This window comes from Haloglomus irregulare (genome assembly GCF_007421925.1).
Lineage (GTDB): Archaea > Halobacteriota > Halobacteria > Halobacteriales > Haloarculaceae > Haloglomus > Haloglomus irregulare.
On the sequence record NZ_QMDX01000005.1, the window covers coordinates 1 to 55,980 of the forward strand.

Consider the following 55,980-nt stretch of genomic DNA (forward strand, 5'->3'; position numbering starts at 1 on the left):
GTCATCGCCCGGTCGCGAGCGTTGCCACCGTTTCGTCGCGAGGGCCAGTCGACCCATCCATGATTCGCGACGAAGGCCAACGACTGGCTGACCTGTTCGAGCTCGCGTTCCAGCGCGGCGATGCGGTCATCGTAGTCCTGCCGCAGCCCGCCGACCTCGCGCTCCAGGGACTCGATTTCGGCGTCGTTATCGACCGCGACGCTGCCGAGTGTCTCCAGACGGTTCTCGACCTGTTCAAGACGGTCGACGATGTCGTCCGTCATGCGACCACCTCGCTGACCTCGGCATCAAGGTCATCCTGCCGGGCGAGCGTCCGAGCGCAAGGGAGACAGAGACAGTCGAAGCGCGTATCGACACCGTCGGTGTAGAGGCCGCCGGCACCGTGACAGCGGCCACACTCGCCGTCGCGGAGCGTCATGGCCGACACCTCCCGTCATCAAGCGCCGAGCAGTCCTGCGACTCGTCGACGATCTCCTGGCCGCACCACTCGCAGTAGTGTGTCAGTTTGGCGTCAGGTCGGGCGGTCCGGCCCACGCGGACCACCCCCCTTAACCTGACGTGAATCCGTCGTAGGAACCCCTGCGAAAGCTTTACATACTGAATGGGGCCGGAGGGATTTGAACCCCCGATCGACTGATATCTCCGGTCGCGCCTCGGTTCTCCAGAGGGTCGTCACAGCGGCGCGGTGATCAGCCGGCCGCTCGGTATATCAGTCTGGAGTCTCGTCCCGGGCGCGTGGCCTCTGGAGTCAGTCGCCATGCCTGGCTTGGCCACAGCCCCTCGTCATCACGTACCCCGGTTCGGTGTAAAGCGATTACGGTTCCCGGGAAGTCGAGGGACGGCTTTTCCTCGGTGGCGGTCCGAGGAGGGACCATGGCCGAGGACGAGGTGTCGGTGACGGTCAGGACCGGCGAGTACGAGACCACCCTCCGGGTCGAGCGGGGCCGCCGGCTCCGGGACGCGCTGCTGGAGGCGGGGGTCGACGTGTATGGACCCGTGTCGCGGGTGGCCAACTGCGGCGGGCGTGGACTCTGCGGGACGTGTGGCGTCCGGTTCGAGGGCACGGACGGGAACCGGGACGCCGCCGAGACCGCGGCGCCGGAGCCGACACACTGGCACGACCGCGCGGCCGAGCGGTTCGGCTATCCGCGGCTCTCCTGTCAGGTCACCGTCGAGGAGCCGCTGACGGTCCGGGTCCCGGAGAAGGTGATGTGGGGCCAGCTGTGGCCCGGGCGGGACGACTGAGGAACCCGTCTACTGACGGTAGTTTGAAAAACCAGAACGTTTGGATGAATTCGTCAGAACACTGTTTCAATAGCCGGGAGCGTGGTCGTGTATGCAGTCCAATCGACGATCGATACTGAAGATCGCAGGTGCGGCGGGAGCGGGCACGCTCCTCTCCGGCACGGCCGCCGCACGGGCGTCAGTCGACGACGATCTCGACCTCGACGGTGGTCTCCAGGAGGTACTCGTCACGTTCGACCGGCAGGCGAACGTCGACGTGCTCGACCAGTACACGCTCGCCGACGGGTACCACGCGTTCAGCGAGTTCCCGGTCGCCTACGCCCGGATGACGGGCGACCAGATCGAGCGTGTCGCCGCGCTGTCGACGGTACTGTCCGTGGAGGCCAACTACGACGTCGAACTCCACAACGACGATGCTCGCGAGGTGACCGGCGTCAACACCGTTCAGCGGGAGCAGTTCTACACCGGCGAGACCGTCCACGTCGCGGTCATCGACTCGGGTATCGACGGCAACCACCCCGACTTCTCCGAGAGCCTGCGGCACAACTTCCGGTTCGTCAACCCGCTGGACAGCGACGAGCCGATGTGGACTGACGTCGGCCCGGCCAACACGGGCGGGACCGGTCACGGAACCCACTGCTCGGGGACCGTCACCGGGGAGGGGAGCCAGAGCGACGGCCGGTACCGGGGGATGGCACCCGACGCCGACCTGACGGTGTACTCGACGACCGCCGGCGCGGCCCTGCTCCAGATCGTCGGCGCCTACAACGACCTGATCCGGCGCCAGCGCGAGGGCCGCCACGACATCCAGGTCATCAACAACTCCTACGGGCCCATCAGCGGCAACGATGCCGACTACAGTCCGGCCGCGGCACTCAACCTGGCCACGTACGCCGCCTTCGACGAGGGGATGGTGCCGGTGTTCTCCGCCGGGAACTCCGGCCCGGAGACGAACACGCTGTCGAACTACGGGAAGGCACCCCACGTCCTGGCGTCGGCGGCGACCAACGACGCGATGGAGCCGACGGATTTCACCTCGCGGGGCCGCCGTCCGGGGAACTTCGATGACCCGGCGAAGTACAACTACGACCGCATCGAGGCGTTCGACAACCAGGAGACGTTCTACGGACAGACGACGGTCGAGAACCTGACCCCGGTCGGGAATGAACAGAGCGACAGTGGGACGCTCGCCCCCGGCGGCTCGACCATCTCCGGGCCCGACACCGGCCAGAGCCAGTTCTTCGACCTGTCCCCGTCCGAGGTGTACGACGGCGGCAGCCAGGGGTTCATCCGCGCCAAGCTCACCTGGGACCGCCCGACCGACGACCTGGACCTGTTCCTCCGGAAGGGCGGCGAGGACGGCGACGCGGTCGCCTCCTCGACCCAGGGGACCGGCGTGACCACGGAGACGCTGAAGGCCACCATCGACCTGGACGCCGACTACGTCCTCGAGGTGGACCCGTTCCGGAGCACCGGCGTCAGCTACGAGGTCACCTGGCGGTACTACGAGGTGCCGGACACCAGCCCCCCGTACGGGGTCTACCGGCCGAGCCTCGGCACTCCGGGCGACTTCCTGATGAGCACGATGGACCCCGCCGACCCGCTCCAGGGGTACGGCGCCATCGTGCGGAACGTCGACGCGCAGGTCGACAGCGCCCGGGAGCCGTACTACGGGAAGCTCTCCGGGACGAGCATGTCCGGCCCGGTGCTCTGTGGCATCTGCGCGCTCGCCTACGACGCCCACCGGCAGAACACCGGCGAGTGGCCCGACCCGATGGACGTCATCGTCACGATGGAGGCCACCGCCAAGGACGTCCTGGACGAGTACACGACCTGGAACGTCGGCACGGGCTTTGCAGATGCCGACGCCGCCGTGGCGCTCGCCGAGGAGGACCGACTGTTCACCCGCGAGCAGTACGACGATGCGGTCGACCTGGCCGGCGGCACGGACGAGCCGGCCGCCGAGCCGGAGGCGGTGTTCTCCGTCTCCGGCTCCCGGTCCGACGACGGCACCGCGTTCACCGCCGGCAGCACGAACCAGATCACCCTGACGGTCGACCCGTCGAGCGAGGCCCGTGTCCGCGACCGCATCCCGTTCGGCTGGGACGTGGTCGGCGGCAACCACGACCGTGTCTACGCGGAAGCGGGCGACCGCTACGTCGAGTTCGACCCGGTTTCGGGCGGCGAGGTCGAGGTGTCGTACTTCGTCGAGGCGCCCGAGCGGACGGGCCGGCACCGGTTCGGCCCTGCGGAGGCAGCCCCCGAGGCGGAGGACGGACCGCGACCCGGCACGTTCCAGCGGTTCACCGGAACCGACACCAACGGCGTCGTCGGCGTCGACCAGGCCGACCCCTCCCCCTGAGACCGTACCCGGACCGTTGCAAGCGACGGCCGGCCGACGCTCCGTCGCTGACCCGATGGTCGCGGCGAGGAGCGGCCGTCTCGCCGGCGCTCGACCGTCCGGACCCGTCAGACCGACCCCGACCCGTCGGATGTGACGGGCCGCTGGGGGGGCCACCGGACGCACTCAATCCCGGTCGGTCTCGCTCCAGGCGCAGTCCTGACACTTGTAGCCGGTGACGAACTCCGTCACGCTGGGCATGTAGCCGACGCTGATGACGCTGCCGCCGCAGTCCGGACACTCCCGGTCGGCGTCCGCGATCTCCTCGGCGTCCATCGGCGCCTCCCCTTCGATCAGTTCGGCCAGTTTGGCGGGCGTCACCATCCGTCCCTCGACGACGCGGTTCTCGGACATACTCCAGGAGAAGACACCCGCCTCCGTAAACCGTCCCATTCTCCGTGACCGCTCAGTCGGTTCCCCGGCCGGGACGGACCGGGAGCTTCGTGGCGATTCGGTGGGCGATGAAGCCACCGAGGGTCACGGCGGGCCCCCAGGCGAGCACGAGGAGCGACGCCTCCAGCGGCTCCGGAACCCCCCGCCCCGCGACGTGTCCGACGGCGAGCAGCCACGGCGCGACCAGCACGGTCAGGACCAGCGCCCGGCGACGGCGCGGCCGGTCGGCGGTCCCCGTCCGCAGCCGCCCGAGGCCGACGAGGGCCCCGACCGGCAGGACCCCGCCGACGAGGAACAGCAGACCGACGACGGGGCCGCCGGTCGTCGCTGCCGCAGCCACGGTCGCGACCGTGGCGACGAGGGCCGCGACGGCAATCGGCACTGCCCAGGCATTCGCGACGGCACGGAGCCGCGTCCGACTCGGCAGGTGGCCGTCGTCCGCGGTTCCGGCGTCGGGCTCCGCCGGCCCGGCGGCCTTCTCGTCCCGTCCGGCGCGCCAGAACAGGCCCAGGGCCGCGAGGACCGTCACCCCGACCCCGGCGACGCCGAGCGGGCCCAGCAGGAGCGCGAGCGGCCCCGCCGTCAGGAGGAGTGCGAGGAGGACGGCGGCGATCGGGTATCTGATGCCGCCCGACGTCTCGCCCCGAAGCCCGCCCAGCAACAGCCCGAGCTGGAGGGTCGGGATGGCCGCGATCCGGAGGGCGTCGGGGACAACCCAGCCGAGCCGGTCGCTCGTCAGGCTGAGCTGGGCGGCCAGGGTCCCGGTGGCCCCGGGGGGCGCGAACACCAGCTCCGTGTCGGCGGGGATGGACCGAAGGACGACCGCGTCCTCGCGGACCGTGGCGTTCTCGGGCGCGACGACCGGGCGCGTGCCGGGCGGCGCGTGGACCACGAGCCGGTCGGTCGCCAGCCGATACGTGTGGCCCCCGTTCTCCGGATGAGGGTTCCGCCCGTCCCGGACGTCGAAGCGATCGACCAGCACCGCGCCGCCGACACCCTCCGTCGCCAGCGACGGCGTCCCGTCCGGCTCACGGTCTGGGATGCCCGCAACCCGGTAGTCGACGACGTACGCCTCGTCCGCCGCCGTGACCGAGAGGTCCCGGGCCTCGAAGGCCGACACCGGGTAGATGCGCCGCCCGTCCGTGCCCTCGTAGCGCGGTGTCGGCGTCGTCCCGTCGCGGTCGGCGCTGGCGCCGGCGGCCGAGCCGCTCCTCCCGCCGGCGCGGGCGTCCAGCGCGGCCTCGCGGAGCGCCTCGCGCCGCGTCGCGTTGAAGCGCAGCGACGAGGCCGTCTCGGCATCCACGGCCATCCGGGCCTCGACCCGCGGCGCGTCGTTCGCCCCCGGGTCGAGGTAGAGGTGGGTGACGCTCTCCCCGGTCGTCGCGTTCGGCGGGAGGGCCTCGGCCGTGTCGTCGCCGGTGCAGCCGTGGCAGACCGTCGGCGCGGGTTCCGCACCGCCGCAGCCGGCCAGGGCGGCGAGCACGGCAACCGCGACGAGCAGGAGCAGCCGCCGGCGGTGGAGGGGCGTCGCGTCGGCAGCCGGGCACATGCCCGCTTCCAGCGAGCCGTCCGGCAAGTGTCTTCCCCGTCCTCGCCGCCGCGATTTTTGTAGTGGGCCGCCGTACGGAACGGTATGCCGACGATGGCCCGTGACGACCGGACAGCGGTGGTCCTCGCCGGTGGCCGCTCCACCCGGTTCGAGGGCGGCGACAAGCTGCTGGCCGACCTCGCCGGCGAGCCACTGGTCCGGCGGACGGTGATGCGGCTCGCCCCGGTCGTCGGGACGGTCGTGGTCAACTGCCGGGCCGACCAGCGCGACCCGCTCGCGGCGGCGCTCGACGGGCTCGACGTCTCCTTCGCCGTCGACCCGGAGCCCGACACGGGGCCGATGGCGGGTATCCGGACCGGACTCCGGGCCGCTCCGACGGCGTTCGCGGTCGTCGTCGCCGGGGACATGCCGTTCGTCGACCCCGGGCTGGTCGAGCACCTGTTCGACCGTATCGGGGGCCATGACGCCGCCGTGCCGCGCATCGACGGCTGGTTCCAGACGACACAGGCGGCGTACCGTGCCGGGCGGATGGCCGACGCCTGCGACCGGGCACTCGCGCGGGGGGATTCGAAGATCCTCGCGCCGCTCGAGGAACTCGACTGGACCGTCATCGAGGAGGCGACGCTGCGCGGACACGGCTGGCTCGACTCGTTCGAGAACGTCAACACGCGCACGGAGCTGGCGGCCGCAGCCGAGCGGCTCCACGGGCCGTGACCGGAACCGGGGGCGGGGCTCGGTCATCGCCTCGACCGTCGCCGCGCCACACCCCGGACAGCCGTCGTGGTCGGTGTGGAACCGCGACTCGCGACCCCGGCACACGTAGCCGGCGTTGCTGTCGGCGACGTCCTCCGCGGTCCGGATGGACTGCTCCGATTGCCGACCCGTCCCGGTAGAAAGCCCGCTCCGGGGAGGACGCGGACGCCGGTAACCGTTGGTCGGGCGCCGGTCGTCACTCGAACGTCGCGACGACGCGTCCCTCGTCCATCCGGGCCGTGACCACGCGGTCGACGCGGTCGGACCGCGCCAGGACGCTCGCGGCGATCTCCTCGCCCGTCGCCCGGAGCGCGTCGTCGTCGACCATGTTGACCAGCGCGACCACTGTGGCGTCCGCGGGGACCGCGCGGAGCCCGCCGTCCGGGCTCGCCAGGACCGTCGCCACGTCGTCGACCGTCAGCTCGGCTCCGGGTTCGCGCCCCGTGACCGCGGCCACGCGCGCCGGCCGATGGACGTGCTCCTCGTCGAGCCGCTCGCCGACGACGCGGGCACTGGCGATGGGGATCACGGTGTCCGTCGTCGCCGGAACCACCGGCTCGTGGTCGGCCGGGGCCTTCAGCCAGCGCGACCGCGCGCCGTCGGCCTTGACCAGCGTGGCGTCGACCCCCCGCTCCGCGCCGGCCCGGGCGACCGCGGCGACCGTCCCGGCGTCGTAACCCTCGTACCGGACGTCGTCGGCCCAGCCGGGGACGAGGCCGAGCGGCCAGTCGTCCGGGTCGGCGGCCCGCAGCGCCGCGACCGGGTCGTCGGTTTCGACCAGTGTCGCGACCTGGTCCGGGAACGCCGGGATGCGTGTCGTCGCGCTGACGGTCGCACGGTCCAGACGGTCGGCGAGCCTGTACAGCGTCGTCTTCTTCCCGCCGGCACCGACGACCGCCACCAGGCCGTCGGCGGCCAGCGCGTCGACGAGGACCATACCGCGGGTGGGGTCGCCGACGACAAATGCGTGCCGACCCGGCCGCGGTACCCGGACCCTTCGGCCCGCTCGGCGTCCCGGTGGGCCCCCCGTAGGCCCCCTGGCCGCAGGTGGTTTTCGAACATCGTTAACCCACGGCCCGCCGGAACCGAACACCTTTGTCGGTGGCGGGCACCCGGCCGGACATGGCATCCGAACCGGTCAGCACGCCCGAGGAGGCGTTCGCCGAGATCCCGGACTACGACTACGAACCCCGTTACGTCACCATCGAGCGCGCGCCGGGCGACCCCGAGATGGCCTACATCGACACGGACCCCGAGGGCGGGGCCGAGGAGACGTTCCTCTGTCTCCACGGCGAGCCGACGTGGGGCTTCCTCTACCGGAAGATGGTCCCGACGCTCGCCGAACGGGGCCGCGTCGTCGTCCCGGACTCGCTGGGCTTTGGCCGCTCGGACAAGTACACCGACCGCGAGGACTACGACTACCAGCTCCACTACGACGCCGTCGAGGAGTTCGTCGAGACCCTCGACCTGACCGGCGTGACGCTGGTCTGCCAGGACTGGGGCGGCATCGTCGGGCTCCCGGTCGCGGTCGACAACGAGGAGCGGTTCGCCCGACTCGTCCCGATGAACACGGACTGTCCGACCGGTACCGCGGAGATGGCCGACGAGTGGCACGATTTCCGGGAGTTCGTCGAGTCGGCCGACCCGCTGCCCATCGGGATGCTCATCCAGAACGCGACCGCGACCGAGCTGCGCGACGCGGAGCTTTCGGCCTACGAGGCCCCCTTCCCCGAGGAGGAACTGAAGGCCGGCGCCCGGGAGTTCCCGGACATGGTTCCGCGTGCCGGCGGCGGCGACGGCGGCGCGGTCACCAGCGCCGCGCGCGAGGAACTGGCCGAGTGGGAGAAGCCCGCGTTCGTCCTGTTCGCGGACTCGGACCCCATCACTCGTGGCGCGCGCGACCCGCTCCGGGGGCTCATCCCCACCGCGACCGACCAACCCGACACCTGGGTCGAGGGCGCGATGCACTTCCTGCAGGAAGACGCCGGGGAGGAGATCGCCACGGAGATCGTCGACTTCGTCGACCGCACGTCGTAGGGCCACTCCGGCGCCGAGCAGCCACACGCCGACCGCCGGGCAAGGCTCCTGTTCACCGGCGCTACACGGGTGATAATGACCGACACGGAGGACCGAGCGTTCGACACGCCCGTCGAGACCGGCAACTCGGCCGACTGGAACTCACCTCCGCCGACGAGGACCGCGGTGAGGAGGCCGTCTTCGTCTACGAGGGGAGCCCGCCGGACATGACCCGTGAGGGCCTCCAGACGATGCGAACGCTGTTCGAGGGGTCGATGGACGCGGCGAAGTCCCGGCGGACGATGCCCGGCGGGTAGCTACCGGACGTCGACGAACGCGTCGTCACGGAGCCGCGGCACCACGTCGGCCGAGTCGAACTCGCAGAGGGCGTCGACCTCGTGGTCGTACCCCATCTCGCGGAGCCAGGCGGCGGTGGGCGTTTCCCGGATGCCAGCCGTGAGCGTGCCGTGGTCGGGAGCCGCGCCGTCGAGATGGCCGGCGATGAGGTCCACGCCGGCGACGTCCTCGGCGACGACCTCGCCCTGCCGGCCGGCGGCCACGAGCCACGTCTCCGGGTGGTCGCGGACGGCGTCGGCGACCGCGGCCGCGTTCACCGTCGACCCGACGTAGATGTCCCGGTCGTGGCCGATCCGGGCCATCGCGCGGGTGCCGTTCGAGGAGAGCAACCCCACCGGGCGCCCCGCGACCGGGTAGTCCGCGACGAGCGAGGGCAGCGGCGAGCCGTCGAACCCGTCGACGGACTCACCACCCTGCTCGCCGACGAGGAAGGCGCCCGTCTCGCGCTTGAACCGCCGGGCGGCGTCCGGGTCCGCGAACGGGCGCACGGACTCGGCGCCGGCCTCAAGCAGCCGCACGACGGTGGTCGAGGAGATGATGACGTCCACGACGACGAACGCCGCGTCGGGCGCCGGGTCGGGGAGGTCCTCCTGCCGGTCGACGCGCCGGACGGCGGGGTCGCCTGTCGCTCCCATACGCACTATCGGGTGTTTCCACCCCTAAAGCCACCGCTCGGGGAACGCACCATCGTCAGTCGCCCGGCGGCGTCGGGAGGCCCACCGGCGTCCCCGCGCCGCCGTCGCGATGTCGTCGGTGGGGACGGTGTGCTCAGTAGGGGTCGATAATCCATGAAGGGGCGATACAAACCACGAAAGACCCCCTATATTGAACGAGCAACGGGACCAAGTGAACTATCGCCTCACCTGCGCATGAAGCTGGATATCCTCTCCGTCAGCCCGCCGTCACCCAGCCGGAGGTAGTACGCGTTCCCGCGGTCCTCGTAGTAGTTGTCGACCCGGCGCTCGATCTCGAAGCCGACGTGCTGGTAGAACTCAATCGCGTCCTGGTTCGTGGCGCGGGCGTGGCAGGTGACCGAGGAGTGGTCGTCGGCGACGGCGGCGACGAGCCGTTCGCCGAGCCCCTCACCCTGCCAGTCCGGGTCGATGGCGAGGAAGAGGATGTAGCCGTCGCGGCGCGTGGCGGCGAAGCCGACGAGTTCCTCGTCCGGCCCCGAGGCGACGAGGGCGTACACCGTCGACCGGCGGTAGGCGTCGGTGAAGAAGCCGCGGCGCTGCTTGAGCACGCCGTTCCGAGCGCGGATGCGCTCCTTTAGCTCCCACGCCTCCTCGACGAGGTCGTCGTCGCCCGGGCCGACGACACGGAGCTCCAGATTGACACTCACTATCGGACATATAAGTGGGCGGACCAATATAATTCCACCGCCAACTGGTGCCACGACCGGCGCCCGTGCGGCCCGGGGCCCGGCCGATTCCCGGCGGAACACCGGTTCGCGGGCCCTCTACGGGCCCCGGAGGGTTACCCCCTCGCTCGTGAGGGCCACGCCCGACGGCCGTCGCCGGGAACGGGCGTGTCCACGCCGTCGCGCCGGCCACAACCACTTAGGCATCGCCCGCCGCAGTCGGCACCGATGAGCGCGCTCGACCCCGACGACGCAGAGATCATCGGGCGCCGACGGTCCCCGAGGGAGCTGTTGCGGAAGTCACTGGTCACGGGGGCGGCCATCGTCCTCCCGCTGGCCGTGACGCTGCTGGTGCTCAGCTTCGTCGTCAACTTCCTCTCGAACGCGCTGAGCCCCATCTCACGGACCGCCGTCGCCAGCCTCCCGGTGAACAACGAGGTCATCGTCCAGGCGGTGACGGTGCTGCTCCTGCTACTGTTGATGTTCGTCGTGGGCTTCCTCGCGGAGTACACCGAGAGTGGGGAGTCGCTCGGTGACCGGTTCGACCGGTTCATGGGGACCATCCCGGGCCTCGGCTCCGTCTACACCAGCTTCAACGAGATGTCCGAGCTCCTGCTGGACTCGGATACGGACTCGTTCCAGGAGGTGAAACTGGTCCAGTACCCCGTCGAGGGGTCGTACACCGTCGCGTTCAAGACCGCCGACACGCCCGCGACGCTGGAGTCCGACACCGGCGAGGACGAGATGCTCACCCTGTTCATGCCGATGGCACCCAACCCCGTGATGGGCGGGTTCGTCATCCACGTCTCGACGGACCGCGTCGTCGACACGGACATGACGGTGGAGGAGGGCATCCGGAGTATCGTCACCAGCGGGGTCGCCATCGGCGAGACGAGCCCGGCGATGCGTGGCCTGAGCGAGGAGCAACTGGAGGAGCTCGGTCGCATCCGCCGGGTCGAGGAGGGGAGCCTGCCGGACGGGACCGGCGGCGCGGACGGCGACGGCAAGCGCGAGCAGTACGAGGCCGCCGTTGCACCGGAGTTCTCCGAGACGCCGGCCGACATCGAGCGCCGGACCGACCGGGCACCCGAGGACGCCAGCACCCCCACCGACATCGAACGCGGGAACAGCGCCATCGGCGATACCGAGGGGACGCCCGACGAGTTCAGGCGGGCCGACGAGGGGACCCGTGGCACCACCCCGGAGCCACCCGCACAGCGCACGGGCCACCGGGGGGAGAGCGCCGGTGATGACGGGAGCGGGGACGGCGATGCGGCCGACGAGGCGAGCGACGTGGAACCGGCCGACACCGCGGTCGACGACGCGGAGAACTCGGAGGGACCGTCCCCCACCGACGACGGGGCGCGGACCGAGGGGGACGACACGTGAGTTTCGAACTCCGGGACCACACCGCCGACGTGGCCGTCGCCGCGGAGGGGGGAACGCTCGGCGAGACGTTCGCCGCCGTCGCGGACGGGCTGGCCGCGGCGATATGCGACGAGGCTCCAGAGGGTGGCGACCGATACCCCGTCGGAGTGCACGGCGAGGGCCGGGAGGCGCTTCTCCTCGACTACCTCGACGACCTCATCTACCAGGGCGACATCGAGAGCGTCCTGCCGGTCGGCAACGAGGCGGAGGTGTTCTTCCGGGGCGAGTGGATCCTCCGTGGGAGTTTCAGGGGGGTGCCGCTCTCCAGGGTCGACGTCCGCGAGCTGAAGGCGGTGACATACTCCGAGCTGTCGCTCGACCGGACCGACGACGGGTTCGAAGCGTACGTGCTCTTCGACGTCTGAGGCGGTCATCGAGGCCCGTCCCGGGGTCGACCCCGGCCGCGGCGTTTATACTCCGTGACCGCATATTCGGGGCGATGTTCGTTGGCCACGGGCTGTTGGCGTTCGCGCTCGCCGCGACCCTCGCCCGGCTGTACGGGTGGTCGCCGGCGCGCGCGCTCTCGTTCGGGCTGCTCGCGGGTGCCTTCGGCCTCGCGCCCGACGTGGACATCCTCTACGCGCCGGTCGGCGTCCTCGGGACGAGCGGTCCGCTGGACGCCGCAGCGGGGTTCTGGGCCGCCGGGAACGAGGTCCATCGCGCGGTGACGCACTCGCTGCTCGTCGCGGGCGCGACGAGCCTCGCCGCCGGACTGTGGACCACCGGCCGCCGGGACGGCCGGCTCGCCGCCGGCACCGCCCTCGTCGGCATCGTCACGGTCGTGTTCGCCGCATCGGGGGGACTCGCGGCGGTGGTGGTGACGGTGTTCGGCGTGACCTGTTTCGGCCTCGCACACGTCGGCCGCGACGGACTCGGGTTCACACCGGCCGCCGTCGTCGCCGCGGGGCTCGTCGGCACGTTGAGTCACCCCTTCGGCGACCTGTTCACCGGCGAGCCGCCCGCGCTGCTCTCCCCGGTCGACACGACGCTGCTCGCCTCCCGGATTACCCTCCACCCGGACCCGACGCTCCATCTGCTGGGCACGCTGTTCGCCGAACTCGCAACCGCGTGGCTGGCGGTGCTGGTGGTACTGTGGCTTCGCGACGGCGAGTCGCTCGAACTCGGTGGCCGGCTGTCCGTCGGCACCTCCCGCCGCTTCGACCGGTCGGCCGGACTCGGTCTCGGCTACGCCGGCGCCGCGGCCGTCCTCCCGGCGCCGACGCTGTCCGTGTCGTACCACTTCGTCTTCCCGCTGCTCGCCGTCGGCGTCGCGGTGGCGTCGGTGTCGGTGGTGCGGCGGCTCCGGGACGGCCCGGACTGGATCGAACGGGTGGAAGCGGCGCTGTGCTCCGGGCTCGCCGCCATCACGCTCGCCGCCGGTGCCTACGCGGTCGCCTATCTCGCCCTGGCCTGACTGCCGCGCGGACCCGCCGCCTACACACCCCTGGACCCTATGTGCGCTGGCTTCTGATGGGAGTACGATGGAGACGGAACTGGACCGCTTCGTGGAGGACGAGCGGCTCAACGCGGGTCTGGCGTGGCTGCTCGTCGGGTTCGTACTCGTCGTCGCGGCCGGGAACGCGGCCATCGGTGAGCTCCTGTGGGGCGGCTTCGCGGCCACGGTCGCCGTGCTCGCGCTGGTCCCGCCGGCCCGGTTCCGGACGCCGCTCGCGATGCTCCCCTGGGAGGTGCTCGCGCTCGCGGCGTTCCCGCTCCTCGGTCGGACGTTCACGGTACTCGCGGGCGTGGGGACGGGCGCACTGGCGACGTACCTCGCGGTCGCGGCGCTGGCGCTCATCGTCGCGGTGTATCTCCACGCGTTCACGTCGGTCCGGATGAACGCGGCGTTCGCGGTGCTGTTCGTCGTCGTCACGACGATGGCCGCTGCCGGCGTCTGGGCGGTCGTCCGGTTCGGGCTGGACACGCTGTTCGGGACGGCGTTCCTCCTGGAACCGGGTATCGACGAACACGTTGTCGAGCGGAACGTGATGCTGGAGTTCGTCTACTCGACGGTCGCAGGGCTGGGGGCCGGGCTCGTGTTCGACCGCTACTTCCGCCGGCGCCGGGCCAGCCGCGAGCACCTCCCCGAGGCGGTGGCCTCCGAGCTCCGGGCCGAGGACGAGTCGTTCGAGGGCTACCTCGCCGAGCGGCCCGCCGAATCGCCGCTGGCCGAGGCCCGCGGCCAAGACCGGGGTGAGGACCGGTGAGGCTCCGTGACCGCGTCGGCATCGACGCGGCCGCGCAGGCCCGGGTCGCCTGGGGGATGGAGCTGGTGCTCCTCGGCATCCTCGTCGTCGGCATCTGGGACCGGAACACCGGTATCATCGTCAACACGGCCGTCGGACTGGCGGTGACGCAGCTGGTGCCGCTGCTGGAGCGGGACTACGACATCCCGATGGACCCCGCGCTGACGCTGTGGATCACGGGCGCGGTCTTCCTCCACGCCGTGGGTGTCATCGGCGTGCCCGGCTCGCCGCGGAACCTCTACGCCAGCGTCTGGTGGTACGACCACGTCACCCACGCGCTGTCGGCCTCGGTGGTCGCCGCCGCGGGCTACGCGACCGCACGGGCCATCGACCTCCACACCGAGGAGGTGCGGCTCCCGCCGCGGTTCATGTTCGTGTTCATCCTCCTGGTGACGCTCGCGTTCGGCGTCCTCTGGGAGGTCATCGAGTTCGTCATCGGCGAGATAGCCGCCACCGTCGGCGGGGGGGCCATCCTCACCCAGTACGGCCTGGGCGACTCGATGCTCGACCTGGTCTTCGACAGCCTCGGCGCCGTGGTCGTGGCGGTCTGGGGGACGGCCTACCTGACCGACGTGGCCGGGGCGCTCGCCGACCGGTTGGCGGAGGACCCCGATGACCGCGGCTCCGAGGGCTAAGACCGGCCGAGAGCCGCCACGAGCCCCGTGCCAGCACGCCGACCGCGTGCCCGTCTCGGCACGTATCTTTAATTGGAAGCCCTCGATAGGTGCGCTCGGATATGAGCGTCTACAAGAAGATCGTCCTCATCGGGACCAGCGAGGAGAACTTCGAAGCCGCCGTCGACAACGCGCTCGACCGCGCGGACTACACCATCGAGAACATCCACTGGGCCGAGGTCCAGGACATGGGCGTCGAGATGGCCAGCGTCAGCGGCCGCGAGTACCAGGTCGAGGTCGAGGTCGCCTTCGAGCTGGAGTGACGGGCGGGCTGCAGCCGCCGTCCTCCGTCTCGCCATCGATCCTTCGCGAAAGAGTCGGAAAAACAGATGATTATTCAAAAATACAGGTATATAATGAACATATCACGAGCGTCTGGAGTACGGGGGCTCCGGGGACGACAGACAGCCTCGGTTCCGGAGTTCTCTCCCTCCCGTCGCGTGGTCGGGGCCGGGCCGGGACGGCCGACAGTGCCCCGCTCCACTGGTCACGGGAGATAGCCCCGGTACGATGGACGATTCCCACATCCCCGACGAGACGCTCACCGACATGGTTCACCACCTCCGGCCCGCGTGGAGGGTCCGGGGCCTGGAGCGGGTGGAGGAGGGAGTCAACTCGACGGCCGTCGTCGAGGCCGACACCCTGAAGGGCAGACGGAGGGTGGTACTGAAGCCATCGACGAGCGACCATCCGCTCACCGACGCCCGCGCCAGGGCCGAACCGCAACTCCTCTCCCGCTTCGACCGGGAGAGCGACGTTCCGGTCCCGGCGGTTCTCGGCTCGTGCGCCGAGCGCGAGGGCGTCCCGACCCCGTACTTCCTGATGGAGTACGTCGAGGGGGTCACACACGACCACGCCCGGGCCCCGGAGCTCCCCCGATCAGTTCGGGAGACCGTCTTCCGAGAGGCGGGTCGGAACCTGGCGGCGCTCCAGGACCTCGGGCCACTATCAGCGGTCGGAGACCTCGTCGGCCGTGACGGCGGGGTGTCGGTCCTCGACACGCCGGACTCGCCGAGCTACGACGCGTTCCACGACTGGCTGCTGGACGCCTACGAGGAGGCCCTCGACTTGCTGGAGAACGGCGGCTACTTCCCCGAGCTGACTGAGGACCCGACCCGCTTTGCGGATCTGGTCCCGGAGCTCAGAGCGTACCTCCGGGCGACGGTCCCCGACCTCCCGCCGCCGGCGCCACCGACCTACTGCCACAAGGATTACCGGTACGGGAACCTCGTGGTCGAGCCCGATACCGGCGAGACGCGCGCGGTGCTGGACTGGGCGAACCTCATGTCGGCACCGCCCGCGTTCAACCTCGCCATCGCCGAGTCGAAGCTTCTCAAGCCGGACCTGAACGGGGATGCCGACGCGGCGGCGGGGCGCGCGGGCGAGTTCCGCCGGGCGCTCTGGGACGGATACGCCGCCAGACGCGACGGCTGGACGTTCGACGGGGCGACCCGCGAGCGGATCCGACTGTACCGGCTGGCGTTCCGACTCGACCAGATGGCCTGCCTCCCGCTGTTCGCCGACATCGACCCGACGCTGGACGACCGGGACGCGCGTGCTGCCGAGCACCGCGCGTTCGTCGAGCAGTACATCTGAGCGCGTTCGGTGTCACATCGGCTCTGTGCGGCGAGGTTCGACCTCGGAGGACTGCTGTGGTACGAGGGAGTCGGCCCGCCCTACTGAAGCCCTCATCCGCTCCGGTCGCGCGGCTCGCTTCGCTCGGCTCACTGTGTTCGTGCTTCGGACCTTCCGCCAGGATATCGCCGGATGAGGCTCCGTAGAGCGTGGTGGTTCCTTCGGGCCGAGAGAGGCCCCTTATTCTCCCCCCGCGGTCGCTGGGGGTGGTTCTGGCGCGCGCCCGGGGCGCGGCCTCCGCAGGCAGGCGACCGTGCGCGTCATGCCGATGGCACCTGCAGGGTACTATGACGCGTGGTCGCTCCGACCCGTCCGTTCGGTTGTGCGGGCTGTATACCGCGCCGAAGACACCCGAGCAGAAGAGAGCGGCTAGGTACGAAACGACTCCCCACAGCCACACTCGGAGACGACGTTCGGGTTCTCGACGGTGAACCCCGCGCCCTGCAACCCGCCCTCGAAGTCGAGGACCGAGCCCTCGATGTAGTTCATGCTCGCGGGGTCGACGAACACCCGGAGGTCGTTGTGCTCGTAGACGGTGTCGTCGTCCTCGGGTTCGTCGTCGAAGCGCATCCCGTAGGAGAGGCCCGCACAGCCACCTTGCTGGACGAACAGGCGAAGGCCGGCGACGTCCGTGTCCATGCCCTCGCCGTTCAGAAGGCCCAGTGCCTGCTCGGCGGCGGCCTCCGTGACGCGGATCTCCGGCCGGTCCCCGCTCGTGGGGTCCCCGGCGTTCTCGGCGGTGCTGCTCATACCCCTGCTTTCGGGGCGACGGTGGTAACCTTTACGACGCTCGCAGGGGGGCGACGGCACGGACGGTCGGCTCGGGGGGCCGGACCGCGCCGGGGCTGCCGAGACGGGTGCTACCGTTCGGCGGTGACGTGACGGGACCCGTCAGGATGTCCTCGGCGCGGATTCCCCGTGCAGCCCGCTGGTCGACCGGTCATGCCCGGTTCCGACACTACTAACTCGCAGTCATGGCAAGGTCGGAGCGACAGATGAAACTCCACGAACACCAGGCGAAGGACGTCTTCGCCGACGCCGGCATCCCGACGCCGGCCTCACGGCTCGCCGGGACCGCCGACGCGGCGGTCGCGGCCGCCGACGAAATCGGCTACCCGGTCGCCATCAAGGCCCAGGTCCAGGTCGGGGGCCGGGGCAAGGCGGGCGGCATCGAACTGGTCGAGAGCGCCGACGAGGCTCGCGAGGCCGCCGAGCGCATCATCGGGATGGACCTCAAAGGGCTCCACGTCGAGGACGTCCTCGTCGAGGAGGCCGTCGACTTCGTCAACGAGCTCTACATCGGCGTCACGATGGACCGCAACGAGGGCCGACCGGTCGCGATGGTCTCGACCCGTGGCGGCGTGAACATCGAGGAGGTGGCCGCCGAGGACCCGGGAGCCATCGCCCGCGAGCACGTCGACCCCGCGTTCGGCCTCCACCCGTACCAGGCCCGGCGCGCCGTCTACGACGCCGGCGTCGACCACGAGGTGGCCGGCGACGTGGCCAGCATCCTGACGACGCTGTACGACCTCTGGGACGACCGCGACGCCACGGAGACGGAGATCAACCCGCTGATGGTGACCGCCGACGACGAGGTCATCGCCGCGGACGCGGTGATGAACGTCGACGAGGACGCGCTGTTCCGGCATCCGGACCTGGCCGAGATGGAGGACCGGAGCGCCGCGGACGATCTTGAGGCCAAGGCCAACGAGTACGGCTTCGACTACGTCCGTCTCTCTGGCAACGTCGGCATCATCGGCAACGGCGCGGGACTGGTGATGACGACGCTCGACCTCGTCGACTACTACGGTGGCTCGCCGGCCAACTTCCTGGACATCGGCGGCGGCGCCAAGGCCGAGCGCGTCGCGAACGCGCTTGACATGGTGTTCTCCGACGAGAACGTCGACTCCGTCGTGTTCAATATCTTCGGCGGCATCACCCGCGGCGACGAGGTCGCCAAGGGAATCAACGCGGCGCTGGAACAGTTCGACGAGCTCCCCAAACCCGTCGTCGTCCGCCTCGCGGGGACAAACGCCGAGGCGGGGATGGAGATCCTGAACACGGATCTGGTCGAGGTACAGGGCACCCTGGAGGGCGCGGTCCAGCGTGCCGTCGCGCGGGCCGAGGAGGTGGACCAATGAGCATCCTAGTCGACAACGAGACACGCGTCGTGGTACAGGGCATCACCGGCGGTGAGGGGAAGTTCCACGCCGAGCAGATGATGGCGTACGGCACCGACGTCGTCGCCGGCGCGGTGCCGGGCAAGGGCGGCCAGGAGGTCGCCGGCGTCCCGGTCTACGATACGGTCGCGGGCGCGGCCCGCGAGGAGGACGCCAACGCGGCCGTGGTCTTCGTCCCGCCCGCGTTCGCCGCCGACGCGCTGTTCGAGGCGCTGGACTCGCCGGTCGACCTCGTGGTCGCCATCACGGAGGGCATCCCCCAGCAGGACATGGCCTCCGTCTACAAGCGACTCGGCGAGACCGACACCGCCCTGCTGGGACCGAACTGTCCCGGCGTCATCACGCCCGGGGAGGCCAAGCTCGGCATCCTGCCGGGCAACATCTTCTCGGAGGGTGACGTGGGGCTGGTCTCGCGCTCGGGCACCCTCACCTACCAGGTCGTCGATAGCCTCACCCAGCGCGGCATCGGCCAGACCACCGCGGTCGGCATCGGCGGCGACCCCATCATCGGGACGGACTTCGTCGACGCGCTCGAGCGGTTCGAGGCCGACCCCGACACCGAGGCCGTCGTCATGTGCGGCGAGATCGGCGGCGAGGACGAGGAGGAGGCTGCCCGCTACATCGGCGAGTACATGGACACGCCGGTCGCCGGCTTCATCGCCGGCCGCACGGCGCCGCCGGGCAAGCGGATGGGCCACGCCGGCGCCATCGTCGGCAGCAGCGGGACGGGCACCGCCGAGTCGAAGATCCAGGCGCTCAACAGCGCCGGCGCCAGGGTCGGCGACACCCCGGAGGAGGTCGCGGACGCCATCGAGGACTTCCTGTAACGGCGTTACGCGGTAGATTCTGACGCTGTCTCGGTATTTCCGCTCGAAAACCCGTCGTAATCCGAATATCTCCGTATCCGAACGGATACCCTCCGAGTGCACCGACCGCCGGGCTCACCGGCCGCCGGGGCCACCCCGCGGTAGAACCCGCCGCGCGAACGCCGACGGGCCCCCTGGTCCGGTAGCAACCGGCGTGCGCTACGAGTCCTCGAACCGCTGCTCCACGCTCGCCGCGTGGGCCTCCAGCCCCTCGGCCTCGGCCAGCGTGGTGATGGTCCCCCGGAGGTCGCCCAGCGACCCCTCGTCGAGCCGCTGGACGGTGGTCGAGCGGAGGAAGTGGTCGACGGAGAGCCCGCCGAACCGCCGCGCGGCACCGCCGGTCGGCAGGACGTGGTTCGGGCCGCTGGCGTAGTCGCCGGCCGCGACGGGGGAGAACTCGCCGAGGAAGACGCTCCCGGCGGCGTCGATGCGGTCCAGCAGCGCCTCGTCGTCCTCGGCCATGATGGCGAGGTGCTCGGCGGCGTACTCCTCGGTGAACAGCACCGCCTCGGGCATCGAGCGCGCGAGGAGGACGCCGCTCGCGTCGTTCGCCAGCGCGTCGCGGATGGTGTCCGCGCGCTCGCGCTCGGCGACCTGCTCGTCGACGGCGGCGACGACCGCCTCGGCGAGGGCCCCGTCCGCGGTGACGGCGACGCAGCTCGCGTTCGGGTCGTGCTCGGCCTGCGCGACCAGCTCCGCGGCGATCAGCGCCGGGTCGGCGGTGCCGTCCGCGAGCACACAGACCTCGGAGGGGCCCGCGAGGAAGTCGATCTCCACGTCGCCCCGGACCTCGGCCTTGGCGGCGGTGACGAACCGGTTGCCCGGGCCGACGATCTTGTCGACGGCATCGACGGTCTCGGTGCCGTACGCGAGGGCGGCGACCGCCTGCGCGCCCCCGGCCTGGTAGACGGCGTCGGCGCCGGCGACGTGGGCGGCCGCGAGCGTCGCGTCGGGCAGGTCCTCGGCGGGCGGGGTGCAGACGGCAATGTGCTCGACGCCCGCCACCGCGGCGGGGACGGCACCCATCAGCACGCTGGAGGGATAGGCGGCGGTCCCGCCGGGGGCGTAGACGCCGACCCGCTCGAGTGGTCGGTAGCGCCGGCCGAGCTCCCGGCCGTCGAAGTCGGCGCGCCAGTCCTCGGGTGCCGACTCGGCGTGGAACGCCTCGACGTTCGCCGCGGCGGCCTCGATGGCGGCCCGTACGTCCCCGTCCAGCCGGTCGTGGGCGCGCTCGGCCTCGTCGGTGACCTCCACGTTCCCGATGGAGACGTCGTCGAACTCCTCGGCGTACGCCCGCAGCGCCACGTCCCCCTCCGTCCGCACGCGGTCGACGATGTCGCGGGCGGTCTCCCGGGCGTCGGCGACCCCGGCGTCCCGGTCGAACAGGGCGGCCCGCTCCGCGGGCGAGAGGTCGGGAAGCGACCGTACGGAAAGCAGCCCGTCGCCGTCCTCGGTTGTCATACCGCGGAATCCGGCCGCGCCGGGCAAGACGGTTTCCCTCGCGGGAGCCCGCCGCCGCCCGTCACCAACTCTTATATGTGGTGGTGCCGAACACAGGATTAGACGAGTCTAATCCATGAGTTCGAACTCGGGTACCGACGACGCCACCGACGGCACGCCGGTGAGTCGGCGCGCGGCGCTCGCTGCCGGCGGCGCGGCGGTACTGACCGGGGTGGCCGGCTGTACGGCCCTGCCGAGCGCGCCCGTCCGAGCCGACCAGGCCGACGGCGAGGACGACGGTCCGGTCGCGGTGGCGTCCTTCTTCAGCTTCTACGACTTCGCACGGAAGATCGCCCGCGATACCCCGCTGACGGTGCGGAACCTCGTCCCGACGGGGCTCCACGGGCACGGGTGGGAGCCCAACGCCAGCATCACGCGGCGGATCATCGAGGCCGACGCGTTCGTCCACGTCGGACCGGGGTTCCAGCCCTGGGCCGACCGCGCCATCGAGACGCTGGCGGGCGACGACGCGGACACGGCCCTCATCGACGCCCGCGAGGGTGTCGAACTGGTCGACCTGGCCGCTTCGCTCGACCCCGACGAGGAGGGGGTCGGCGACGGGCGGGGGCAGGACCCGCACTTCTGGCTGGACCCGCGACGCGCCGAGCGGTCGGTCGCCAACATCACCGCCGGCTTCGTCGACCTGCTGCCCGAGTACGCCGACCGGTTCCGGACGAACGCGGACCGCTACCGGCGGGACGTGCTCCGCCGGATCGACGCGGACTACCGGGCCATCTTCGACGCCACCGACCGCGACGTGGTACAGCTGGCCGCGCACAACGCGTTCCAGTACATCGGGGCGCGCTACGGCGTCCGGATGCGACCGCTGGTGACCAACCTGGCCGCCAGCGGCGACGTCAAGCCCGCGGACATCCGCGAGGCGGCCCGGGTCATCGAGACGAACGATATCCGGTACATCGCCAACGGCGTCTTCGAGTCCCGACGTCCGGCGAAACAGCTCCTCCGCGAGACCGGCGTCGAGGCCTACTTCCCGGTGACGCCGTACGCCGGCGTCCGCGAGGACTGGGTCGAGAACGACTGGGGCTACGAGGAGATCGCCGACAACATCAACATGCCCACCTTCCAGGTGGTCCTCGGCAACCGCCCGCCCGAGGCGGCCGGGCCCGACGGCTGGGCCGATCGGTGGCGCAACTTCGAGTGACGATGAGCGACCAGTCCACATCCACGACCGCGAGCGGTGAATCGACCGCCGACGACCCGGCCGATCCGTCACCGACCGCGGTGCCGGTCGTCGCTCTCGACGGCGTGACCTTCGGCTACACGGCGACGCCCGTGGTCGAGGACGTCTCGTTGACCGTCGCGCCCGGCGAGTACGTCGCCGTCGTCGGCCCGAACGGGTCCGGGAAGTCGACGCTGATGCAGCTCATGCTCGGGCTGCTCGCCCCCGACGCCGGCGCGGCCCGGCTGTTCGGCGAGCCCGCCGACCGGTTCGACGACGGCGAGCGGATCGGCTACGTCGCCCAGCACGCCGGCGTCGCCAAGGAGATGCCCATCACCGTCCGCGAGGTGGTCGAGATGGGCCGGTTCCCGCACGTCGGCTTCGGCCGCCTGTCGAGCGCCGACCGGGCCATCGTCGAACGGGCGCTGGACACGGTCGGGATGGCCGGGTTCGCCGACCGCCGCGTCACCCGGCTGTCCGGCGGGCAGCGCCAGCGCGCGTTCATCGCCCGGGCGCTCGCCGGCGAGGCCGACCTGCTGGTGCTCGACGAGCCGACCGTCGGCGTCGACGCCGAGTCGGTCGAGGCCTTCTACGAACTGCTGGCGTCGCTCAACGACCGTGGCATCACCGTCCTGCTCATCGAGCACGACCTGGGTGCGGTCGTCGAACACGCCGACCGCGTGGTCTGTCTCAACCGCGAGGTGTACTACGACGGCCCGACCGACGAGTTCGTCCGGAGCGACGCCCTGGCCCGCGCCTTCGGCGCCGGGGCGGGCGCCCTGGCCGACGCGGGGGTGGACGGATGACCGCCATAGCGGGCGCGGTCGGCGCCGTGGTAACGGTCCTCGCGAGCCTCGTGGCCGCTACCGCCACCGCCGCGGCGGACCCGGGAGTTCTGCTCCCGCTCCAGGGTGGGTTCGCCGCCATCGGGGACCTGGCCTCTGGCGTCCTGCTGTGGCTGCTGGACCAGTGGTACTGGCTGCTGGACTGGGTCTACTACCTGACCGGCGTCGAGATGTTCAACCCGCAGTACCGGTTCATGCACCGGGCCGTCCTGGTCGGGCTCTGCGTGGGCGTGATGGCGCCGCTGATCGGCACCTTCCTCGTCCACCGGCAGCTCGCGCTCATCGGCGACGCGCTGGCCCACACCGCCTTCGCGGGCGTCGCCGTCGGGCTGTTCCTCAACGCCGTCATCGACCTGGGGGTGTCACCGTACCTCACCGCCGTCGTGGTCGCGATGATCGCGGCGCTGTGCATCGAGCTCATCTCGGAGGTCACCGACGCCTACAACGACGTCTCGATGGCCATCGTCCTCTCGACGGGGTTCGCGCTGGGGACGACACTCATCAGCCTCAACGCCGGCGGCCTCGCGGTCGGCATCGACCAGTTCCTCTTCGGGAACCTCTCGACGGTCTCCCCGGAGAGCGCCGGCATCCTGCTGGTGCTGTTCGCCGTCATCGTCGGGACGGTCGCGGTAACCCGCAACCAGCTACTGTACGTCACCTTCGACGAGACCGCCGCCGCCGTCTCCGGCATCCCCGTCCGCTGGTACAACCGTGTGACCGTGATGCTGACGGCTATGGTGGTCGTCGGCGCGATGCAGATCATGGGCGTCATCCTGGTCGCGGCGATGCTGGTGGTGCCCGTGGCGGGGGCGACACAGGTAGCCCGCAGCTTCCGGGAGTCGCTGCTCGTCTCGGTCGTGCTGGCCGAACTCGCGGTGCTGCTCGGTATCGCCGTCTCCTACTACGCCGGTGTCACCGCGGGCGGGGTCATCGTCCTCGTGGCGGTCGGCATCTACGTCCTCGCGGCCGCTGTCGGACGGGTTCGACCGGCGCTGGCCGAGGAGACGGACCGGGAGACCGGCACCATCGACGCGGACACCGACGCCGGGACGGGGGCGGGGGGCGACTGATGCCCCCGCTCGGCACTCCGGCGGCGACCGTCACACCCGAAGACCGAAGAGGGGTCGTCAGGAAATGGAGGCACGGATGCTGAGCGCCGTCATGGAGGACTACATCAAGGCCATCTACGCCATCGAGAGCGACGGCGAGGAGCGGGTGGCCACGTCCGCGCTCGCGGACTACCTCGACGTGACGGCGCCCACGGTCTCCTCCATGTTGAAGAAGCTGGAGGAGCGTGGCCTGGTCGACCGCGAGGAGTACAAAGGGGTCACACTCACCGACGAGGGGGAGGTGGTAGCCCTGGAGATACTCCGGCATCACCGGCTGCTGGAGGCGTTCCTCACGGAGCAGCTGGACTACGACTGGGCCGACGTCCACGAGGAGGCCGACCGCCTGGAGCACCACGTCAGCGACGAGCTGGCGGCGCGCATCGCGGAGGCGCTCGACAACCCGGGTGTCGACCCGCACGGCGACCCCATCCCGGACGCGGACCTCTCGCTGCCCGAGGGCGACGAGACGACCCGGCTCGCCGCGGCAGAGACGGGCGACCGCGTCGTCGTCCGCCGTATCCGCCACCAGGGCGACGAGGAGCTGCGCTACCTCGCCAAGGCCGGCATCCGGCCGGGCGTGGAGGTGGCCGTCGTCGGCATCGCCCCGTTCGGGATGGTCACCGTCGAGACGGGGGCCGGCGAGCAGAGCCTCCCCGAGGAGATCGCCGGTCTCATCGAGGTCGTCCCCGCGGCCGCGGCCGACGGCGCGGAGGCCTGACCCGGTCGGTCACCGCTCGGCGAGATACCAGTACGCGGTGACGCCACAGAGCGCCACCAGCCCGCCGAGGAAGAAGACGACCGTCGGGTCGAGCCCGCCGCTCGCGGTCGCGTCGCCGACCCGTCCCACGGCGTCCCCCGTCGTCTCGGCCGAGAGCGTCGAACCACCGGCCCGGTCCGGCGTGAGCAGTCCGTAGAGGACGTGGAAGCCGACCGTCGCCAGCGCCAGCACGAAGTAGAGACCCAGTACCCGCCCGACGAGTTGCTCCAGCCGGGAGCGCTCGCGCTGTCCGCCCGCGAACAGCACGACCGCCTCGCTGGCGGGCGCGTAGACCGTCATCTCGTTGCCCTTCTCCGAGTAGCCAACCCCGGCCGGCTTGAGCAGGTCGGCCTCCTCCAGGTTGTCCACGTGGTAGTGGACGTTCTGGAGCGAGGTGCCGACCTCCTCGCGGATCTCGACGGGGGTGCGGGGCTGCTCGTAGACGACAGCCATGATCTGCCGGGCCGTCTCCGAGCCGAGCGCGTCGAACGTGGCCGCCGCGTCCTCGCCGTCGACGTCGAGCACCCGCGGTTCGTCGGGCGTCGCCTCGGACTCCGCGCGACGCGGTAACAGTCCCATCACTCGCCACTACTGTCCGGGGGAGGTTCGCCTTTCCGGTAGGTCAAATCACGATTTGACCGTCGACGGGATGGCCGTTACTGGTCGGCGTCACGTCGAAAGAAACGGAGTGTCCGACCCGATCAGAGGTAGCCCTGGTCCTCGAGGCCCTCCATGATGTCGTCGACGAGGTCGTCGACGTTGTCATAGGGGAACTCCTGGTTGCCGCCGCCCTTCGTGTTCAGCTCCATGGCCGTCATGGAGAAGTCACCCGACTCGAACGTCGTGCCCGGTCCGTTGGGGAGCGCGGGAACGAGGTCCATCGGGGAGTTGACGGGGAAGTCGGCGCCTTCGAATGCCTCGACGAACTGCTGTCGCAGGTCTTCCTTGTCTACCATTACGGGATACCCATTGCACACACAATCAGTTCAACGTTTCGGCATCGGCCTGCCGCTCGGGAAGGGCCGGTACCAACCCCTGTGCGCCCACCGGAGGCCCTGTTACGTCCGGCGGGCGCGTCGGGGGCGGATGGTGGTGGGACCGTGACGGCGTTATGCCGTCGACGGGGCCCGGTGGTGGGTGGGAACGTGGTGATGTTGGACAGGGTGCGACAGCCGGTCCGGGCCACCTGACTCTGAACGTTCATTCCAAATAAAACCTGGTGATTGTTAGCACGCCGAACCACCGGTCGTGGGTGGCGACCGCCCCATCGCTTCCGGCCCGGCCGGGCGTGGTCACCACCCCCTCGGCGGCGCGACCGTGGACCGCCCGTTTCGTTATGACTGGTATCTCCCGACCGCATCCCTCATAACTGACTTGGTCACCGTCTTCACCGTGCTGGAACGGGGTTATCGCGCTCAGCCGCGATTTATCTACTTCTACCCCCGATAGCTGCCGCTGCGCGCCTGGAGTGTCGCCCGGAACACTAACGTCCGGTCTCATCCCGGGGCGGCGTGCCGCGTCGACCGGGAAACCCTCGTGCCGGGCGGTTCGCGCCGTCGGGCGCGAACGGGTGGCGAGACGGCGTCAGCCGTCGAGCCGAGGGGCATTCAGTGCCCACAGATGCCGCCCCCGAGTTGGTGGGTGCGGCGCTGTGCTGTCGTCGGCTGGCCGACAGCGGTGCCTGTCGCGTGCCCGGGTTCTCCGCGTCTCATCGCGCCCTGCTGGGGTCTCGGGCGGGGACTGAGGCACGCACCGTCCGTAGCCGGCGGGCCGGTATCGGTGTTTCGGGCGATGGACGATGGCCCGGAAGCGTCAGGTGGCCGGGCGCCCTACCGTCTGGCATGACGGACCTACAATCGGGGTCGCCGGTCGACGACGTCGACGGGCCGGTGGTGCTGTTCGACGGGGTCTGCAACTTCTGTGCCTGGAGCGTCCGGTTCATCCACGCGCACGACGATGGAGCGCTCCGGTTCGCGCCGCTGCAGTCCGGGGTGGGCACGGACCTGCTTGCCGAGCACGGCATGGCGACGGACTACTTCGACTCGCTGGTCTACATCGGCGCCGACGGGGTGTACACCAGGTCGGCGGGCGCGGTCCGCATCGCCCGCCATCTCGACTACCCGTACCGGCTCGCGTGGCTGCTCCGCCTCGTCCCGGAGGCCGTGCGGGACGCGGGCTACGACCTGTTCGCGCGGATCCGATACGACGTCTTCGGCAGGAAGGAGTCCTGTATGGTGCCCGACGCGGAGCTTCGCGAGCGGTTCCTCGCGACGGGCGATGACGCGGTCGGGAGCGGCGAGAGGGTCGACGCCGCGTCCCCGGCGCCCGCGGCTCAGACGGAGTAGTCGTCCTCGCGGATCTGGCAGTAGCCGCCGTCGCGGACACCGAACTTCCCCCACTGGTACCGGCCGAACAGTCCGAGCGCCGCCGGCCCGGCCCGCAGGGCGTCCAGCCAGCCCGCGCGCCCCTCGCCGGGGTCGGGCTGGATGGCGCTGGCGACATCGAACACGCGGTCCCAGTCGTCCGGGCCGTAGTCCCGGACCACATCCGCGAGGACGACGTTCCGCCGGACCTCGTCGCCGGCCGCGCGCTGCCACTCGTAGTTGTACGCCCGGAGTGCGCCGAGTCCCGCCAGCCGGCCGGCCTCCTTCCCGGTCCGGATGGCGACGTGGTCGCCGCCCTCGTGGAACGCGCTTGTCCCCCCCATCGCCCCGCCGACGACCGCGACGTTCGCGCGCGTCGGCGACTCGATGGGCCGGGTCGAGGAGATGGGGTACGTCTCCGTCCCGCCCCGTTTGCCGCGGTCCTCCTGCAGCGGGAAGTCCGTCGCGTCGTAGGAGGGGTAGGCGTACTCCAGTAGCCGCCGGACGTACTCCTTGCCCGCGGGGACGCGTTCGTCGTCCGACCGGAGCAGGGCGTACTCCTCGCGGTCCTCGACGGTGTCGAGGTCCAGCCCGATAGGCATCGTCAGCCCGACGCGAGCCACGCGCCCGTCGTTGGGGAACACCCACGGGTAGGCGGTGTGGCCGGGCATGTGGCCCCACCAGAACTTCAGTCGGTCCGGCTCGCAGAGGGACTCCGGAATCTCGCGGTACTCCTGGTAGGCGATGTGATTGGCCGTCGTCGCGTCGAGTCCGTCGTACTTCCCGTCGGGGAGCAGCGGCTCCAGCACCTGGCCCGTCACGGTGCGCTGGGGACCGTCGGCGAGGATGAGGTACTCCGTCTCGACCTCGGTTCCGTCCTTCAGCGTCAGCCGATGGCTCGGACGGCCCGTGAGGTCGGACTCGACCGACCCGACGCCGGTGCCGACGCGGTACTCGGCACCCGCGTCCTCGGCGCGCTCCCGGAGCCAGTCGTCGAGTCGCGCGCGCTGGAAGGTGAACCCGAAGTTGGGGTAGGACGAATCGATGCCGGTCGTGTCCATCTCGACCGACTCGTTCGGGCCGATGAAGTCCGCCCCGTTCAGCTCCCGGAGTTTGACGTGCTCGGGAACGGGGACGTCCAGGTCCATGATGTCGACCCAGTAGTCGAGGATGCCGGCGGCGTCCGTCGAGTCCGGGCCCAGGCCCTCGCGGTCCGCCCGGGGGACGCCCTTCTCGAGCACGAGCGTGTCGGCCCCCTCCGCGGCGGCCGCCCGCCCGGCGGCGCTGCCGGCCGGCCCGCCACCGACGACGGCCACGTCGACTCGTTGCATGTCACGGTTCCGGGTTCGGCCCAATATAAATGGCGTGACACGCGTCGCGCGACCGACCGCGATGTCCCCACAGCCCCGCCCGCCGACGCCGAGTGGCCGACCCCCGGCGTGCCAAACGGCTTTGCGGCTGCCGGTCGCAGGGTCGGCCATGTCCGAGACGGATGTGGTCGACATCACGGCCGAGGCGGAGACGTTCACCTGCAATGCGTATCTCGTCCCCGGCGAGGTCACTACCCTCGTCGACGCGGGTGCCTGGGACGGCGTCGTCGACGCGGTCCGGTCGCACGTCGACGGCGTCGACCGGGTGGTGATGACCCACCAGCACGGTGACCACGTCGCCCAACTCGACGCCGTCTGCGACGCGTTCGACCCGGACGTGTACGCCTACGCCGACCACGCGCGACGTACCCACGCCATCGCGGACGGGGACACCGTCCGGGTCGGCGACGAGAACTGTGACGTCGTCTACACGCCCGGCCACGCCGACGACCACGTCTCCTTCGTCTCCGCGACCAGCCTCTACTCGGGGGACGTGGTGGTCCACGACGACGGCGCGTTCGACTACGGCTCCTTCGGCCGCACCGACATGGCCGGCCAGTCGCGTGAGCGACTCATCGAATCCATCGACGATCTGCTCGGTCGGCTGCCGGAGGGGGTCGAGCACATGTACGCCGGCCACGGCGACGTCTTCCACGGCGACGTCCGGGGCGTGGTGGAGACGTCGCTCGAGCGGGCGGAGAAGCGGGAACCGAAATACCCCGAGGAGTAGCGTCGAGCGCGGCGTTCCCCTCAGGTCGCGCGGCTCTCCTTTGCCTTCGGCCGGAGCTTCTTGTAGCCGCACTTCCGGCAACTGTCGGCACGCTCCGGGTTGCGGGCGTTGCAGCGCATGCAGATCATCTTGTTGAGGATGCGGTCCGCCGCCGTGTCGAACTGAGCCATATCGAATAGTTCCGAGCGCACGTGTTAAACGCTTCCGGGTCGGTTCGAGGTCGTCGCCGGTCTCAGTTCGGCCGTCCCGGGTCCGGGTCATCCGGCGACTGGTTCTCCGACGTCGCGGACTCGGCGTCCGCGTCGATGGTGACGGGGTCGAGCGGCTCGGCGGGGTCCGCCGGCGCACCCTCTGGGTCCTGACTGGCCATGACGGCGAAGATACCCTCGAAGAGCTGGTCGGCCCCGACGCCGTCGCCCGGGCCCAGCCCGGCCATGTGATCGACCGAGAGCTGGCCGCCGCCCATCCGGCCATGCCCGCCCGCGTCGGCCATGGGGATCCCCTCGATGGCCGTGGAGAGCACCTCGCCGATGTGGACGCTGTCCTCGACGGCCCGGCCGGAGAGGTGGAGCGTCCCGTCGCAGCGCCCGGCCACGACGACCGCTCGGACGGACTCCAGCCGGAGCAGGTCATCGGCGGCCCTCGCGACCGTGTCCGGGCTCGGAACGTTGCCGGCGTGGGTGCAGACGAACGCGCCGCGCTGGACCCGGTCGAGCACGGCACGCGCCCGCACCTCCATCTTCGTTGGTGACATCGGCGGCGCCGCGACACGCTCGATGGTGTCGGGATCCGCCCGCTCGGAGCAGTACGCCGCGGCGTCGAACTCGGCCGCCGTGCACCCGCGGGTGAACCCCGCCGTGTCGGACCGGATGCCGTAGACCAGTGCGGTCGCCAGGCCCTCCGACACCATCGGCTCCCCTCCACTCTCGGACGGGTCCGTCCGCCACCCCAGCGCCTGGAGGTACTCCGCCAGCAGGCTCGCACAGGCGCCGTACGCGGTCCGAACGTCGGTGAACGCCGTCCCCTCGCCGCCCCCGGGGTGGTGGTCGACGACGGCGTACGGCGCGATACTCCCGGCTCCGGCGAACCCGCGGGGCTGGTTGTGGTCGACCAGGACGACGTCGCGCCCGGCGAGGTCGCTACCGTCGCGGAGCCGGGTGGCGTCGATGCCCAGCTCCCGGACTAGTGCTAAGTTCTCCTCGTGCCGTATCTCGCCGGGATAGTAGATCGGTGCGTCGGTGTCGACGACCGCCGCCAGTTCCCGGACGGCCAGCGCACACGCCAGCGCGTCCGGGTCCGGGTTGGGGTGGGTCAGTATCGCCACCTCCCGACGGGCGGCCAGGGCAGAGCGTAACTCCTGGCCACGTGTCCGGTCGGACCGGAGCCTCACGAACAGGAGCGCGCCCGCCACCGCGACCACCGCGACGGCCACACCACCGACGAGTGCCGGGTCGCCGTCGAGCGGCGACCCGATGACGCCCGTGACTGGTGTGCCCACACCACTTGCGCTACCCATCTGTCTCTCGCCTTCCAGCCCCCGCAAGATGAACCTTCCCCTCCAGTTGAAACGGACCTTTCGAGACGGCTTCAGAAGTGAGAAGCGGCCCTACGAAGGACTCAAGACCGGTCAGAATCCGTCGCGATACGCGTCCACGGCGGCCCGATACCCCTCCCGGAAGGTCGGGAACCGGAACTCGTAGCCCCGCTCCCGGAGGCGGTCGTTCGAGCAGCGCTTGCTGGTCAGGATGCGCCGTCTGGCGGCCTCGGAGAGGCCGGCGTCGTCCAGCCGTTCGGCCTTGCTCCGTTTCGGTGGGCGCGTGACGTCACACTCATCGGCCAGCCAGTCGGCGAAGGTGTGCTTGTCGACGGGTTCGTCGTCGACCACGAGCAGGACCTCGTCGCCGAGGTCCTGCTCCAACACGTGCCGGACGACCCCGGCCGCGTCGTCCCGGTGGACCATGTTGAGGTAACCGGCGGTGACGGGGCCGTTCAGGTAGCGCTCCAGCCGGTAGCGGTCCGGGCCGTACAGTCCCGCGAAGCGGACGACCTGGCCGCGGATCCCGTGCTCGGCCGCGAACTTGCGTGCGACCCGCTCGGCCTCGACGAGCACCCGGGTCTTGTCGGTCGTCGGGTCCAGCGACGTCGTCTCGTCGACCCAGCCGCCGTCGTGGTCGCCGTAGACGCCCGTACTGGACGTGTATACCAGGCGCTCCGGCGGGTCCTCCCGCCGTCCGAACGTCTCGACCACCGTCCGGAGCCCCTCGACGTACACTTCGCGGGCGGCATCGGCCCCCCGGCCGCCCGAGCTCGCGGCGAACACCAGCGTGTCGGCGTCGGGCAGTTGGGCCAGCGCGTCGGCGTCGGTCACGTCCGCCTCGATGGCCGTCGCCCCGGTCCGCTCGACCGCCCTCAGCCCGGCCGTCGACCGGCGGACGCCGACGACCTCGTGGTCGGGTTGGAGCTGCCGGGCGAGTTCCAGGCCCACGTAGCCACAGCCCAGGATACAGACCCTCATTGGAGCCGTCGCTGGATGGTTGCGTGGAGGAGCGCGAACTCCCGAAGGGTCATCGGGTAGCGCCCCTCGACTTTCGACTGGATCTCACGGGGCTCCATCGCACCGTCGGCCTCGGAGGCTAGCGACTCGACGTCCAGCACCGCGTTGGTCATGCCCATCAGGAGCGCGTCGCGGTCCAGCTGGACGGCGGTTTCGGCGTCCATATCGGCGTCCAGCGCGAGGAGGGCGACTGCCGCCTCGTGGTCGAGCTCCGGCGACTCGCCCGCGGCCAGCGCCTCAACTGTCGCCGTCTCGATGCCGCTCTCGCTCGCGGCGGTATCGACACCGTGGGTCTTCACGATGTCGACCAGCGCCGCCCGGTATCGCTCGTGCAGCTCCTCGGCCGCCAGGTCACCTGGGTCGGCGACGAGTTCATGGAACATACTTCCTCCTACGGGGTGCGCCACTAAGTCTCGGTGGGTCACGTCCGCCCCGGGCCGGGGGACTGGCGCGGCTGCCCAACCGGGACCCGCCGGGCTCGACCGATGGTCGCGGCTCCGGCGCGGGCCACCCGGTCCGCTCGTCCGCGTCACCGTTCGTATCACCGACGCCGCGACCCCCTGGGGGAACGACGACGAGGACGGCCGTCTCGATATCGAACGCGACGCGGGTGGCCTCGCCCAGTCGTTCGGGTTCGCCGTCCCCGTCCACGTCCATCCGGACCGGCCGGCCGTCGCGCTCGTAGGCGATCGCCGGACCGGGGACGCCCCGACCCCGGGCGCGGACGACCAGTGATGGGTGGACGCCACGGGCCTGGACCTGCCAGAGGTTGACCGTCGCGACCCATGGCGCGACCGGTGGCAGCACCGGTAGCCCGGCGGGAACGGTCCGAGCCGCCCCGTCGTAGACCCGGCCCTTCGCCCGGTCGGCGACGGTCTCGGCCGCTCGTCCGGCCGCCTCGCCGACCGCCGTATCCCGGAGCTGTCGGGCCGCACTCGCGGCTTCCGAGACGGGCTCTCGTGACACCCGCCCCGCGTCCTCATCGAGGGTGTGGCGGAACTCACGGTCGAGAACCGTCCGCAACCGCGCACGCCGCGCCGCCGATGGCGGGCCGTCGTCCCATCGGTCCGCCTCGACAGCGATGGCATCGGCCGCGGAACCGTTCGCCAGCGCCAGGGCGCGGGCCGCCGGGGAGGGCCACCGGCCGAGCCCTCTGGAGACGATAGCGCGCCGCTCGCTGGCGTCGGCCACCCTGCGGCGCCTGAGGACGTCGTGAGCACGTCCACGGAACCGGTCGTTCGCCGCGATGACGGCCGTTCGGAGCCGTTCCCGGGAGTCGACGAACGAGTCGTTCACGCGCACCGCTTCGCCCGGGACGTGCTCGGCTCCACGGAGGGTCCGCGCCGCGGCCGGGAGCGGCACCGACTCCCGACCCTCGACTGTCGCGGGGACGACATCGCTGTACGGGAGCGTGAACAGGTTGGTGTTCCGGGCGGCCAGCGGACGGACCTCGCCGCCGCCACGGAGCCCGACCCGCGACCGTTCGACCGGCGAGAGCGCGAGCCGCGAGGGCGTCGCGTCGGGGACGAACCGCACCCCCGAGTCGGCGGGTGGCGAACTCCACGTCGCGTTCCGAGCGGCGCTGTGGAGTCGTTCGATACGGTCCAGCGACGGGAGCCCACGCTCCAGCAGTGTCTCGTTCAGCCGTGACCGTGCGCGGTCGCGGCGGTCTGCCCGCGCCTCCAGCCCTGTCAGGACCCGCTCCAGATACGCGGCCCGGACGGCGACCCTCGCCCGGTCGGCGACCCCATCGTACACTCTCGGCGGGTCGACGAGCGCTCGCCGCTGCTTCCGCAGTTCCGCCGCCAGCGCGGTGGCCGTGTCACCCCCTTCCGTGGCTGCCTCGCGGCGCGTCGTCCGGACGGACAGGTTCCGTGCGCGCCGGTGCAGGCCGGTCAGGTCCTCCCGGACGTGGGAACGGAGCTCTGATGGCCTATCACCGCCGACAGCAATCGGCTCCGTGTCCAGACGGCCGGCCGTCGCGCGTCGTGCCAGGGCCTCGTATCCGCCACGACCGTCGACCAGTCGTGAGGTGGCGGACTCCGCGACACCATCGAGATTCGGCCCCCCCAGCGCGCCTCCGGGCTCGTGAACGGGCCGGACCGGGCGGTCGGGTCCCGGCAGTCCCTCAGCGTGACGCCCCACGACGGCGATGCCGACGTGGTATCGGGTCCTGACCTGTCGTCGGGTCGTTGTCGTCCGGTTGCCGTCCCGCCAGCGACGGACGACCGTCTCGTGTTCGACCACCTTGCGGCCAGCCGTCTCCAGTCGATGCCAGCCGGCCGGAACGGGAGGTCCTGGCTCGACGTCGTTCCGGAGTGCCTCGACCCGACGGTCGACCTGGCGGTCGGTGTCGATCAACTCCCACCCGGGCTCGTGAGGCCGTCGCTCACCGGTCCGGGTCCGCCCCACGCTCCGGACGGCGGCGACGATGCGAGCGTCGACGGTGTACGCCTCCCGGAGGACATCGGTGAGGTTCCGCTCCGCACTCTGCCTGCGGTCGAGTAGCCCTCCGAAGGCATCGTCCGCACTGGGTCCGATGGGCACGGTCACGGGTTCGCTCGCAAACGGCTCACCCGCCGAGCGAGCCGCCCCGCCGTCCCCGAGATACCCCTTCACGGTGTCGAGCGCGACGCTCCGACCCGCGCCCCCACCGCGCTTGGCCTCACCGACGGCCAGGTTCGTCACGTCAGTCTCGATCGCGCGCCCCGCGCTCGTCGCCAGCCCCTCCTGCCACGAGGGGTCCATCGCGCCGAAGGTCCGTGCCTGTGCGTCGTAGACCGCGGCGTCGGTGGCGAGCGCGAGGTGCCCGTTCCCGAGCACGTTCGAAATCGGTGCGCCGGCCCACTGAGCGGTCCCGCGGCCCTGTGCGATGGCGTACGTCCCGGCCGTGAGTCGCGCCCCGGCGCCCTCGGCGGAGAGCGTCCGGGCGTCGAGACGACGCTCGTACCGCTCCGTCCGGTCGTGGAGCGCTAGCACCGGCGTCTCGACGGTCACTGCCGGCGTCATCCCCTCGGCGGCGACCTCTCGGTCAGCTCGCCGGGCCCGAAGTGTAACGTCCTCGACCTGAACACGGAGCCGATGTCCGTCGGGCCCTGCACGCCGTATCCCGACCCGTTCGATGGCTGTCCGGACGGTCCCGGTGCCGGCGTCCTCGACGGGTGGAAGCGTCGCTCGGGCCTCGACCCCCCGCTCTCTGGTGGCCGTCGCAGCGAGCTCGGCCCTGGCGGCGAGATAGATCCGCAGCCGAAGCGCGTCCCTGAACGGCTGCGAGCCGTTCAGTGCCCGTCCAACGGAGCTGTTCGCTGGCGTGAGGACCGGGTCGGCGGCAGCGTCGCGAGCGGCCCGGCGGACGGCGACCCGAAGTGCCGGAACGACCGATGCTCCTGCTCCCTCCAGTGCCGCTTCGGCCGCGGGTTCGCGGGCTGCCGGGGTCCCCCCCAGCGACGCGTGGACAGCCGCACTCGAGACAAGCAGGAGTACCCCCACGAGGGCGAACGGGACGCGGCCGCGGTTGCCGATCCGGCTCACCACGTCCGGACCACCACCCGGACCTCGCCGAGACGGACGGCGTCGGCCGCCGCTGCGGGGGTGTCGAACCGGTCGCGCAGGTCGTGCTCGAACCGCTCGGCGAGCAGGGGCTCGATGCGAGCGTTCGCCCGTCGCGGTGCAGCCTCGTCGACGGGGCCGTCGACGGACGCCCCCAGGGCAGCCGCGGTCCGGCGATACCGGCGCTCCAGTAACGCGTCGACCGGATGGTCACCGGCGAGTGCAAGACGGACCTCCGACGGCGGGAACCAGCCGGCGACCGTCGCGGCCGCCAGCACTCCGGCGACGCCCGCGTATCCATCACGGCGTGCAGCGCGGTGCGCCTGTTCGCGAACCCGCGGGAACCCGCTCGGAACAGTCGTGGTTGCGGCCGCGACGGCTGCCCCCCGCGGTGGTGCCTCACCCGCGGTTGCGACCCCGGCCGTCGGGGCGCCCGGATAGGGGACCCAGACGGCCCGGACATGCGTCCGGGCGCCCGTTGCGTCCGTGGCGTTCTCGATGGTGGCCCCGATGCGTCGCTCGAACCCGGCACTCGCGTTCGAGAGCCGACGGCCGTCGAGTGTGACGTTCTTGACGGCTGCCTCCGCCAGCAGTTCGGTGTGCGTTCCGTGGGCGACCCGTTCCGCCTCGCCGCTCGGGACGGTGCCCTCGGCCTCCGTGGCGACCGCCTCGGTCGACAGTTCGTACGTCACCGCGACCGTTCCGGTGTCGAGTGCCCTGGCCGTGGCTGCGGCGTCGGGGCGGTCCGATTGGCCCGTCAACTCCCCCGCCGGAAGTGCGAGCGTGGCGACGGCCATTGAGACGAGCAGCAGGCAGAGCGCGACGTCGAGGACGGTGCTGATGCCGCGACCGTCCGGCCCGGTACTCACCACACGACCACCCGCAGTCGTCCGACGGCCGTCCGGTTCGGCACGACCCGGACCGGGACCCGTCGGCCGGCGCGGTCGGACGCAGCGGCGGGTATCGGCGGGCCGACGTGCCACCGTCGATCGTCGGCCGTCAGCGTCGCGTTCAGGCGGCGTCCGTCCGGCGCCACGGCGGTGGCCGCCGGGAGCCCCTCCGGGGGGAGGACGCCCGTGTCGTCGCCGACGCGGTCGGCAACCGCATCGAGGGCCGTGGGGGCGTGCTGACGGTCCTCCGCCACCGGGATCGCTGCGTGTAGGGCACCCGTGTAGATGCCGAGTCCGAGACTCACGGCGAGCACAGCCGCCAGCGCCGCGAGCGGTTCGACCTGTGCCCGGACCCCGTGGCTCGGGCGGAACCGGTGACCCTCACCCGACGAGCGTGACATCCACGTCACCCCACGAGACGTGACGGACCACCAGTCGGTCCGGGGCCGGTCGCCAGGCCGGCTCCGCCCGACGGGCGCCTGCCGCGCGGTCGGTGAGCGCCGCGGGAGATGCGAAGGCCCGCGATGGCGGGTCCCCGGTGAGCACCTCGCGCAACCCCCCATCGTCCCTCGGGACCGGCGTCACGGGACCGTAGGCGAGCGCTGCCCGTGCGGTGCCGCCGTCCGTCCGGAGCGCGATCCCCTCGGGGTCCAGCCGTATCGACGCGGCGTCGAGCGGATAGACGGCGGTTCCGGCGTGCGGGCTCGACGCCACCGAATCTATCGTCTCCGCGGCAGCGGCCGGGTCCGGTGGCACCGCGGTCGGCAACCCGGCGGCGGTGCCGAGCATCGTCAGGCTGGCGACCGAGAGGCCGAGCCACACGTACCACGCGTCGGCGGGGGCTCCGAGCATGGGCCCGTTGCTCCCGTGCTGGTATTTGAATCTTCACCGCCGGAGGCCGTGGCCGGTCCGGCCCCTGAGCCCGCTCGGAATCGGGAATGTCGCCAAGTTTTTGCGAAGCTACCTACAACTCCGCGTCATGCTGACCGTCCGGGCGCCGGCCACGAGCGCGAACCTGGGGAGCGGTTTCGACGTGTTCGGCGTCGCCCTCGGGCGCCCGGCGGACGTCATCCGCGTCGAGAGGGCTGACCGGACGACCATCGACGTCCGGGGGGTCGGTTCCGAGTACATCCCCGAGGACCCGGAGAAGAACACCGTCGGCGCCGTCGCCGAGGCACTGGACGCGCCGGCCCACATCACCATCGACAAGGGCGTCCGGCCGGCCTCGGGGCTGGGGTCCTCGGCCGCCAGCGCCGCGGCGGCGGCGGTCGGGCTCAACGAACTGTACGACCGTGGACTCTCCCGCGAGGAGCTGGTCCCCATCGCGGCCGAGGGCGAGGCCGTCGTCTCCGGGACCGCCCACGCCGACAACGTGGCCCCCTCCATCATCGGCGGGTTCACCATCGCCCGCGAGGACGGCGTCACCGGCATCGATGCCGCCATCCCGCTCGTGGCGGTGCTCCCAGAGATCGTCGTCTCCACGCGGGACGCGCGCCGGGTCGTCCCGGAGACCGCCACCGTCGAACAGCTCGTCGAGACGGTCGCCAACGCGGCGACGCTCACCGCCGGTATGGCACGCAACGACCCGAGACTCGTCGGCCGCGGGATGGGCGACTCCGTGGTCACACCGGCCCGCGCGAAGCTCATCGACGGCTACAACGAGGTCTGCACCGCCGCGATGGCCGCCGGCGCGGCCGGCGTCACCATCTCCGGCGCTGGGCCGACCGTCATCGCCGCCTGCACCGACCACGACCGCCGCCGGGTCGCCAACGCCATGCTCGACGCCTTCGAGGACCGGGGCACCGACGCCCGCGCCTATCAGACGCGCGTGGGTCGGGGAGCGGAGGTATTCGACTCATAGAGCCAGTAACATAGCCGCTCGGTTCGAACTGGCCAGGTAATCGTCGAACGTTCACCGTCCGTGACTTGTCGCATATCCCCACCGATAACGACGGCACCCGAGCGCGGACACACGCCGTCCAGCCCCGCACAACGGTTTTGACCTGGGGCGGTGTAGCGCCGCGTATGCGATTCCTCATCGTCGGGTACGGTCGCGTCGGGATACGGACCGCACAGACGCTCGGGTCGGAGGGCCACGAGGTCACGATAATCGACAACGACCCCGACAAGGTCGCACGGGCGTCCGAGGCCGGGTTCGAGGCCCACGAGGGCGACGCCCGCGACGAGCGGCTGCTGGAGGCCGCCGGCGTCGGCAACATGGACGCTATGGCGGCGCTCACCGGCGACCTGAACGTCAACTTCGCGGCCTGCATGGTGGGCAAGGCCAAGAGCGTCCGCACGGTGCTCCGCATCGACGAGGACTACCGCCAGGAGATCTACGAGAAGTACGCCGAGGACGTCGACGAGATCATCTACCCCGAGCGGCTGGGCGCGGTCGGGGCGAAGACGGCGCTGCTGGGTGGGGACCTGAACGTGCTGGCCGATCTAACGGAGTCGCTGACGCTCGCGACGGTGGACGTGCCCGCCGACTCGCCGCTGGTGGGGCGGCGCGTGGTCGATGTGAGCTTCCCGGTCGATTCCCGTGTCTACGCGCACAGCCGGGAGAACGAGCCGATGACCATCCCGCTGCCGAAGGCCACTATCCAGGCTGGCGACCGCCTCGCGCTCATCGCCGACGGCACCGCGCTGGGCGACATCCGGGCGATGGTGAAGGGCGAGGAGCCGGATTCCGACGCCGAGGCGAGCGCCTGAGCGACCGTTCCACCGTCTCGTCGTCGGGCAGGTGACGGCACTGTTCGGGTCGCGAACCGGGGAGTATGGTGGCCTCCGCATCCCCGAAAGGAGATAGGTCGGGGCGCGCGGTGGGGAGGATGGGGATGTGTTGAGGCCGTCAGTGCGCGCCCATCAGCTCCCACCCCCGGGAGGGACATAAATCCGCGTCAGACGACCGTGTGACCGCCGGGGCGCGTCCGACGCGCGTCGTACTCACGTCATGCGATTCGACCGGGCGTCACCGCCACTCGGAGCGCCGAGTCGGCTCGCCGAATCGTAGTTAAATCAGCCGCCGCCGGGGAGGGGACAGAGGCTCGCCGTGAGCACCGCCCGGTCCCCGCTCTCGTTGCGGGCGCCGTGTACGTCGCCGCGCTCGTTGTGCACCACGGCCGGCGCGTCCAGTTGTTCCGCCTCGTCGCCCCGGACGACGGTGACGGTCCCCTCCATGACGTGGAAGACGTTGGTCGCGTCGTCGTGTTCGTGGGGTTCGATGCGTGCGCCCGGCCCGAGCGCGAACGCCTTCACCAACACGTCGTCGGTGACGACCAGCTCGGCGGTGAGCGTCTCGTCCGCGTCGGGGTCCAGCGCATCGGCCTCCGGGTATCGGTCGAGCATACCGGCCACCAGGGGCGGACGGGTCTTAACCCCGGCTACCGGGCCGGGCGTGTCCGGTCACCACGAGAGGCGGACGTCGTCGCCGGACCGGAGGTCGAACGCCTCGTCGCCGCGGCCCTGGTTGACCGCGAACTCGACGTTCCCGTGGCTGCCGACGGTGACCAGCCGCCCGCCAACGGCACGCTCGGCGTACGCCCGTACGACCGGGGCCGAGCGGCCGTTCACCCGGATCCGTTCGTCGACATGGTCGGCCAGGGCCTCGCCGGGGATGTTCGTCACGACGTTGCCGAAGCCGTCGACGACCAGCACCTCGCCGTCGGCACCCGCGCCGTCGAGCGACGGGTCCGGGAAGGTGACGGCCTCGTACTCGTCGACGGTGGAGAGCCGGTCGGCGGCGTCCAGGTTCTCGACGCCGACCTCGTGGACCGCCGCTGCCGCGGGTGCGAACACGTCCCGGCCGTGGAAGGTCCGGCTCGCCGGGTCGCCGTACGCGTAGTCGAAGACCTCCACCTCGCCCGGGGAATCGGTCCCGCCGTTCGCGGCCGCCAGCGCCCGGGCTGCGGGCAACAGGACGCCGTTGTCCGGCCCCACGAGCGCGTGGTCACCGGCCCGCACCACGAGCGCGCGCCGGTCCGTGCCGACGCCGGGGTCGACCACGACGAGATGGACCGCGGGCGGGAACCACGGCAGCACCTCCCGGAGCCAGAACGCCGCCGCCCGAACGTCCTGTCGGGGGAACTCGTGGCTCACGTCGACCAGTCGGGCGTCGACCCGCTGGAGGATGACGCCCTTCATCGCCGCCGGATACGGCGCCCCGAAGTCGGAACTCAGGGTTATCATATGTCGGTCTGGGGCGGGCGGCGACGTAACCGTGTGGGTCGCGCCGGTTTCACTTCCACCGGGCCCACGACACGTTCATACGGGGACGCGACGAAGCCGCGACGATGACGCGGCTCCTCCACACCGGGGACACACACCTGGGGTACCGGCAGTACAACGAGCCGGCCCGGCGGCGGGACTTCCTCGAGGCCTTCCAGCAGGTGATCGACGACGCCATCGAGGCGGACGTGGACGCGGTGGTCCACGCGGGCGACCTGTTCCACGACCGCCGGCCCGAACTGGTCGACCTGATGGGAACCGTCGACGTGCTGCGGGACCTGGCCGAGGCGGACATCCCCTTCCTCGCGGTGGTCGGCAACCACGAGACCAAGCGCGACGCCCAGTGGCTGGACCTGCTCTCGTCGCTCGGCTACGCAGAGCGGCTGGACGGGACGCCCCGGGTCGTCGGCGACCTGGCGCTGTACGGGCTTGATTTCGTTCCGCGGTCACGTCGCGCCGACCTCGACTACGCCTTCGCGGCCCACGATGCCGACCACGCCGCCCTCGTCACGCACGGGCTCTTCCAGCCGTTCGACCACGGCGACTGGGACGCGGCCGAGGTGCTCGCCGAGGCCGACGTGGACTTCGACGCGATGCTGCTGGGCGACAACCACGCGCCCGGCCAGGAGCGGCTCCGGACGGACGGCACGGACGCGTGGGTCACCTACTGTGGGTCGACGGAGCGCGCAAGCGCCGACGAGCGCGAGGACCGCGGCTACAATCTCGTCAGCTTCGAGGCCCCGGGTGCCGACGGCGTGGCCATCACGCGCCGGTCGCTCCCGACCCGCGAGTTCGCGTTCATCGACGTGGAGCTGGCCGACGGCGAGGGGGTCGAGCGGGTGAACGAGCGGGTCACCCAGTACGAACTCGACGGCACGGTCGCCATCGTCACGGTCACCGGCGAGGGCGAGCGGGTCGCCCCCGCACAGGTCGAGGAGCGGCTCCGCGAGCAGGGCGCGCTGGTGGCGCGGGTCAACGACCGCCGGGAGTTCGAGACGCCCGATGAGGACGTCGAGGTGTCGTTCGCGGACCCGGACGAAGCGGTCCGCGAGCGGGTGCGGGAGCTGGGACTGAGCGACGCCGCCCGCGCGCTCGACGAGACGGTCCGGGCCAGCAAGACGCCCGACTCGCGGGTGGCCGACGACGTCGAGAACCGGGTCCGGGACCTGCTGGAGGACGACGAGGCGTTCCGCCCGGCGCCGGATGTCTCGGAGTCGACGGCCGAGGGGACGGAGACGGCTGCGGCGAAGTTGGCGGGCGACGGTGGCGCGGCCGGAGCGGACGCTGGTACCGACGGCGACGACGGTGAGGACGCCACGGACGAGTCGGCCGGAACGGACGCGGCCGACGAGGACCAGGGCTCGCTGGGTGATTTCGTGTGAGGTTCCGTCGTATCGCACTGGAGAACTTCAACTGCTTCGCGGATGCGGAGCTGACGCTCGACCCCGGCGTCACGGTCGTGCACGGTGTCAACGGGAGCGGGAAGTCCTCGCTGCTGGAGGCCTGCTTCTTTGCGCTGTACGGCCATCGCGCGCTGGACGCCACCCTCGACGAAGTGGTGACGACGGGGGAGGAGGAGGCGCACGTCGAACTCTGGTTCGCCCACGGCGGGGCCGACTACCACGTCGAGCGCCGGGTGAAACTCCGCGGGGGTGGCGCGACGAACGACAGGTGCGTGCTGGAGGCGCCCGACGGCCCCATCGAGGGCGTGCAGGACGTGCGGGCCCACGTGACGGAGCTGCTGCGGATGGACACGGAGGCGTTCGTCAACTGCGCATACGTCCGCCAGGGGGAGGTGAACAAGCTCATCAACGCCGGTCCCGCGGCCCGGCAGGACATGATCGACGACCTGCTCCAGCTCGGCACGCTGGAGGAGTACCGCGAGCGAGCCTCCGACGCCCGTGTCGGCGTCAAGCGCGTCCGGGACGGCCGGCGGGAGGTCCTGGAGGACGTGACTGGCCGGATCGAGGCCAAGGAGGACGAGAACCTCCACGAGCGGCTGAACGGCCTCGAGAGCGAGCTCTCCGGGGTCGAGGGGGAGATATCGGAGCTGGAGGCCCAGCGCGAGACGGCCGTCGAGACGCGTGACCGGGCCCGGGAGATACTGGAGACCCACGAGGAGAAGCGTGAGGAGATGGCCGAGCTCGGGGCGGACATCGAGGAGCTGGAGGCGGCCATCGCGGGGGCCGAGGCCGAGCGCGAGACGGCCGCCGAGCGCATCGCCGAGCTGACGACGGCCGCGGAGGACCACCGCGAAACCGCACGAGAGGCCGTCCGGAACGCACGGGAGGCCGGAGACGGGACCGTCGAGACGGACATCGCCGTGTCGGCCGCCGACCCCGACCCGGAATCGCTGGAGGCCGCCGTCGACGCCCTGGAGACCCGCATCGAGGCCGTGGACGAGCGCATCCGGGAGCAACTGCTGGAGAAGCAGGAGCACGCCGGCGACGCCGAGCGGGCCCGCGAGCGAGCCGAGGAGCTGGAGGCCGAGGCCGAATCGACCCGCGAGGAGGCCGAGGAGCTGGAGACGGAGCTGGAGGCTACCCGCGAGGCGGTCGCGGAGGGCCGCGAGCGGGTCGCGGAACTGGCCGAGCGCATCGAGAGGCTGGAGACGACGTTCGAGGACACACCCTGCGACCCCGATGGGGCCGACGACCTGGCCGCGGACCGTCGCGAGGCGCTCGCGGACGCTCGCGAGGAGGTCACGTCGCTCGAGGGCGACCTGGAACATGCCCGCGACCGGGTCGCGGAGGCCGAGGCCCTGCTGGCGGCGGGCAAGTGTCCGGAGTGTGGCCAGCCCGTCGAGGACTCCCCGCACGTCGAGCGCGTCGACGAGGACCGCGAGCGGGTGGCCGAGCTGGAGGCCGAACTCGAAGCGGCGCACGAGACGGTCGCGGAGCGCGAGGACGCCCTCGAACGGGCCGAGGCGCTCGCGGAGCGCGCCGACGAGCTCGAGGACGCACGCAACGACCGCGCGAACGCCGCGGAGCTACTCGCCGAGCGCGAGGCGGGGCTGGACGAGGACGCCGGGCGCGTCGCGAACCTCCGCGAGCAGGCCGACGACCTGGCCGAGACGGCAGCTGCGAGGCGCGAGGCCGCGACCGTGGCCGAGGAACGCGCGGCCGAGGCAAAGGCCACCATCGGCGAGCTGAACGGGGAGAAGGCGACACTCAAGCGGCGGCGGAGCCTGCTGGCGGACGCGTCATCGGCGCTTGCGGACGCCGCGGACGTCGAGGGCGAGCTCGACCGGCTCCGCGACCGCCGGGAGTCGCTCGCCAGCGAGAACGACCTCCGGCGCGAGACGCTGGCCGAGAAGCGTGACCGCCAGTCCGAGCTGGAGGCGGCGTTCGACGAGGAGCGCGTCGAGCACGCCGAGGGGGAGCTCGAGCGGGCGGTAGGGTACATCGAGCAGGCCGACGGACGGCTGGAGGGGCTCCGCGAGCGCCGCGACGACCTGCAGGCGTCTATCGGCGCGACGCGCAACGAGATCGAGGCGCTGGAGCAGCTCCGCGACCGTCGCGAGGAGCTCTCCGCGACCGTCGAGCGGCTGGACTCGCTGTACGCCGAGGCCGAGCAGCTGGAGTCGATGTACGCCGACCTGCGGGCCGAACTCCGCCAGCAGAACGTCGAGAAGCTCGAGCGGCTACTCAACGAGACGTTCGATCTGGTCTACACGAACGACGCCTACGCCTACATCGAGCTGGACGGCTCCTACGAGCTGACCGTCTACCAGAAGGACGACGAGCCGCTGGCGCCCGAGCAGCTCTCCGGCGGGGAACGGGCCCTGTTCAACCTCTCGCTGCGCTGTGCCGTCTACCGGCTGCTCGCGGAGGGTATCGAGGGGACCGCGCCGATGCCGCCGCTCATCCTCGACGAGCCGACCGTCTTCCTGGACTCGGGGCACGTCTCGAAGCTGGTCGACCTCGTCGAGTCGATGCGGGACCTCGGCGTGGAGCAGATCCTCGTCGTGAGCCACGACGAGGAGCTCGTGGGCGCGGCCGACGACCTCGTCCGGGTCCGCAAGGACCCCACCAGCAACCGGTCGCGGGTGGACCGGGTGGAGAGCATGGACGCGGAGGCCCCCGAGACGATGCCCGCCGAGGGTGACGACTGAGTGCCGCCGGTACGGTCGATGGACGTTCTCCACTAATCCACGGAATTCACCGCGAACTCGACAGATGATCGGATAGGAACGTCGATAATCGGGAACTGCGTCACTCCGACGCGTCGTCCCGAAGGCACGCGATCGCGTCGCTGGCCGTCTCGGTCGTCCGGTAGCCACGCTCGCCAGCGACCTCCGTCTCGGCGACGAGGCCCGCGGCCCGGAACTCCGCGAGCAGGCCGTGGAGGTCCGACTCGCAGAGGTCGGTGCGGTCGAGCAGCGTCCGGACGCCGGTGGGGCCGCGCGCGTCGAGCGCAACGAGCAGCCCCAGCGACCGGTCGTCCCGGACGGCGGTCAGCACGCGCCGGACGCCGTCGGGCACCGCCTCGGCCGCGAGTTCCAGGCCTGAGGTCTCGACCGGCGCCAGCCGGTCGTTCGGGCGGTACTCCTCGCGTCCGGTCGCGGGGTCCCGGACCAAGCTGGACTCGCCGGACCGCTTGACCAGCAGATAGCGTCGGCCGTCCGCGTCCTCCACGGGTTGCACGCCGTTCACTACTACCCGGGCAGGTGTGAGGATTGTGGTGTCCGAGCCCGCCGCCGTCGGGGTTCGGAACCGCCGCGACCGGCGGCCCGGGAGACTCAATCGTCCGCCGACGAGCGGCTCTCGGCCTCGATGTCGTCGCCGTCCTCGTCGAAATCGCTGTCCCTGACCTCGCGGTAGCGGTAGCCGGCGTAGGCGAGCGCGGCGACGCCGAGGAGGAAGACGGCGCCGCCCTCGCGGAGCTGGCCGCGGAAGACGACGAGCATCAGGCCGAGGCTGGCAGCGAACAGGCCGAGGTTGATGGTGGCGACGAGACCCCAGAACGCGCGGAACAGGCCCTCGGGCACGTCGGCGTCGTCGGGGATTTCGGGGACATCGGGCGCGAGGTCGGACTCGGGGTCCGGCTCGCCCCCGCTCTCGGGGTCGAACCGGTCGAGGTACTTCTGCCCGGGGTTCTCCGGCTCGTCGGGTTCCTCCGGCCACGGGTCGCCGTCGCTCACGCGTCGTCCGAGGGGCGGCGGGCGCAAAAGGGTTGCTCGCCCGACTCGCGCGCCGTCAGGCCATCTCCCGCAGGACCCGTGCGTTATCGGCCTGGATCCACGCGAGCGGGTTCTCGGCGTCGTAGAGCACCACACCCGAGTCCGTCTCGTACGCCTCCGTGGCGGCGACGGCCTCGGCCTCGTCCTCGGGGCTGTCCCACTCTACATCCGCGTCCGCGTCGGAATCAGGCATGGAGGTTCTTACCCGGATATGCGAACCGTTGGCATACATATATCGCTTGTGGGCGATTCCACGGCGCGAGATAGTCGCGGCCGCGTGCCCGAGAGCGAGCCCCGGCTCGGTGGTGGTCCCCGCCGCCATGGGCCCCAGAGCCGGCGGGCGATACGTGCATTTTTGCCCCCGTGCGACGGAACACCGATAATGGCCGAGGACTCCCAGCAATCGCTGACGGACTTCTCCGGGAGCGCCGACGCGGACGACGGCGGGGCCGAGGGCCGCGACACCGAGGCGGAGATCGCCGAGGCAGTCGCCGGTAACAACGGCGGCTCCGACGGCGGTGCCACCGCGGTCGTGGACATGTCCGAGCGGCGCTACCCTGATGCCGACGGGACGACCACCCTCGCCGTGACGCAGGTCGACTACACGGTCGAGGGGCGTGGCGACGACGAGCGTCCCGTCCTCCACGTGTTCGGGCGGGACGCGGACCGCCAGCCGGTCCACGTGCGCGTCCACGAGTTCGAGCCGTACTTCTACGCTCCGCTGGCGGACTTCGTGACCGACGAGGCGGCCGCCGAGAAGGCCCCCGCCGAGTGGACCACGGCGGATCTCGACCCGGGGAAGGACCCAGTCCAGCAGCACGACCGGCTGTCCGACCGGTATCTCACGGGCGCCGACGGTGAGCAGTTCGAGAGCATCCGGGGTGACCGGCTGCTGAAGATCACGGGACAGACCCCCCGCGACGTGGGGCAGCTGCGCGACCGGTTCGACCACTACGAGGCGGACATCCTCTTCCCGAACCGGCTGCTCATCGACCGCGATATCCGCTCCGGCGTGCGCGTCCCGACGCGGCGCGACGACGCGGACGGGCCCATCGACGTCCATCACGCCGAACTGGAGCCCGTGGAGATGGACGTGGCGCCGCGGGTCTGCACGTTCGACATCGAGGTCGACGACCGCCGGGGCTTCCCGGAGGACGGCGAGGAGCCCATCGTCTGTCTCACCTCGCACGACTCCTATGGGGACGAGTACATCGTCTGGCTCTACACCGCCCCCGACGGCATCGAGGGCCCGGCGGACCTCCCGGGGTACGACCCCATCTCCGGCGACCTCGACGTCGACGTCCGCACCTTCGAGCGCGAGGAGGCGCTGCTGTCCTCGTTCGTCGACTACATCCGGGCGACGGACCCGGACGTGCTGACCGGCTGGAACTTCACCGACTTCGACGCGCCGTACCTTCTGGACCGCATCGAGGCGGTCGCCACGCCGGAGAACGGGCTCGCCATCGACCCTCTCTCCCGCGTGAACGAGGTGTGGCGTTCTGACTGGCAGGGCCCCAACGTGAAGGGCCGGGTCGTCTTCGACCTGCTGTACGCCTACAAGCGGACCCAGTTCACCGAGCTGGACTCCTACCGACTGGACGCCGTCGGCGAGACGGAGCTCGACGTCGGGAAGGAGCGCTACCCCGGTGACATCGGCGACCTCTGGGAGGACGACCCCGAGCGACTGCTGGAGTACAACCTCCGGGACGTGGAGCTGTGCGTCGAACTGGACCGCAAGCAGGAGATCGTCCCGTTCTGGCAGGAGGTGGCCTCCTTCGTCGGCTGCAAGCTGGAGGACGCCACCACGCCCGGCGACGCCGTGGACATGTACATCCTCCACGAGGTCCACGGCGACCTCGTACTCCCGTCGAAGGGGACCGTCGACGCCGAGGACTACGAGGGCGGCGCCGTCTTCGACCCCATCACTGGGGTCAAGGAGAACGTCAGCGTGCTGGACCTGAAGTGTTTCAGCGGGGACACGGACGTGGCGACCCCCGAGGGTATCCGGAACATCCGCGAACTGGAGGAGGGGGACCCGGTGTACACGCTGAACCCGGAGACGTTCGAGTGCGAGGTAAAGCCCGTCGTCGACACGCAGTCCTACGACAACCGGTACGGCGAGCTCCACCACGCGTCGGGGAACACGTACGATTTCAAGGTGACCGAGAACCACCGATTCCTACTCTCGAAGGAACGTGGCTGGGACAGTCTCGGGCCGGAGGACTACGAGTTCGCCGAGTACCGCGACGTGCCCGACGCCGAGCGGTTCGCGTTCCCGAACCACGAGCCGATGGCCGGCGCGACCCGGGAGCGATTCGATCTGGTCGACGAGGTCGAGGAGGGTCATGTGGTCGTCTACGCCCACGACGGACTGACGGGTTTCCGCGCGGCGATGCCCGCGGGTGTCGAGTCATCGCTGGACTGGGCGAACGGAACCTCGCGGCTCGCCGTGACCGAGGGGAAGACCGGGAAGTACCTGCTCCCTGTCGAGACCTACCGGGAGCATCGAGAGGTCATCGACGAACAGGCCGACGAGGTGTTCCTGAAGTACGACCGTGGCCATGCAGAGATGCCGACCACGTTCGAGATGGACGACTGGCTGGAACTGGTCGGCTGGTTCGTCACGGAGGGGAGTTTCATCCGGGAATCGCCCGGTATTGTGCTCCACCAGCAGGATGAAGCCGGACGCGGAGCAATCAGTGACCTGCTCGACCGGATGAGGCTGAACTACAGTGCCGATACGGACCGGTTCAACCTCTCCAACCGGTTCCTCCATGACTGGTTCCTCGACAACTGCGGCGACGGCTACGCCGAGAAGCGACTGCCGGAGTGGGTGTTCGAACTGGACAGCAGCCACCTGCAGGTGCTGCTCGACACCCTCATCGCGGGCGACGGCAGCCGCGCGGACAGCGGCCTCGCGAAGTTCTGGACGAAGAGCGACCGGCTGAAGGAGGACATCACGCGGCTCGCGATCAACTGCGGTGAGAAGCCGACCGTCTCGAAACAGTCGGACGGCGCCTGGTACGTCTCCATCGGCAAGCGGGGATCGATGAAGAAGGCCCGGGCCAGCGTCGAGACGCACGATGGCGAGGTACACTGCATCACCGCGAAGGACAACCACGTCGTACTCGCCGGACGGAACGGGCACCTCCAGTGGGTCGGCCAGTCGCTGTACCCCATGTCGATGGTGACCATCAACGCATCACCGGAGACGAAGGTCGGGGACGACTACGACGGGCCGACCTACCACGCGCCCAACGGGACGGAGTTCCGGCAGGAGCCGGACGGCATCATCCGGACGATGGTCGACGACCTCCTCACCGAGCGGGAGGAGAAGAAGGGCCTGCGCAACGACCACGAGCCCGGCACGGACGCCTACGAGCAGTACGACCGGCAGCAGCAAGCTGTCAAGGTCATCATGAACTGCTTCACGCCGGATACGGATGTCATGACGCCCGAAGGCGTTCGGAACATCCGAGATCTCGACGTTGGCGACGAAGTGTACTCGCTGGACCCGGAGACGATGGAGATGGAGGTGAAGCCGGTCGTCGAAACGCAGGCGTATCCGGACTACCGGGGGGAACTGGTAGACATACAGACCAGCAAGGTCGACTTCAGCGTGACGCCGAACCACCGGATGCTGGTCCGGAAGGACGATGCGAGCGGCGCGTCCTGGGACGATTATCGGTTCGTTGAAGCGAGCGAACTGGACGACGCCTCGCACTACGAACTCCCGCACGACTGGGCAGGGCTCGAGGGGTCCCATCTGGAGCGTATCGACCTCACAGAGTGGCTCGAATGTGAGTTCGAAGTCCGGGCCGACAACAATATCCACGGCCACACGCTCGCCGCCGAGGTCGGGTGGTATCCCGACAAGATGGAGAAGCAGGGCGAGGGGGGAACCGGATACGTGTTCACCGCGGAGGAGTTCGAGGCGCACCGCGACTACCTCGACGAACACTGCTCCGGCTTCTACGTCCACGCGGAGCGCGGTCGGAAGTGGGTTCCGCGGTTCTACGATGGGGACGATTTCCTGGACCTGCTCGCCTGGTACATCACCGAGGGGAACGTCTACACGTCCGAGGACAAGCAGTTCGGGGAGAACTTCCGAGGGAGTGCGACGACGGTGAAGATCGCACAGGAGGCGGTTCCCGACGGTGGAACCGACAGGGATGACCACGCCGCCATCGGCGACCTGCTCGACCGGATGGGACTGGATTACCACGTGGACGACCGGAGCTACCAGTTCACGTCGAAGTTACTCGGCGAGTGGTTGGAGGAGGCTTGCGGCGGCGACAGCTTCCAGAAGCGGATCCCGGAGTTCGTCTTCGAAGCGAGCCACGAGCAGAAGGAACGATTCCTGAACACGCTCATCGCCGGCGATGGCGACCGACAGCCGAGCAGCTGGCGCTACACGACATCGAGCGAGCGGCTTCGGGACGATGTCATGCGACTGTGTGTCCACCTCGGCCTCACGCCGACGGTCAATCGTGACAGTGGGTCCTGGCGTATCTACTGCACCGAAGACGGAAAGAACGGTTTCCGGATGCACCGTTCCGGTGGTACGAGTACCGCCGAGGATGGCGCCTACTGTGTCACGGTCGAGGACAACCACACGCTGATGGCTGGTCGGAACGGTAAGTTCCAGTTCGTCGGGCAATCGTTGTACGGCGTACTCGGCTGGGACCGCTTCCGCCTCTACGACAAGGAGATGGGTGCGGCGGTAACGGCGACGGGTCGGGAAGTTATCGAGTATACGAGCGATACAGTCGAGGAAAACGACCAGGAGATAGTTTATGGGGACACAGACAGCGTTATGATCGAATTCGGCGGAGATATTGACAGAGAGACCGCCATCGAGAAATCGTTCGAGCTGGAGGAGCAGATCAACGACTCCTACGACGAGTTCGCGCTCGAACGCCTCGACGCTGCTCACCACCGCTTCCAGATCGAGTTCGAGAAGCTCTACCGGCGGTTCTTCCAGGCGGGGAAGAAGAAACGCTACGCCGGGAACATCGTCTGGAAGGAGGGCAAGACGGTCGACGACATCGACATCACGGGGTTCGAGTACAAGCGCAGCGACATCGCGCCGGTCACCAAGCGCGTCCAGCACCGCGTCATCGAGATGATCGTCACCGGCGCCGATATCGACGACGTACGGACCTACGTCCACGACGAGATCGAGTCGTTCAAACAGGGTGACGCGGACCTCGACGACATCGGTATCCCGGGCGGCATCGGGAAGCAACTCGACAGCTACGACACCGCGACCGCGCAGGTCCGCGGGGCGAAGTACGCCAACCTGCTGCTGGGGACGAACTTCGGGCGCGGGTCGAAGCCGAAGCGACTCTACCTGGAGAACGTCGACGCCGCCTTCTTCGAGCGGATGGAGGCCGAGGAGGGGCTCGACCCGCACACGGACCCGCTGTACGGCGAGTTCAAGCGCGACCCGGACGTCATCTGCTTCGAGTACGCCGACCAGGTGCCCGAGGAGTTCCACGTCGACTACGAGAAGATGCTGGAGAAGACGCTGAAGGGTCCCATCGCCCGCATCCTGGAGGCGATGGAGGTCTCCTGGCAGGAGGTCGAGAGCGGGCAGGAGCAGACTGGACTCGGGTCGTTTATGTAGCCGACAGCGGCCCCTTCGCATCCCCGGCACGCGGCCATCCCGCCGGCCGAGACGGGCGTCTCCGCCCGTTCTGGGCCCCTTCGTCCGCGAGACGCTCTTTCATAGACCAAAGATTTCGTTTCCGATTCGCCAACCGGGAGGGTGGAAACCCGAAACCATTATGCCCGTCACACCCCAACTTTGGGTTGACCGAAGGCACTCATCATGGCAACATTAGAACTCAAGAACCTACACGCGGAGGTCGCCGAGGAGGGTGGGGAGACCATCCTCCGCGGTGTCGACCTGGAGGTATCGTCCGGCGAGATTCACGCCCTCATGGGCCCGAACGGCTCGGGCAAGTCCACGACAGCGAAGATCATCGCCGGCCATCCGGCCTACGAGGTGACCGAGGGCGAGGTCCTCATCCATCTCGGTGCGGACGAGTTCGGGGAGGACTTCGATATCCCCGAGGAGAAGCGCACCTGGGACCTGCTGGATCTGGAGCCAAACGAGCGCGCGGCACTCGGTGTCTTCCTCGCCTTCCAGTATCCCGCGGAGATCGAGGGCGTTACCATGGTCAACTTCCTCCGGACCGCGCTCAACGCGAAGCTCGAGGAGCGGGAGGAACTGTTCGAGGACGAGGACGAAGAGGCGGAGGCCGAGGCCGAGGCCACCAACGAGGACGCCGCCGGCTACGAGAGCTCCCCGATGGAGGGGCCCGCTGACGAGGGCGAGGTCGGCGTCGCGGAGTTCCAGGAGCTGCTGGCCGAGAAGATGGAGCAGTTGGACATGGACGAGCGGTTCGCCCAGCGCTACCTGAACGCCGGGTTCTCCGGCGGCGAGAAGAAGCAGAACGAGGTGCTACAGGCCGCCATCCTGGAGCCGAGCGTCGCGGTGCTCGACGAGATCGACTCCGGACTGGACATCGACCGGCTGCAGGACGTCTCGAGGGGTATCAACGCCCTGCGCGACGAGACGGGCACCGGTATCCTCCAGATCACCCACTACCAGCGCATCCTCGACTACGTCGAGCCCGACCACGTCCACATCATGCTGGACGGGCAGGTCGTCAAGAGCGGCGGCCCGGAGCTGGCCGAGCAGCTCGAGGACGAGGGCTACGACTGGATCCGGGAGGAAGCGTTCGAGGCGGCCTGACGGTGAACAGCCTAAAGAGTACACGACTACAACAGTACAATACATGAGTTCCGATCAAGATCAGCTGAAGGAGACCGACACGGAAGCGCGCTTCGAGTTCAAGAAGGAGGAAAAGTCCGCCTTCGAGGCGGAGAAGGGCCTCACCGAGGAGACCATCCGGGTCATCAGCGAGGACAAGGACGAGCCCGAGTGGATGCTGGAGCGGCGCCTGCGCGCGCTGCGCCAGTTCCAGGAGATGCCGATGCCGACCGACTGGCCCGGCCAGCCGGACCTGAGCGAGGTCGAAATCGACGAGATCGTCCCGTACATCCGCCCCGACATCGACACCCGCGGCGGCGTCGACGACTGGGAGGACCTTCCCGACGAGATCCAAGACACGTTCGACAAGCTGGGCATCCCCGAGGCCGAGAAGAACGCCCTCTCGGGCGTCGGTGCCCAGTACGAGTCCGAGATCGTCTACCAGAACATGCAGGAGCGCTGGGAGGAGAAGGGCGTCATCTTCTGTGACATGGACCGCGCGGTCCAGGAGCACGAGGAGAAGGTCAAGGAGTACTTCATGACCAAGGCGGTGCCGCCGAGCGACAACAAGTTCGCCGCGCTCCACGGCGCCATCTGGTCCGGTGGCTCCTTCGTCTACATCCCGGAGGACACGACGGTGAACATGCCCGTCCAGGCGTACTTCCGGATGAACAGCGACGGAATGGGCCAGTTCGAGCACACGCTCATCATCGCCGAGGAGAACTCCGAGGTCCACTACATCGAGGGCTGCTCGGCCCCGAAGTACTCCGAGTTCAACCTCCACTCCGGCGGCGTCGAGGTGTTCGTCGGCGAGGGGGCCCACGTCCAGTACTCGACGGTGCAGAACTGGTCGAAGAACACGTACAACCTGAACACGAAGCGCGCCATCGCCGAGAAGGACGCCACGATGGAGTGGGTCTCCGGCTCGATGGGCTCGAAGGCGACGATGCTGTACCCGTCGACCATCCTCAAGGGCCCCGGCGCGACGGACAACCACATCACCATCGCCATGGCTGGCGAGGGTCAGGACATCGACACCGGCGCGAAGGTCTACCACAACGCGCCGAACACGAAGTCCACCATCGAGTCAAAATCCATCGCGAAGGACGGCGGCCGCACCAACTACCGCGGGCTCGTCCACATCTCCGACGGTGCGGAGGACTCCAGCACGAGCGTGGAGTGTGACGCGCTGATGTTCGACAACGAGTCGACCTCCGACACGATGCCGTACATGGAGATCGAGGAGTCGAAGGTCGACGTCGCTCACGAGGCGACCGTCGGCAAGATCGGCGACGAGGACGTGTTCTACCTCCAGTCCCGTGGGCTGGACGACGACGACGCAAAGCAGATGATCGTCGCCGGCTTCATCGAGCCCATCACGGAGGAGCTGCCCATCGAGTACGCGGTCGAGCTCAACCGACTCATCGAACTCGAGATGGAGGGGTCGCTGGGCTGATGTCGGTGCTGCAGGAGACGATCAGCGAGGAGACAGTCCGCGAGCTGAGCGAGGCCCGCGACGAACCGGACTGGCTGCTCGAGACCCGTCTCGACGCGCTGGAGGCGCTGGACGACGTCGACTTCCCCGACGTCATCCGGACGCCCGGCCGCATGTGGACGAACCTGGCCGACCTCGACTACGAGTCGATGGTCGACCCGTTCTCCCAGACGGAGACGAAGGAGTGGGAGGCCGACGAGGGCATCGACGTCCTCCCGTTCCACGAGGCCGTCGAGCACGAGGAGTCGCTGGTGCGTGACGCCTTCGGCTCGGTCGTCGACCCGGAGACCAACCATCTGACCGCGCTGTCGACGGCACTGTTCACAACCGGCACGGTCGTCTACGTCCCGGAGGGCGTCGACGCCGAGGACGTCACCATCCGGACGACGATGAACGGCCGGTCGCTGTTCAACTACACTCTGGTCGTCACGGAGCAGTCCGCCTCGGTCACCATCCTAGAGCGCCAGGACAGCGGCGAGGACCTCGACGGCGCCCGGTACTACTCCGGCCTGACTGAGATCGTCGGTGGCGAGAACGCCTACGTCCAGTACGGCAGCCTCCAGGATCTCGACCAGACGACGTACAACTACCAGCTGAAGGAGGCCGACATCGACACCTACGGGACAGTCGACTTCATCGACGTGAACATCGGCTCGCGCCTGACGAAGGCGTCCGTCGAGAGCCACCTGAACGGTGACTCGTCGGAGTCGAAGATGGTCGGGGCCTTCTACGGCCACGAGGACCAGCACTTCGACATCGACGCGCGGGTCTGGCACAACGCCGAGCACACGACCGCCGACCTCGTCACCCGGGGCGTCATCGACGACGAGGCGCGCTCGGTGTACGAGGGCGTCCAGAACGTCGGCGCCGGCGCTTGGGACACGAACAGCTACCAGCGCGAGAACACGTTGATGCTGTCCGACGAGTCCGAAGCCGACGCGTCCCCGAAGCTCATCATCAACAACCACGACACCGAGGCCAGCCACTCCGCGACGGTCGGACAGGTCGACCAGCAGGACCTGTTCTACATGACCAGCCGCGGCGTCGACGAGCGCCTCGCCAGGAACATGCTCGTGGAGGGGTTCTACGTTCCCGTCCTCGAGGAGATCGAGGTCGAGGAGCTCCGAGAGGATCTCACCGAGCGGGTCCGCGAGCGGCTCCAGTCCCGGGACTGACACCCGGGCTTGCGGTACGATCTCGCTGTCACGTTTTCGACACGTCGACCGATAGCCACGGGGCCCCCGACGCCGGGATCAATCGAAGTCCGGCAGGTCCTCGGGGGGCTCGTAGTCGGCCTCCCAGTCGATGTACTCCTGCTTCAGCGTCTCGCAGACGATCTGCCCGAGTTCGGTGAGCCCGGCGTTGATAGCCGACACCGTCGACCACGAGTCAAGGTCGGGATGGAGGTCGCGGGTCTTCCAGTCCTCGGGAATACCGGGGGCGTGATAGCCGACACGGTCGGCGAAATCGTCCCAGAAGAAGTCGAAGTGCGAGAGCATCTCCAGGTCGAGGACGACCTGCCAGTCGGCCTCGTCCATCTCGGCGCCGTCGCTCCACTCCCTGAAGGCGTCCGCCCAGGCACCGTCCGCCATCAGGTTCTCGAGCTCCTCGCGGCGGTAGTCGTCGCCCTGCACCTCAGCGTCCTCGTAGTCGTCCGGGTCCAGGTTCGGCTCCAGTTCCGGCGGCGCCGGCTGCTCTACGTCGAGTCCCATGGACTTCTGTTAGGTGCGACCGGCGATAAAGCCGTGGCCCGGGTGGGGTGCGAGCCGCCGACCCGGCGGTCGGCTGACGTGCGTCTGACGAACGTTGAAGTGCGATGGGACATCAAGTGACCATACGATGGGCAACAAGAACAAGACCATCTCGTTCAGGGTCAACGAGGAGTCGTTCGAGGCCCTGCAGAGCATCGCCGAGGAGCGCGACATCTCGCTCTCGGCGGTCTTCCGGGACTACGTCGAGATGCTCGTTGCCCACGACGGCCAGGTCGAGGTCGTCCCCGAGCATCAGCTCGACGACGCGACGTCCTCGCCGGCCGAATCGTTCCCCCCGAAGGTCGAGGTCCCCAAGTCCTTCGTCCGCGAGCACGAGCGGCTGGAGCTGGAGACCGAGCACCTCCGCGAGCAGCTCGACGAGTACAAGCGCTACGTGACCAAGCTCTCCCAGCGGCTCGAGGACGAGGAGGAGGAGGAGATCATCCACCTGGAGGATCTCGACGACGGCGAGGAGGAGGAACCCTCCTTCCGGCTCGGTTGAACCGACCCCGGCCAGTCCCGTGCCTTCGGTGGGCATCCGAGACCGCTTCCACCCCCGTCCGAGTCACTCCCTGTCTCACTCCCGACGCGAGG

Annotated in this window: 54 protein-coding genes and 1 tRNA gene; 28 read left to right on the forward strand and 27 right to left on the reverse strand. The window is 70.1% G+C overall.

All coding sequences use genetic code 11. From position 1 onward, the window contains the following. The 3 genes from DP107_RS09325 to DP107_RS09330 all read right to left on the reverse strand — a co-directional run. On the reverse strand, window positions 1-263 hold a 263-nt coding region (locus DP107_RS09325; protein ID WP_144261897.1), incomplete at its 3' end, for a hypothetical protein. After that, window positions 260-418, reverse strand: coding sequence for a hypothetical protein (locus DP107_RS19990; RefSeq protein WP_185977248.1), 159 nt, complete (start codon window positions 416-418; stop codon window positions 260-262). The genes DP107_RS09325 and DP107_RS19990, both read right to left, overlap by 4 nt. Before the next feature lie 184 nt (window positions 419-602). After that, window positions 603-780 (reverse strand) — tRNA-Trp (locus DP107_RS09330). A gap of 93 nt (window positions 781-873) precedes the next feature. Between DP107_RS09330 and DP107_RS09335 the strand changes: the two genes are divergently transcribed. Both DP107_RS09335 and DP107_RS09340 read left to right on the forward strand, forming a co-directional pair. Then, entirely contained in the window at window positions 874-1,245 is a 372-nt protein-coding gene (locus tag DP107_RS09335; RefSeq protein WP_144261898.1) for a 2Fe-2S iron-sulfur cluster-binding protein, read from the forward strand. Between the two features lie 91 nt (window positions 1,246-1,336). Then, on the forward strand, window positions 1,337-3,607 hold the full coding sequence (locus DP107_RS09340) for a S8 family serine peptidase (protein ID WP_144261899.1): 2,271 nt from the start codon (window positions 1,337-1,339) through the stop codon (window positions 3,605-3,607). A gap of 165 nt (window positions 3,608-3,772) precedes the next feature. Here the strand turns inward: DP107_RS09340 and DP107_RS09345 are convergent, their stop codons facing one another. Together DP107_RS09345 and DP107_RS09350 are read right to left on the reverse strand one after the other, a co-directional pair. Further along, the gene (locus DP107_RS09345) at window positions 3,773-4,000 is read right to left on the reverse strand and encodes a DUF5795 family protein (RefSeq protein ID WP_144261900.1); all 228 of its coding nucleotides are present in this window, start codon (window positions 3,998-4,000) and stop codon (window positions 3,773-3,775) included. Between the two features lie 52 nt (window positions 4,001-4,052). Further along, on the reverse strand, window positions 4,053-5,588 hold the full coding sequence (locus DP107_RS09350) for a hypothetical protein (RefSeq protein WP_144261901.1): 1,536 nt from the start codon (window positions 5,586-5,588) through the stop codon (window positions 4,053-4,055). An 84-nt stretch (window positions 5,589-5,672) separates the two neighbouring features. Between DP107_RS09350 and mobA the strand changes: the two genes are divergently transcribed. After that, window positions 5,673-6,302, forward strand: coding sequence for a molybdenum cofactor guanylyltransferase (mobA, locus tag DP107_RS09355; RefSeq protein ID WP_238330842.1), 630 nt, complete (start codon window positions 5,673-5,675; stop codon window positions 6,300-6,302). 235 nt (window positions 6,303-6,537) lie between these two features. Here the strand turns inward: mobA and yqeC are convergent, their stop codons facing one another. Then, complete coding sequence (gene yqeC, locus DP107_RS09360; protein WP_144261902.1) at window positions 6,538-7,278, reverse strand: selenium cofactor biosynthesis protein YqeC; 741 nt, start codon at window positions 7,276-7,278, stop codon at window positions 6,538-6,540. Window positions 7,279-7,463: 185 nt separating this feature from the next. On the opposite strand from yqeC, the gene DP107_RS09365 reads away from it, so the two are divergent. Beyond that, window positions 7,464-8,378, forward strand: a complete 915-nt coding sequence (locus DP107_RS09365; RefSeq protein ID WP_144261903.1) for a haloalkane dehalogenase — start codon at window positions 7,464-7,466, stop codon at window positions 8,376-8,378. Window positions 8,379-8,674: 296 nt separating this feature from the next. Here DP107_RS09365 and DP107_RS09370 read toward each other — a convergent pair whose 3' ends face one another. Together DP107_RS09370 and DP107_RS09375 are read right to left on the reverse strand one after the other, a co-directional pair. After that, window positions 8,675-9,349: a 2-phosphosulfolactate phosphatase gene (locus DP107_RS09370; RefSeq protein WP_144261904.1), complete on the reverse strand. Its 675-nt coding sequence runs from the start codon at window positions 9,347-9,349 to the stop codon at window positions 8,675-8,677. Window positions 9,350-9,573: 224 nt separating this feature from the next. Then, window positions 9,574-10,056: a GNAT family N-acetyltransferase gene (locus DP107_RS09375; protein WP_144261905.1), complete on the reverse strand. Its 483-nt coding sequence runs from the start codon at window positions 10,054-10,056 to the stop codon at window positions 9,574-9,576. Window positions 10,057-10,302: 246 nt separating this feature from the next. Between DP107_RS09375 and DP107_RS09380 the strand changes: the two genes are divergently transcribed. From DP107_RS09380 to DP107_RS09410, 7 genes are all read left to right on the forward strand, one after another. Further along, complete coding sequence (locus DP107_RS09380) at window positions 10,303-11,463, forward strand: DUF502 domain-containing protein (RefSeq protein ID WP_238330843.1); 1,161 nt, start codon at window positions 10,303-10,305, stop codon at window positions 11,461-11,463. Continuing rightward, window positions 11,460-11,867, forward strand: a complete 408-nt coding sequence (locus DP107_RS09385; protein ID WP_144261906.1) for an archease — start codon at window positions 11,460-11,462, stop codon at window positions 11,865-11,867. Before DP107_RS09380 ends, DP107_RS09385 begins: the two co-directional genes overlap by 4 nt. A gap of 74 nt (window positions 11,868-11,941) precedes the next feature. Further along, window positions 11,942-12,916, forward strand: a complete 975-nt coding sequence (locus tag DP107_RS09390) for a metal-dependent hydrolase (RefSeq protein WP_144261907.1) — start codon at window positions 11,942-11,944, stop codon at window positions 12,914-12,916. A 67-nt stretch (window positions 12,917-12,983) separates the two neighbouring features. Beyond that, window positions 12,984-13,709: a hypothetical protein gene (locus DP107_RS09395; RefSeq protein WP_144261908.1), complete on the forward strand. Its 726-nt coding sequence runs from the start codon at window positions 12,984-12,986 to the stop codon at window positions 13,707-13,709. Next, the gene (locus DP107_RS09400; protein WP_144261909.1) at window positions 13,706-14,383 is read left to right on the forward strand and encodes a hypothetical protein; all 678 of its coding nucleotides are present in this window, start codon (window positions 13,706-13,708) and stop codon (window positions 14,381-14,383) included. The genes DP107_RS09395 and DP107_RS09400 overlap by 4 nt, the downstream gene beginning before the upstream one ends. A 101-nt stretch (window positions 14,384-14,484) precedes the next feature. Next, a complete protein-coding gene (locus tag DP107_RS09405; RefSeq protein ID WP_144261910.1) occupies window positions 14,485-14,685 on the forward strand; it encodes a dodecin in 201 nt (66 codons plus the stop codon). A 247-nt stretch (window positions 14,686-14,932) separates the two neighbouring features. Next, window positions 14,933-16,018, forward strand: a complete 1,086-nt coding sequence (locus tag DP107_RS09410; protein ID WP_144261911.1) for a phosphotransferase family protein — start codon at window positions 14,933-14,935, stop codon at window positions 16,016-16,018. 408 nt (window positions 16,019-16,426) lie between these two features. Here the strand turns inward: DP107_RS09410 and DP107_RS09415 are convergent, their stop codons facing one another. After that, window positions 16,427-16,807: a HesB/IscA family protein gene (locus DP107_RS09415; RefSeq protein WP_144261912.1), complete on the reverse strand. Its 381-nt coding sequence runs from the start codon at window positions 16,805-16,807 to the stop codon at window positions 16,427-16,429. A 224-nt stretch (window positions 16,808-17,031) separates the two neighbouring features. Between DP107_RS09415 and sucC the strand changes: the two genes are divergently transcribed. Continuing rightward, window positions 17,032-18,198, forward strand: coding sequence for an ADP-forming succinate--CoA ligase subunit beta (sucC, locus tag DP107_RS09420; RefSeq protein ID WP_144261913.1), 1,167 nt, complete (start codon window positions 17,032-17,034; stop codon window positions 18,196-18,198). After that, window positions 18,195-19,064, forward strand: a complete 870-nt coding sequence (gene sucD, locus DP107_RS09425) for a succinate--CoA ligase subunit alpha (protein ID WP_144261914.1) — start codon at window positions 18,195-18,197, stop codon at window positions 19,062-19,064. Before sucC ends, sucD begins: the two co-directional genes overlap by 4 nt. Window positions 19,065-19,262: 198 nt before the next feature. Here sucD and hisD read toward each other — a convergent pair whose 3' ends face one another. Further along, window positions 19,263-20,564, reverse strand: a complete 1,302-nt coding sequence (gene hisD / locus DP107_RS09430; RefSeq protein ID WP_144261915.1) for a histidinol dehydrogenase — start codon at window positions 20,562-20,564, stop codon at window positions 19,263-19,265. A 160-nt stretch (window positions 20,565-20,724) separates the two neighbouring features. Here hisD and DP107_RS09435 point away from each other — a divergent pair, with 160 nt between their 5' ends. The 4 genes from DP107_RS09435 to DP107_RS09450 all read left to right on the forward strand — a co-directional run bounded on the left by DP107_RS09435 (window position 20,725) and on the right by DP107_RS09450 (window position 24,455). Next, entirely contained in the window at window positions 20,725-21,765 is a 1,041-nt protein-coding gene (locus DP107_RS09435) for a metal ABC transporter substrate-binding protein (protein ID WP_144262148.1), read from the forward strand. Window positions 21,766-21,767: 2 nt separating this feature from the next. Further along, window positions 21,768-22,589, forward strand: coding sequence for a metal ABC transporter ATP-binding protein (locus tag DP107_RS09440; RefSeq protein WP_144261916.1), 822 nt, complete (start codon window positions 21,768-21,770; stop codon window positions 22,587-22,589). Next, window positions 22,586-23,698: a metal ABC transporter permease gene (locus DP107_RS09445; protein WP_144261917.1), complete on the forward strand. Its 1,113-nt coding sequence runs from the start codon at window positions 22,586-22,588 to the stop codon at window positions 23,696-23,698. The genes DP107_RS09440 and DP107_RS09445 overlap by 4 nt, the downstream gene beginning before the upstream one ends. 76 nt (window positions 23,699-23,774) lie before the next feature. Further along, a complete protein-coding gene (locus tag DP107_RS09450) occupies window positions 23,775-24,455 on the forward strand; it encodes a metal-dependent transcriptional regulator (RefSeq protein WP_144261918.1) in 681 nt (226 codons plus the stop codon). Between the two features lie 9 nt (window positions 24,456-24,464). On the opposite strand, the gene DP107_RS19995 is transcribed toward DP107_RS09450, so the two are convergent. Together DP107_RS19995 and DP107_RS09460 are read right to left on the reverse strand one after the other, a co-directional pair. Beyond that, window positions 24,465-25,073 (reverse strand): ArsR/SmtB family transcription factor, encoded by a 609-nt coding sequence (locus tag DP107_RS19995; RefSeq protein ID WP_185977250.1) that lies wholly within the window; start codon window positions 25,071-25,073, stop codon window positions 24,465-24,467. A 122-nt stretch (window positions 25,074-25,195) separates the two neighbouring features. Then, a complete protein-coding gene (locus DP107_RS09460; protein WP_144261919.1) occupies window positions 25,196-25,450 on the reverse strand; it encodes an MTH865 family protein in 255 nt (84 codons plus the stop codon). Window positions 25,451-26,335: 885 nt separating this feature from the next. Here DP107_RS09460 and DP107_RS09465 point away from each other — a divergent pair. Further along, window positions 26,336-26,839, forward strand: coding sequence for a thiol-disulfide oxidoreductase DCC family protein (locus DP107_RS09465; protein WP_144261920.1), 504 nt, complete (start codon window positions 26,336-26,338; stop codon window positions 26,837-26,839). On the opposite strand, the gene DP107_RS09470 is transcribed toward DP107_RS09465, so the two are convergent. Further along, window positions 26,827-28,188: an NAD(P)/FAD-dependent oxidoreductase gene (locus DP107_RS09470; protein ID WP_144261921.1), complete on the reverse strand. Its 1,362-nt coding sequence runs from the start codon at window positions 28,186-28,188 to the stop codon at window positions 26,827-26,829. The two genes, DP107_RS09465 and DP107_RS09470, sit on opposite strands and share 13 nt — an antisense overlap. Window positions 28,189-28,336: 148 nt before the next feature. Between DP107_RS09470 and DP107_RS09475 the strand changes: the two genes are divergently transcribed. Beyond that, on the forward strand, window positions 28,337-28,957 hold the full coding sequence (locus DP107_RS09475) for an MBL fold metallo-hydrolase (RefSeq protein ID WP_144261922.1): 621 nt from the start codon (window positions 28,337-28,339) through the stop codon (window positions 28,955-28,957). Between the two features lie 20 nt (window positions 28,958-28,977). Here DP107_RS09475 and DP107_RS09480 read toward each other — a convergent pair whose 3' ends face one another. The 8 genes from DP107_RS09480 to DP107_RS09515 all read right to left on the reverse strand — a co-directional run bounded on the left by DP107_RS09480 (window position 28,978) and on the right by DP107_RS09515 (window position 36,802). Next, on the reverse strand, window positions 28,978-29,127 hold the full coding sequence (locus tag DP107_RS09480) for a 50S ribosomal protein L40e (protein ID WP_144261923.1): 150 nt from the start codon (window positions 29,125-29,127) through the stop codon (window positions 28,978-28,980). A 62-nt stretch (window positions 29,128-29,189) separates the two neighbouring features. Beyond that, window positions 29,190-30,473 carry a DHH family phosphoesterase gene (locus tag DP107_RS09485; RefSeq protein ID WP_144261924.1) on the reverse strand — a complete coding sequence of 428 codons (1,284 nt, stop codon included), beginning with the start codon at window positions 30,471-30,473 and terminating at the stop codon, window positions 29,190-29,192. Between the two features lie 111 nt (window positions 30,474-30,584). After that, window positions 30,585-31,472 carry an SDR family oxidoreductase gene (locus DP107_RS09490; RefSeq protein ID WP_144261925.1) on the reverse strand — a complete coding sequence of 296 codons (888 nt, stop codon included), beginning with the start codon at window positions 31,470-31,472 and terminating at the stop codon, window positions 30,585-30,587. After that, window positions 31,469-31,894 carry a DUF5791 family protein gene (locus DP107_RS09495; protein WP_144261926.1) on the reverse strand — a complete coding sequence of 142 codons (426 nt, stop codon included), beginning with the start codon at window positions 31,892-31,894 and terminating at the stop codon, window positions 31,469-31,471. The genes DP107_RS09490 and DP107_RS09495 overlap by 4 nt, the downstream gene beginning before the upstream one ends. After that, window positions 31,884-35,042, reverse strand: a complete 3,159-nt coding sequence (locus tag DP107_RS09500; RefSeq protein ID WP_144261927.1) for a DUF7286 family protein — start codon at window positions 35,040-35,042, stop codon at window positions 31,884-31,886. The genes DP107_RS09495 and DP107_RS09500 overlap by 11 nt, the downstream gene beginning before the upstream one ends. Beyond that, on the reverse strand, window positions 35,039-35,929 hold the full coding sequence (locus DP107_RS09505) for a DUF7284 family protein (protein ID WP_144261928.1): 891 nt from the start codon (window positions 35,927-35,929) through the stop codon (window positions 35,039-35,041). The genes DP107_RS09500 and DP107_RS09505 overlap by 4 nt, the downstream gene beginning before the upstream one ends. Next, window positions 35,926-36,351 (reverse strand): DUF7285 family protein, encoded by a 426-nt coding sequence (locus tag DP107_RS09510; RefSeq protein ID WP_144261929.1) that lies wholly within the window; start codon window positions 36,349-36,351, stop codon window positions 35,926-35,928. Before DP107_RS09510 ends, DP107_RS09505 begins: the two co-directional genes overlap by 4 nt. After that, the gene (locus DP107_RS09515; protein WP_144261930.1) at window positions 36,332-36,802 is read right to left on the reverse strand and encodes a DUF7283 family protein; all 471 of its coding nucleotides are present in this window, start codon (window positions 36,800-36,802) and stop codon (window positions 36,332-36,334) included. Before DP107_RS09515 ends, DP107_RS09510 begins: the two co-directional genes overlap by 20 nt. 127 nt (window positions 36,803-36,929) lie before the next feature. Between DP107_RS09515 and DP107_RS09520 the strand changes: the two genes are divergently transcribed. Beyond that, window positions 36,930-37,811: a homoserine kinase gene (locus DP107_RS09520; RefSeq protein WP_144261931.1), complete on the forward strand. Its 882-nt coding sequence runs from the start codon at window positions 36,930-36,932 to the stop codon at window positions 37,809-37,811. A gap of 164 nt (window positions 37,812-37,975) precedes the next feature. After that, a complete protein-coding gene (locus tag DP107_RS09525; protein WP_144261932.1) occupies window positions 37,976-38,662 on the forward strand; it encodes a potassium channel family protein in 687 nt (228 codons plus the stop codon). A 306-nt stretch (window positions 38,663-38,968) separates the two neighbouring features. Here DP107_RS09525 and DP107_RS09530 read toward each other — a convergent pair whose 3' ends face one another. Beyond that, entirely contained in the window at window positions 38,969-39,298 is a 330-nt protein-coding gene (locus DP107_RS09530) for a cupin domain-containing protein (protein ID WP_144261933.1), read from the reverse strand. A gap of 57 nt (window positions 39,299-39,355) precedes the next feature. Further along, window positions 39,356-40,138, reverse strand: coding sequence for an SAM hydrolase/SAM-dependent halogenase family protein (locus DP107_RS09535; RefSeq protein ID WP_144261934.1), 783 nt, complete (start codon window positions 40,136-40,138; stop codon window positions 39,356-39,358). A gap of 104 nt (window positions 40,139-40,242) precedes the next feature. Here DP107_RS09535 and mre11 point away from each other — a divergent pair, with 104 nt between their 5' ends. Both mre11 and rad50 read left to right on the forward strand, forming a co-directional pair. Next, window positions 40,243-41,559, forward strand: coding sequence for a DNA double-strand break repair protein Mre11 (gene mre11 / locus DP107_RS09540; RefSeq protein WP_144261935.1), 1,317 nt, complete (start codon window positions 40,243-40,245; stop codon window positions 41,557-41,559). Next, window positions 41,556-44,291 carry a DNA double-strand break repair ATPase Rad50 gene (rad50, locus tag DP107_RS09545; protein WP_144261936.1) on the forward strand — a complete coding sequence of 912 codons (2,736 nt, stop codon included), beginning with the start codon at window positions 41,556-41,558 and terminating at the stop codon, window positions 44,289-44,291. The genes mre11 and rad50 overlap by 4 nt, the downstream gene beginning before the upstream one ends. Before the next feature lie 100 nt (window positions 44,292-44,391). Here the strand turns inward: rad50 and DP107_RS09550 are convergent, their stop codons facing one another. From DP107_RS09550 to DP107_RS20000, 3 genes are all read right to left on the reverse strand, one after another. Next, window positions 44,392-44,823, reverse strand: a complete 432-nt coding sequence (locus tag DP107_RS09550; RefSeq protein ID WP_144261937.1) for a DUF7346 family protein — start codon at window positions 44,821-44,823, stop codon at window positions 44,392-44,394. Between the two features lie 95 nt (window positions 44,824-44,918). Next, the gene (locus DP107_RS09555; protein ID WP_144261938.1) at window positions 44,919-45,320 is read right to left on the reverse strand and encodes a DUF7322 domain-containing protein; all 402 of its coding nucleotides are present in this window, start codon (window positions 45,318-45,320) and stop codon (window positions 44,919-44,921) included. A 55-nt stretch (window positions 45,321-45,375) separates the two neighbouring features. Beyond that, window positions 45,376-45,552, reverse strand: coding sequence for a DUF7331 family protein (locus DP107_RS20000; RefSeq protein WP_185977251.1), 177 nt, complete (start codon window positions 45,550-45,552; stop codon window positions 45,376-45,378). A gap of 189 nt (window positions 45,553-45,741) precedes the next feature. Here DP107_RS20000 and DP107_RS09560 point away from each other — a divergent pair, with 189 nt between their 5' ends. From DP107_RS09560 to sufD, 4 genes are all read left to right on the forward strand, one after another. Continuing rightward, window positions 45,742-50,988 carry a DNA polymerase domain-containing protein gene (locus DP107_RS09560; protein WP_144261939.1) on the forward strand — a complete coding sequence of 1,749 codons (5,247 nt, stop codon included), beginning with the start codon at window positions 45,742-45,744 and terminating at the stop codon, window positions 50,986-50,988. A gap of 204 nt (window positions 50,989-51,192) precedes the next feature. Next, entirely contained in the window at window positions 51,193-52,122 is a 930-nt protein-coding gene (locus DP107_RS09565; protein ID WP_144261940.1) for an ABC transporter ATP-binding protein, read from the forward strand. A 43-nt stretch (window positions 52,123-52,165) separates the two neighbouring features. Beyond that, entirely contained in the window at window positions 52,166-53,596 is a 1,431-nt protein-coding gene (gene sufB, locus DP107_RS09570) for a Fe-S cluster assembly protein SufB (RefSeq protein WP_144261941.1), read from the forward strand. Beyond that, window positions 53,596-54,810: a Fe-S cluster assembly protein SufD gene (sufD, locus tag DP107_RS09575; protein WP_144261942.1), complete on the forward strand. Its 1,215-nt coding sequence runs from the start codon at window positions 53,596-53,598 to the stop codon at window positions 54,808-54,810. The genes sufB and sufD overlap by 1 nt, the downstream gene beginning before the upstream one ends. Window positions 54,811-54,888: 78 nt before the next feature. On the opposite strand, the gene DP107_RS09580 is transcribed toward sufD, so the two are convergent. Next, entirely contained in the window at window positions 54,889-55,347 is a 459-nt protein-coding gene (locus DP107_RS09580) for a hypothetical protein (protein WP_144261943.1), read from the reverse strand. 127 nt (window positions 55,348-55,474) lie between these two features. Here DP107_RS09580 and DP107_RS09585 point away from each other — a divergent pair, with 127 nt between their 5' ends. Continuing rightward, window positions 55,475-55,888 carry a ribbon-helix-helix protein, CopG family gene (locus DP107_RS09585; protein WP_144261944.1) on the forward strand — a complete coding sequence of 138 codons (414 nt, stop codon included), beginning with the start codon at window positions 55,475-55,477 and terminating at the stop codon, window positions 55,886-55,888. Window positions 55,889-55,980: the final 92 nt, after the last annotated feature.

Excerpts from the sequence above, each read along its gene's own strand:
- DP107_RS19990 (WP_185977248.1), bottom strand. The coding sequence starts at position 418 with ATGACGCTCCGCGACGGCGAGTGTGGCCGCTGTCACGGTGCCGGCGGC.
- DP107_RS09335 (WP_144261898.1), top strand. The coding sequence starts at position 874 with ATGGCCGAGGACGAGGTGTCGGTGACGGTCAGGACCGGCGAGTACGAG.
- DP107_RS09340 (WP_144261899.1), top strand. The coding sequence starts at position 1,337 with ATGCAGTCCAATCGACGATCGATACTGAAGATCGCAGGTGCGGCGGGA.
- DP107_RS09345 (WP_144261900.1), bottom strand. The coding sequence starts at position 4,000 with ATGTCCGAGAACCGCGTCGTCGAGGGACGGATGGTGACGCCCGCCAAA.
- DP107_RS09350 (WP_144261901.1), bottom strand. The coding sequence starts at position 5,588 with ATGTGCCCGGCTGCCGACGCGACGCCCCTCCACCGCCGGCGGCTGCTC.
- mobA (WP_238330842.1), top strand. The coding sequence starts at position 5,673 with ATGCCGACGATGGCCCGTGACGACCGGACAGCGGTGGTCCTCGCCGGT.
- yqeC (WP_144261902.1), bottom strand. The coding sequence starts at position 7,278 with ATGGTCCTCGTCGACGCGCTGGCCGCCGACGGCCTGGTGGCGGTCGTC.
- DP107_RS09365 (WP_144261903.1), top strand. The coding sequence starts at position 7,464 with ATGGCATCCGAACCGGTCAGCACGCCCGAGGAGGCGTTCGCCGAGATC.
- DP107_RS09370 (WP_144261904.1), bottom strand. The coding sequence starts at position 9,349 with ATGGGAGCGACAGGCGACCCCGCCGTCCGGCGCGTCGACCGGCAGGAG.
- DP107_RS09380 (WP_238330843.1), top strand. The coding sequence starts at position 10,303 with ATGAGCGCGCTCGACCCCGACGACGCAGAGATCATCGGGCGCCGACGG.
- DP107_RS09390 (WP_144261907.1), top strand. The coding sequence starts at position 11,942 with ATGTTCGTTGGCCACGGGCTGTTGGCGTTCGCGCTCGCCGCGACCCTC.
- DP107_RS09395 (WP_144261908.1), top strand. The coding sequence starts at position 12,984 with ATGGAGACGGAACTGGACCGCTTCGTGGAGGACGAGCGGCTCAACGCG.
- DP107_RS09405 (WP_144261910.1), top strand. The coding sequence starts at position 14,485 with ATGAGCGTCTACAAGAAGATCGTCCTCATCGGGACCAGCGAGGAGAAC.
- DP107_RS09410 (WP_144261911.1), top strand. The coding sequence starts at position 14,933 with ATGGACGATTCCCACATCCCCGACGAGACGCTCACCGACATGGTTCAC.
- DP107_RS09415 (WP_144261912.1), bottom strand. The coding sequence starts at position 16,807 with ATGAGCAGCACCGCCGAGAACGCCGGGGACCCCACGAGCGGGGACCGG.
- sucC (WP_144261913.1), top strand. The coding sequence starts at position 17,032 with ATGGCAAGGTCGGAGCGACAGATGAAACTCCACGAACACCAGGCGAAG.
- sucD (WP_144261914.1), top strand. The coding sequence starts at position 18,195 with ATGAGCATCCTAGTCGACAACGAGACACGCGTCGTGGTACAGGGCATC.
- hisD (WP_144261915.1), bottom strand. The coding sequence starts at position 20,564 with ATGACAACCGAGGACGGCGACGGGCTGCTTTCCGTACGGTCGCTTCCC.
- DP107_RS09440 (WP_144261916.1), top strand. The coding sequence starts at position 21,768 with ATGAGCGACCAGTCCACATCCACGACCGCGAGCGGTGAATCGACCGCC.
- DP107_RS09445 (WP_144261917.1), top strand. The coding sequence starts at position 22,586 with ATGACCGCCATAGCGGGCGCGGTCGGCGCCGTGGTAACGGTCCTCGCG.
- DP107_RS09450 (WP_144261918.1), top strand. The coding sequence starts at position 23,775 with ATGCTGAGCGCCGTCATGGAGGACTACATCAAGGCCATCTACGCCATC.
- DP107_RS19995 (WP_185977250.1), bottom strand. The coding sequence starts at position 25,073 with ATGGGACTGTTACCGCGTCGCGCGGAGTCCGAGGCGACGCCCGACGAA.
- DP107_RS09460 (WP_144261919.1), bottom strand. The coding sequence starts at position 25,450 with ATGGTAGACAAGGAAGACCTGCGACAGCAGTTCGTCGAGGCATTCGAA.
- DP107_RS09465 (WP_144261920.1), top strand. The coding sequence starts at position 26,336 with ATGACGGACCTACAATCGGGGTCGCCGGTCGACGACGTCGACGGGCCG.
- DP107_RS09470 (WP_144261921.1), bottom strand. The coding sequence starts at position 28,188 with ATGCAACGAGTCGACGTGGCCGTCGTCGGTGGCGGGCCGGCCGGCAGC.
- DP107_RS09475 (WP_144261922.1), top strand. The coding sequence starts at position 28,337 with ATGTCCGAGACGGATGTGGTCGACATCACGGCCGAGGCGGAGACGTTC.
- DP107_RS09480 (WP_144261923.1), bottom strand. The coding sequence starts at position 29,127 with ATGGCTCAGTTCGACACGGCGGCGGACCGCATCCTCAACAAGATGATC.
- DP107_RS09485 (WP_144261924.1), bottom strand. The coding sequence starts at position 30,473 with ATGGGTAGCGCAAGTGGTGTGGGCACACCAGTCACGGGCGTCATCGGG.
- DP107_RS09490 (WP_144261925.1), bottom strand. The coding sequence starts at position 31,472 with ATGAGGGTCTGTATCCTGGGCTGTGGCTACGTGGGCCTGGAACTCGCC.
- DP107_RS09495 (WP_144261926.1), bottom strand. The coding sequence starts at position 31,894 with ATGTTCCATGAACTCGTCGCCGACCCAGGTGACCTGGCGGCCGAGGAG.
- DP107_RS09510 (WP_144261929.1), bottom strand. The coding sequence starts at position 36,351 with ATGTCACGCTCGTCGGGTGAGGGTCACCGGTTCCGCCCGAGCCACGGG.
- DP107_RS09515 (WP_144261930.1), bottom strand. The coding sequence starts at position 36,802 with ATGCTCGGAGCCCCCGCCGACGCGTGGTACGTGTGGCTCGGCCTCTCG.
- DP107_RS09520 (WP_144261931.1), top strand. The coding sequence starts at position 36,930 with ATGCTGACCGTCCGGGCGCCGGCCACGAGCGCGAACCTGGGGAGCGGT.
- DP107_RS09525 (WP_144261932.1), top strand. The coding sequence starts at position 37,976 with ATGCGATTCCTCATCGTCGGGTACGGTCGCGTCGGGATACGGACCGCA.
- DP107_RS09530 (WP_144261933.1), bottom strand. The coding sequence starts at position 39,298 with ATGCTCGACCGATACCCGGAGGCCGATGCGCTGGACCCCGACGCGGAC.
- DP107_RS09535 (WP_144261934.1), bottom strand. The coding sequence starts at position 40,138 with ATGATAACCCTGAGTTCCGACTTCGGGGCGCCGTATCCGGCGGCGATG.
- mre11 (WP_144261935.1), top strand. The coding sequence starts at position 40,243 with ATGACGCGGCTCCTCCACACCGGGGACACACACCTGGGGTACCGGCAG.
- DP107_RS20000 (WP_185977251.1), bottom strand. The coding sequence starts at position 45,552 with ATGCCTGATTCCGACGCGGACGCGGATGTAGAGTGGGACAGCCCCGAG.
- DP107_RS09560 (WP_144261939.1), top strand. The coding sequence starts at position 45,742 with ATGGCCGAGGACTCCCAGCAATCGCTGACGGACTTCTCCGGGAGCGCC.
- DP107_RS09565 (WP_144261940.1), top strand. The coding sequence starts at position 51,193 with ATGGCAACATTAGAACTCAAGAACCTACACGCGGAGGTCGCCGAGGAG.
- sufB (WP_144261941.1), top strand. The coding sequence starts at position 52,166 with ATGAGTTCCGATCAAGATCAGCTGAAGGAGACCGACACGGAAGCGCGC.
- sufD (WP_144261942.1), top strand. The coding sequence starts at position 53,596 with ATGTCGGTGCTGCAGGAGACGATCAGCGAGGAGACAGTCCGCGAGCTG.
- DP107_RS09580 (WP_144261943.1), bottom strand. The coding sequence starts at position 55,347 with ATGGGACTCGACGTAGAGCAGCCGGCGCCGCCGGAACTGGAGCCGAAC.
- DP107_RS09585 (WP_144261944.1), top strand. The coding sequence starts at position 55,475 with ATGGGCAACAAGAACAAGACCATCTCGTTCAGGGTCAACGAGGAGTCG.